Genomic DNA, 52284 nt, shown 5'->3' with positions numbered 1-52284 from the left:
CCCTTTTTGTGCAAAATACCTTATATTCTTTCATAACTTCTTTTGGGTTTATATTTAAATCTACCCTTTTTATCCCCACAACCTCCACAAAGTGTCCACCACCTGCTTTGGATTTAACATTTCTCCAACGATTTTCTCTTGACAATAATTATTTTATAAATATATTTTAATTTATAATTAAACTTGATGTTTTATAAATGAATAATCCATATGCTTATGAGAAAATACGGGAAATTCCGATTGACAAAATTTTAAATTTGTATAATAAAAATAACAGTAAGAGGTTTTGAGATTTGATAGGAATAAAAAGCAATTGGAAAAATTCAAAAAAGAGGAGTCTTTTTTCAGGTATTATTCTATTTATAGAAAATTCAACAAAAAGGAGGTATTAATGAAAATAGGAAATGAAGGAAGAAATTTGTTCCCCAGATGGATTTTATTTTCTCTATTTTTGACTCTTTGCTTTTTAGTTTTTTCTCCGAATCTAAAAGCTGCGATTACTGGAAAGATTGCCGGTGTTGTTGTAAATGCTCGAACTGGTGAACCTTTACCTGGTGCTAATGTGATAATTGAAGGAACTGATAGGGGTGCTGCTTGTGACGAGAATGGTTACTACTACATAATAAGATTAGATCCTGGAACTTACAATGTTCAAGCAAGGATGATGGGTTATAAGAGTGTTACAAAGACAAAAGTTTTGGTCACCTCAGATCACACAACAACTCTCAATTTTGAATTAGAGCCTGCTGTAGTGGAGGGAGAGGGAGTTGTTGTTGAGGCGCAGAGAGAGGTTATAAAGTTAGATCTTTCTTCGAGCTCTTTTTCTGCCACTAAGTCTGATATAGAAGCTGTTCCTCTTATTACAGATGTAGCGCAATATCTTAATTTGCAGGCTGGAATTGATGGTTGGAGTATTAGAGGAGGAAGTAGAAGCGAGACGAAATTAATGGCAGATGGACTTTTACTTGTTGACCAGAGAGCAAATGAGCCAATTTTAATGCCAAATTTAAGCGAGATAAAAGAGGTAAATTTGATAAAGGGAGGTTTTGCTGCCGAATATGCAAATGTTACAGCAGGAGTTATAAATGTTGTGACACGAGAAGGTTCTCCCACAAAATATGAAGGTTCTTTTGAGTATAGATACACTAAGGGGTATCAGAAACATTGTGGGCCTTCGATTTTCTCTCCTGATAATTATTACAATAAGTCTTTTTTGTTTGATGGAGATGTTGATGGAGATGGGATTCCTGATAGCGTTTGTTGGAAAGGAACAACGGTTTGGAAGAAAAAAGGTGATACAATAAGTTGGAAAACGTATCCTAGTTTTACAGGATGGATTACCGAAGCAAAGAAATTGAAGATAAAAACAACTCCAGAAGAGCTCCGTGATAGATTTCTCTGGATGAGGAGGATTGATATTCCAAGAACGGATTCTTTATTGCTTATCTATAATGGTGGGGATTCAATGTATGCTCCCATTTACAGAAATGATACATTAATAGGATATGAAAAGGTTCCTTATAGTAGGAAGCATGAGGAAAGAAGGGGTCATTATGGTGATAAACCAGACTGGACTGCTGATGTTGGATTTGGAGGGCCAATTCCTTTAATTGGAAAGGCTTTGGGGAATATGAGTTTTTACACTTCTTATAGAGACCACAATGAAACGTTTGCAATTCCAGATAGTAGAGATTATTATAGGGAGCGGACGGCAAGTTTAAAGCTAACTTCTAGGTTAGGGAATGTTAAAGCGAGTTTAAGAAGTGCATATTCAATTACTAACACTCTATCTCCATGGTCATGGGGGTGGACTGATCCTCTAGGCAATTTGGCTAAGCCTCATGGATTTAATGGTCAGGTTTATTTAAGAAGTGGAATGGATATAATTCTACCAAATGGAGAATGGGATGGAATTTATCATGGAAGTGATAAATTGAGTCTTGGTATTCTTTATAGACCTAATGGATTAACACCTTTTGATGTAATTGCAAAGATGACGGGAATTTCTCTCCAGCATGCAATAAATGAGAATACTTTTTATGATATTCATTTAACTTATATCCGTAGAGATAATGATGCTAAATTCTATTATGGAGTTCCTCATAGAATGGGAGGAGATACTGTAGTCCTATGGTTTGGGGAACAGAAAATTGGAAGTCAAATAGCAGTGGATAATATTCCTTTTGGATGGGCTGATCCTGATTATGAACCCAATTATCTTTATGATGCAGGAGGGGCAGGTTATGGTTCTTCTCACCAACTTGGGACTTGGAACACTTCTTGGTCTCAAACCTATAGTTTGAGTTTTGACTTTACTTCTCAGATAAACAAATATAATCAAATGAAAACTGGTTTTTCCTATCAATATGATAAACTTCATGAATTTTGGATTTCAAATGATGGTTGGGTTTGGCCAGATAGTGGTCAAGAATTAACTTATTCTGGGCAACAATATTGTTATAACACTTCTGATGCGTATCCGATTCTTATTGGTGGGTATATTCAGGATAAAATTGAATTTGAAGGGATGTTTGCAAATTTAGGTCTTCGTTTTGATTATGCAGATCCGAATGTTAAGTGGCCAAAAGAAGAAGATGTGTATTCACTGTATTATTCGGCTTATATGAAAAAAATGCTATTCTCTGAAGGAGCTCCTTTAGAGGATGTTCCAGGTATCTTTAAGATAAGTCCAAGGGTTGGGATTTCGTTCCCAATCTTAGAGAGAAGCAAGTTATTCTTTAGCTACGGGCATTTTTATTCTTTACCTCCTAATGATAAGAGATTCAGAATTGACTGGGGTGAGTATAAAGATCCGATTCTCACCCTTGGGAATCCTTATTTAGATATGGAAAGAACAATCTCTTATGAAGTGGGTTTAGAAAGCAGCATTGCTAATACTTACTTAGCGAGGATTTCTGGCTATTATAAAGATGCGGACAAAAAATGTAATGATGTTGAATATGAGAGTTATTATGGGGATGCTAATTATAAAAGGCCAGAAAATACAGGTTATAGTGATATAAGGGGTTTTGAGATTGAATTTAGAAAAGATATTGGAAGGTTTTTAAGAGGCTGGCTTAATTATGATTATAGAGTTGAAACATCAGGGAAAATTGGTTTAGATAAGTATTTTGAGGATCCTGTAAAGCAATCTCAGAGTTCAAAAATAAACCCTGAAGAAGCTAGACCTGTTCCACGACCTGTGTTTAGAGCTCAGCTAACTTTATCTTCTCCTGATAATTGGGGAATAATTTTTGGAGGTTATAATTTTACAGCTGTTTATAGTTGGAGAGCGGGCAGATATGAAACCTGGATTCCAGAGACAAAATACGACCCTTATAGGGATGAGTTGGAGAACAACATCCAATGGCCAGATGAGCGAAATATGGATATAAGTATTGGTAAAAATCTTTCTATTGCAGGATTTAAGATGGATCTCTTTATGGATGTTCATAATGTCTTTGATTGGCAGGAACTCTCTACTCAGGCTTTCTCAGATGATATTGATAGAAAGGCGTATTTAAAGTCACTTCATCTTGATATTTATAATAAGCCCCCACTTAAAGGAGATCCCACTCTTAAGGGACCTGAGGAAGGAGAAGAGCCTGATCGTGTTGGAGATTTAAGAAGCGAGGATAAACCATATATAAATAACCCAAATAGAGAATTTCTCTATTATCTTGATCCAAGATTTATTCAGTTTGGAATAAGGGTTTCTTTTTGAAGGAGGTTATTGAAAAATGAAAAAGGGAATAGTAGTATTTTTAAGCTTCTTTCTTGCAACTTTTGTTTATGCTCAGTTATTTAAGACAATAGATGTTGGGAAAATGCAAGCTCGTGTTTATGATCATGGTTGCTATAGTGAGGATGTTCGGGATCATGCTATGTGCATTTATTTTAGAGGTAGTTATGTTTTAATGGAAGAGATTTCTCAAATGTGGCCTGGTGGAATTCTCAAGAATTCCGGAATGTTTTTTGGTGTAAGAAACTGGAAAGATACAACTGGATATGTCTGGGATGCTTATGTTACTGGTCATGCTTGCCGTAAAAGAGCCCTTGATATTTACCAGTTTTCTGTTCCAGATGAAGAAGGTTATTATATCCGTCGGTATTTTAGGTATCCTCCAACACAGGTAATTGTGGATGGGAAAACACTAACCCCTCCACTTATGTTTGGAGATGAAGTGGCTCCGGAAAAGATTTTGGGGGGGACCGCTGATGTAATGGTTGAATCTCATGTGAGATTAAATGTAGGAGTGGATGCTATCCAGAGGGTTTTAGCTTGGAGTCAGCCGGGTCATGATGATTATATAATATGGGATTGGACTTTTGTGAATACAGGAAATGTTGATAAAGATCCTGAGATAGAGCTTCCGGGTCAGAAATTAGAAGGTGTTTATATTACAAGAATTACTGAGGCTATGATAAATGGAACTGGAAATAATAAAGTAATGGCAACTTGGGCTGGGACTACGGAAAATCATGATACACGCCTTTCTTATCCTCAGGATGATGATTCTCTTCGGATTGATTATGTTACCCCTCTAAGGGCAAGAGTATCAAAGGATAGCTATGGCCTTAAACCCGGTAGTGTTAATGGAACTGTTTTAGATGGAGCTCGTTTTGGAGGGACTGCCGTTTTATTTGCTCCCAAAAATACAAAAGTAAGACAAAATCATCCTATTCCTAATATTGCCCTAAGCAATGATCCTGCTCAACCTTCAATGCATTCAAGTCTGATCACAGAATCAAGCTGGATTATATGGGATTTTCCGGTCTTAGAAAATCCACCTGAGGATTATGTTGAAGCTTATGAGTTAATGGTAAAAGGAGGTTTTGGTATTTCTGATAACCCACCCACTCCTAACGATTTACTCTTTAGAGAAGAGGTTTATGCGATGGATAGTCTTTATGATGTTTATGATTCTACTGCAAGTGGTGGGAAAACTTATTATGAGCAACCCCTGGATAGATGGGGAGAGTTGGATCCTCTAAGAGGTTATCCTTACGCAGAGGATATTACATATCTTAGATTTGACCAGCAATGTCATCTTTCCATTGGTCCATATGATATGGATTATGGTGACACTTTAAGATTTGTTTATGCATATGTGGGTGGTGCAATAAGTAGGAAGACTTCATATCTTCTTGGAGAAGCTTGGGCAGCTGGGGTAGCAACTTCTTATGACTGGCTTGCGAATTTAGATTCTGCTACAATGGTTGAGGAATTAAAGAAAAGAGATCCAATATTTAATGTTTATTATCCCACAGGGTTATCTCCTAAGCCAACTTTGAATGATATTGCAAAAGACCTTATGGTTGCCACTGGTAAGGATTCTCTTTTCAATAATGGAATGAATGCCCAGAGAAACTTTAATATGAATTACGAAATTCCTGCTTCTCCTGCACCTCCTTCTCGCTTTGAGGTTACTTCAAGATCCGATATGATAAAACTTGAATGGAGTTATGAACCAGGATTTGATTCAGATATTGCAAAATTTAGAATTTATAGGGCTTTAGGTGATTATGTATATAGTAAAGTAGGAGATAAGATTGTTGGTGATTGGCAGTTAATTGATTCTGTCTCTGGGAGTGAAAGATTATATGAAGATAAGAATATTACTCCAGGAGTGGATTATTTCTATTCTATAACAGCTGTTGGGAATAATGGAGCTGAAAGTGGAATTTTCTTAACAATGACTCTGGCACCAGCAAGGTTAAAATCTATTGCCGCATCCAATCTCGATTCTGTTAGAGTTGTTCCAAATCCTCTAAATATTAAAGCTATAGGAGGGTATACAGAAGGAGGAGGTTATAAAATTGGTTTTGCAAATCTAACGGATAATTGCACAATAACCATCTTAACTGAGTCAGGGAAACTTGTGAGAACCATTGAGCATAAGGGTGGAGGTATGGAATTTTGGTATGTTGGTAATGAATATCTAATTACAAAGGCAGACCAGAGACCTGTTAGTGGAATTTATATTGCTTATATAAGAGATAATGAGACTGGTCAGACTGTATCCCGTAAGTTTTTAATAATTAGATAGGGGGCGAAAGATGAGGAAATTTATTGTTTTCATTTTAATTTTTGTTCTTTTTGTTAATGTTTATGGAGTGGATAAAGTTGCTCAAGCAGGTTATGGTTTTTTAGATGTAAATACAGGAGCTCGTCCTTCTGCACTTGGAGGAGCTTTTACAGTAATAGGTAAAGATGCAACAGCTTTGTTCTACAATCCATCGTGCATAGGAGAGTTAGATTCTCGTTTTGATTTATCTGTTGGTGGAACAAAGTGGATTGCTGATATAAATTATGCTTATCTTGCGGCTGCTTATGACGCTGGAAAATGGGGAAGTTTTGGTTTTCACCTTATTTATCCTGATTATGGTGACGATTTTTATGGGACTCAGGTTATTATGGGGGAAGTAGGATTTGGAGATACTGGTCCATTAGAAGTTTCTGCATTTTGTGCTGGGTTGGCTTATGCAATAGAGTTTACTGATAAATTCACAACAGGAATCCAGTTCAAATACGCTACCCAACATCTTGGAGAAAATATGTTTGAGGTTCCTGGGGTCGAACCTGCTGATACTGACACTATAGTGAAGAAGAACGAAACTTCTACTTTCTCTGCTGATTTTGGTTTACTTTTCTATCCAGGTTTTAAGAGTTTTGCTTTTGGTATGTCTGTTAGGAATTTTTCTCCAAGAGTTGTTTATGAGAGGATTGGTTTTGAATTACCTTTAACTTTTACTCTTGGTGTTAGTATGGACATTCTGGATTTCTTTGGAGAACATCCGGATTATTCTCTTCTTGTGGAAATAGATGGGATTCACCCTCGTGATTGGGATGAACAAATCCTTTTAGGAGGAGAATTTGGATACAAAGATATGATTTTCTTACGAGCCGGATATCAGTTTAATGACTATTTGGAAAACGGATTAAATTTAGGAGCAGGTATTAAGGCGAAGGTAAGGTTAGATTACGCTGTAAGTTTCGTTCGATATTATGATATGATTCATAGAGCTTCTGCTGGTTTTTCTTTCTAAGAAGCTTTTTAGTTTTAGAAAAAAATAGGGGGAGTTTCCCCCTATTTTTTTTATTTAATCACAGCCCAAATAGTTTTGGGAGAAGAAGTGAAATTCCTGGAATATAAGTTATTAAAAGCAGGGAGATTATCATAAAAGCGAAGAAGGGCAAGAAACTTCTAATAACTTCGTGAATTTTGCCTTTCCCAACACTTACCCCTAAAAAGAGAACAGTTCCTACAGGTGGAGTGCAGAGCCCTATGCAGAGATTTGCAATAATTATGATGCCGAAGTGAACAAGATTTATGCCTAATTGTTGAATTATTGGAAGGAAAATAGGGGTAAATATAAGGATTGCTGGAGTCATATCTAAGAAGGTTCCTACAAATAAAAATAGAATGTTTATCATAAGAAGAATCGCAAACTTGTTAGTTGAAATAGATAGGATTGCTTTTCCTACATACTCTGGAATATCTTGAGAAGCCATAAACCAAGACATTCCTGTGGATGTTCCGATAAGAAACATCACCACAGATGAGGTTACTCCACATTCAAGTAAAATTCCGGGAATTTCCTTCCATTTTACTTCTTTATATACTATGACAGCTAAAATAAAAGCATATACAACCGCAATTCCTGCTGCTTCTGTGGGGGTGAATATGCCCGTAATAATTCCTCCTATAACAATAATAATTAAGAGAAGTCCTGGAAGAGCACTAAAAAACCTTTTAATTGTTTCTTTAAGAGGGATACGTTCTCCACTTACATATTTATGCTTTTTAGCAATAATTGCGCTAACAATCATTAATGAGAATCCAACTAAAATTCCAGGAAAAACCCCTGCTAAAAATAAAGCAGCAATAGATACGGTTCCTGTAACCAAAGCATAAACAATCATTGGATTACTTGGTGGTATTAGTAAACCTGTTGTGGCAGAACAGGATGTTAATGCAATATTAAAGTTTTTGTCATAACCTTTTTTTGTCATTTCAGGAATCATTACCCCTCCAATTGAAGAAACTGCCGCAACAGAAGACCCGGAAATTGCTCCCATTAACATACATCCTAAGGTATTTACAAAAGCAAGACCTCCAGGAAATCTTCCAACCAAAGCTTCAGCTAAGTCTATTAGTTTCCTTGCGATTCCGCCTTTTCCTAAGAAAAGACCCATAAGAATAAAGAAAGGTATTGCCAGTAAAGAAAAGCTATTTATTCCAGTTGCAAGACGAGGAGCCACAACGTTGATTCCAGAGATTTCTCCGATAGATGAAATTGCCCAAAATGTAGATAGTCCTATTGTTACCGCAATAGGGACATTCATTATAAGAAGCAAAATAAATGTAAAAATCATTACAAAGAGAGGTTCATTCATTTTTTCTTCCTTATTTTAATTAAAGAATGAATATCCTTAAAGATAAATTCAATAGAATAAGTAATTATAAAAAAAGCGCTTATTGGAAGGCAAAGATATAGATAACCTGTTGGAATTCCCATTGTTGGTGAGGTCTGGTGGTGAATAAAGGCATTACGAATGAAGTTTATTCCACCTATTAGCATAATCCAAAATGCAAAAAATCCTACAAGAGCTGAGATTATGATATCGAGTATTTTTCTAGAATATTCGTTGAGCTTATAAGCAAAATATTCCATTCCGATATGGGATTTTTTCCCGTATGCATATGATGCCCCAATTAACCCGCACCACATTAACATATAAGTTGAAGATTCTTCTGTCCATACTGCGGGTGATCTTAAAACAAGCCTTGTAAAAATTTGCCATAGGACTGTTATTACCATTATTCCCACAAGGAATATAACAAAATAGCTAAGGATTTTATTTCGTAAAAAAGACAAGGATGAAAGAATTTTCTTAAAAGACATATTTATTTATTTCTCTTGAAACTCCTTGATTTTTTTGATTAATTCCCCTATAACCTCATCATTTGCATATTTTTCATACATTAAACTAGAGGTTTTAATGAAAGGTTCTTTATCCGGAATTATTATTTTAACTCCTGCAGAATCAAGTTTCGCAAAATTTCTTTTTTCTTCTTCGTTCCATAGTTTTTTTTGGAATCCTACAGATACAAGAAATGTCTCCTTTATTATTCTTTTATCTTCTTCTTTTAGGTTATCCCACTTAGATTTACTTGCTAAAACTACATCCATAGGGGATGTGTGTTCATCTAAAGAATAATATTTGCAAATTTCGTAATGTCTTGCGGAAACAAATGAAGGTGGGTTATTTTCAGCCCCATCTACAAGTCCTTGTTGTAAAGCAGTGTATAACTCTGCCCAGCTGATTGGTGTGGGGGAAGCTCCAAAACACTCTAAAAGTTCAATAGCCATTGGACTTTTTATGACTCTTATTTTCATATTCTTTAAATCTTTTGGAGTATTTATTGGGCGTTTTATAGTGTAAAAGCTTCTTTCTCCTGCCTCATAAAAACCTATTCCAACTAGATTTTTCTCTAAACCTGCATTTAATAATTCTTTCCCTATATCAGAATTAAGAATTTTCCACTTATGGTCTCTATTTTTAAAAAGATAAGGCATTCCAAGGACTCTCATCTTTGGGACAAAGGCTTCAAGATTCGCGGAGGAGACTTTTGCAAGATCAATTATTCCCATTTGTAATTGTTCAATTAAGTCTTTTTCTGTTCCAAGTTGTCCTGCAGGATATATTTTTATTATTATTCTTCCATTGGTTACTTTTTTTAAAGTATCTGACCAAAATTCCATCGCCTTATGCACAGGGTGGTTTATATCAAGAGAATGCCCTAATTTTAGATTAATTATATTTGATGGTTCTTTCTCTTTTTTACCACAACCGAAATTTATTCCTATTATGGTAAGAAGAATAAAAATTATACTGAATATATTTTTTATCTTCATAGGGCCTCCTTTTATTTAGGATTGAAAATTAATTGAATCTCCTTCTCCCATTGTTTAATTTTATACTAATGCTCTATTTAAGTTTGTCAAGTCTTTGAAAATTAATTTTTATAAGGGAGCTTGACATAACTAATTAAAGGGTTAATTTTTAATTATGTTAGACAAAGAAATTTTTATTGATTCTTTTTTGGGTCCTGGAAAAAAAGCAATAGATATGGGCTCGTGGGATAATATTGAACCTTCTGTGTTTTTGGCTTCGAGAGGGTTAACAGTTTTCGCTATAGATCGCTACCAAAGGATGTTAGATTTTGAAGAGAGGCTTATAGAATCCTTTGAGAAAAAGAGAATTAGTAGGGAAGTATTTGAGAGGATTTTTCCTTTGAAAGCGGATGCAAATTGCCTTCCATTTTCCGAGGAGTCAATTGATGGAATTTTTTTTATTTATTCTGTTCCGTGGTTAGAACAGTTTGGAACGGAACCTTTGAGCGCTTATAAAGAGGCTATGAGGGTTTTAAAGAATAATGGGCTAATATTCATAATAGAATCAACTATAGAACGTGCAGAAATTCAAATGGGTCTTTTAAGCACAATGATGAAAGCAGAAAGATTGGAGAATGTTGTTGTGGGAAAGAAGCATTCTAAGGAAAGAGAGTTCTTTTAAAGGATGTTTGAGAAAAAATTAGAAGAAAAAATAATAGAGGCAATCAAAAAGGCAGAAATAGAAATTCCTAAAGACGTTATAAGTTCCCTGGAAAAAGCTAAGGCAAGGGAGAAAGGAATTGCTAAAACTCAGCTTGAAGCGATTCTTGAAAATATTAAAATATCTCTTGGGGAGAGGATACCAGTTTGTCAAGACACTGGGGTAATGAATTTTTATATAGAAGCCGGAAGTAATTTCAAGTATTTTAGTGAATTAAGAAATTCTATAAAAGAAGCGGTTAAAAAAGCGACGAAAGAAATTCCTTTGCGTCCTAATGCTGTTAACCCTTTTACAGGGGAAAACTCTGGGGATAATACAGGTAGGAACCTTCCTTACATCATTTGGGATATTAAAGAGGGCGATGAGTGCAAAATAAATTTTATGCCCAAAGGTGGAGGTTCAGAAAATATGAGTGTTTTAAGAATGCTTAATCCTGAGGGAGGAATATTTGAAGCTAAAAAATTTATCTTAGAACACATTATAAATATAGGAGGGAAACCTTGTCCTCCAACTATATTGGGTGTTGGGATAGGTGGGGGTGCTGAAGTTTGTCTTTGCCTTGCCAAGAAGGCTCTTTTCCGTAAGATTGGAGAGAGACATCCAGAAGAAAGGATAGCAAAGATGGAAGAAGAGTTAATAGAATTGATAAATAAATCCGGGGTAGGCCCAATGGGTTTAGGAGGCAAAACCACAGTTTTAGATGTTCATATTGAATACGCTTATCGTCATCCGGGTTCTTTTCCTTTAGGAATAGTTATCCAATGTTGGGCAAATAGAAGAAGCTCTGTTAGAATAAAGAATGATGGTTCTATAGAAGTTATATAAAAATGAAAAAGTTTTACCTTAAAACCCCTCTTTTAGAAAAAGACGTTAAAATTTTATCTATTGGGGATATTATTTTCTTAACTGGTAAGGTTTTTACCGCAAGGGATGAAACCCATAAAAGATTAATTGAATTAAAAAAGAATGAAAAGGAACTTCCTTTTAATCTTCATGAAATGGCTCTTTTTCATTCAGGACCCATTGTAAGAAAGGAGAAAGGTAAATGGGTAGTGCTATCAGGAGGGCCAACAACTTCAATCCGGATGGAAAATCTTGAAAGTGATTTTTTGAGTTTGTTTAATGTGAAAATGATAATTGGTAAAGGGGGAATGGGAGAGAAGACTTTAAAAGCTTTAGAGAGAGTGGGTGCAGTTTATACTCATTTTCCAGGAGGAGCAGGAGTTCTTGCTGCAAAATGTATAAAGAAAGTAGAAAATGTTTATTTCTTGGAGGAGCTTGGAATACCAGAAGCTCTTTGGATTTTAGAAGTTGAAAACTTTGGACCTCTTTTGGTAACTATGGATGCAAGGGGAAATAGTTTTTATAATGATCTTATGAGGAAGTGGATGAAAAACTTAGAGAAGATTAAAAGAAGAATTATTAAGGAGTTATAAATGGAGAAAGAAAATGAAATAATAGAAAATTTAAAAAGGAAGGCTAAACTTCCAGAGGAGATAGCTCCAAGGTGGCACGAATTTTACAAAGGGAAAATAGAAGTTTCTGTAAAGTGTTCTGTAAGTAAATTAGAAGACTTTAGCGTTTGGTATACTCCCGGGGTAGCAGAACCCTGTAGAATGATTTATAAAGATCCTTCTCTTATCTACAAATTTACGAATAAATGGAATAATGTAGCGGTAATCTCTGATGGCACAAGAGTTCTTGGACTTGGAGATATTGGCCCTTTTGCAAGTTTGCCGGTGATGGAAGGGAAATGTCTTCTCTTTAAATATCTTGGAGGAGTGAGTGCCTTTCCTTTGGTTCTGGATACAAAAGATCCAGAGAAATTTATTGAGACAGTGAAAATAGTTTCCCCTTCCTTTGGAGGAATAAATCTTGAGGATATTGAAAACCCTAAATGTTTTTATATTCTTGATAGACTCCGTAATGACCTTGAAATTCCTGTTTGGCATGATGATCAACAAGGGACTGCTTCTATAGAACTTGCGGGTATCATTAATGCGTTGAAATTGGTTGGAAAAGAGATTCATAAAGCGAAGTTTTCAATTATAGGAGCTGGAGCAGCAAATATTGCTCTTTGTAGAATTCTTTTTAAGGCTGGGGTAGATCCAAAAAATGTTGTGGTTGCTGATAGTAAAGGAATTCTTCATAAAGGTAGAGAAGATCTTGAGAGAAATAAGGAGTTTAATCCTTATAAATGGGAACTTGCTTGTATAACAAATGGAGAAGATAAAAAAGGTGATATAGGAGAAGCTATAGAAGGAACTGATGTTATGGTTTCAGCTTCTACTCCCGGACCCGGCACAATAAAAAAAGAGTGGATTAGAAAAATGAATAAGGATGCAATTGTTTTTGCGGTGGCGAATCCAATTCCAGAGATATGGCCTTGGGAAGCAAAAGAGGCGGGAGCGAGGATTGTAGGGACTGGTCGCTCAGACTTTGAGAATCAAATAAATAATTCTCTTGGTTTTCCGGGAATTTTTAGAGGAACTCTTGATGTAAATGCAAAGACAATAACTGATGAAATGATAATAGCTGCATCTTATGCTATTGCAAAAACAGCTGAAGAGAAAGGCTTAAAAGAAACTTACATTGTTCCTTCGATGGATGAATGGGAGGTTTTCGTTAATGAAGCTGTTGCAGTAGGACTTAAAGCGATCGAAGAGGGAGTTGCGAGAGTTTATTTGAGTGAAAACGAATTGAGGAATAAAGCTATAGAAATAATAACCAAATCAAGAAATGAAACCCAACTTCTTATAAAAGAGGGATTAATAAAACCTCCTCCTATGTAAGTTTCATTTTTTATCTGAAAGGTCAGGAAAAGTTCCTCCTTTTACAAATCGCACATCCTCAATAGAAATAAAAGCACTGGGGTCATACTCTCTTAAGATTTTCATTACAGGATTTAGATTTTTTCTTCTAATTACAATGAAAAGCTCATTTATTTTTCCTTTTTCACCTTGAGCAATTCTGCTTGTTACTCCATAGTTATTATCTCTAAGGATTTTTAGGAGTTTTTTTGCATCGTTTGTAGTAAAAACGTGGATGCTAAAAAGTCCAAGAGCAAGTTTTTCTTCGATTATTATCCCAAGATAGATTCCTGTTGCAAAACCTCCAGCGTAAACTATATAATAAAAGAAATTGGTTATATTCTGCATAACTTTTGTAATTGCAACAATCCAAATTAAAATTTCAAAAAATCCTAAAAGAGAGGCAAAGAATCTTTGTCCTTTTGAGACAAATATGATTCGCATAGTCCCAAGAGATACGTCAGCCGCTCTTGAAAGGAATATTAAAATTGGTAATATAATCCAGGTAAAAATCCATGTATCAAAAAATGAAATAGGCATTTAGACCCCTTTAAAATTAAATGGAGTTTTTATTTTAAGTCTCTCTTATTTGCCCGTTGCCTCTTATTATGAATTTGGTGGATGTAAGTTCAGTAAGGCCCATAGGCCCCCTTGCATGGAGCTTTTGAGTGCTTATTCCAATTTCCGCTCCAAGCCCAAATTCTCCTCCATCAGTAAACCTTGTGGAAGCATTAACATATACAGCTGCGGAATCAACCTCTCTTAAAAATTTATTTGCATTCTCATAGTGGTTTGTGACAATAGCTTCAGAGTGTTTAGAGCTATACTTATTTATGTGATTTATAGCCTCATCAATATCATTCACAATTTTCACTGCCATAATGTAATCAAGGTATTCTTTATACCAATCTTCTTCGGTTGCTTTTTTTATATCAGGTAGAATCTTTCTTGTAAGAGGACATCCTCTAAGTTCTACATTTTTTTCAGAAAATTTCTTATACATAAGGGGAAGAAACTTTTCTGCAATGTCTTTGTGGACAAGAAGAGTTTCTGCTGCGTTGCAAACACTGGGGCGGTCTGTTTTTGCATTATAAACAATTTTAATAGCCATATCAATGTCTGCATAGGAATCTACATAAACATGGCAATTTCCTGTTCCTGTTTCTATAACTGGAACTCTCGATTCTCTTACAACTCGTTTGATTAAGCTTTCTCCACCTCTTGGGATTAAAACATCTAAATATTCGTTTAATTTTAATAAAACATCAACAGCTTTGCGATCCGTTGTTTGGATTAATTGGACGGATTCCCTCGGTAAACCAACCTTACTAATTCCATCTTGAATTATTTCCGTTAATATCTTATTAGAATTAAAAGCTTCAGAACCACCTCTAAGAATAACAGCATTTCCAGATTTAAGACATAGACCAGCAACATCTACAGTAACATTTGGTCTTGCTTCGTAGATTATTCCAATTACTCCAAGAGGAACTCTCACTTTTCCAACTTCAAGACCATTAGGTCTTCTTTTCATTCCAATAATTTCTCCAACTGGATCTTCTAACTGAACAACTTCTCTAAGCCCTTTTGTCATTCCTTTAATTCTTTTTTCGTTTAGTTCTAATCTGTCCAAAAGGACCTTGCTAAGCCCTGCTTTTTTTGCAGAGCTCATATCTTTTTTATTAGCAGCAATTATTTTATCAATAGAATCTTCCAAATTTTTAGCCATATTAAGCAAGGCTTCATTCTTTTGATTTGTTGAAGCTTTAGCTAAAACTCTTGAAGCTTCTTTTGCCTTTTTTGCCTGAGCGATTACTTCTTCTTTTATCCCCATTATTAAACTCCTATTACTAAATTTCTTCGGTGGATTACTTCTTCCTGATTTACGTAACCTAAGATAGAGAATATTTCACTTGAGTGATGCCTTTTGATTTTCTCTATTTCCGAGCTTGAATAATCAACAAGACCTCTTCCAATTTCTTTTCCTTCCTCATTTAATATCTTTACTAAACTTCCCGAAGGAAAACTTCCAATTACTTCCACAATTCCTCCAGGTAGAAGACTTTTTCCTTTTTTTACAATTGCTTCTTCAGCACCTTTATCTACAACCAAACTCCCACAAATTGGGAGATTGAAGCTAAGCCATTGCTTTCTCTTAGAAAGAGTATCTTCTGTAGGTAAAAATGTTGTTCCAATATCATATTTTTTATTATTTTCAAGCATATTAACGATGTCTATAATTACGTTTTTTCTATAACCAGGACCAATTACCATTGTTATTCCAGATTCTACAGCAATCTTTGCAGCTTCGATCTTTGTTACCATTCCTCCTATGCTTATTTCGCTTCCTTTACTTCCTGCTAAACTTTCAATTTCTGGAGTAATTTTTTCAACTTTCCGAATAATGTCTTTTTTTCTCTTTTTTAAAAAGTCTCCCTTATAAAGTCCTTCAACATCACTTAGGTTTATTAAAAGATCAGCTTCTGCAAGTCCAGCCACTTTTGCGGATAGAGTGTCATTATCTCCAAATTTAATTTCAGCTGTTGCAACCGTATCATTTTCATTTACGATAGGGATAACTCCATATTCAAGAAGAGTCATTAATGTGTTAAAGGCATTTAAATAGCGAGTTCTGTCTTCAAGATCACTTGAAGTCAATAAAATTTGTGCTCCTCTTTCTCCATACTCTCTCAAAAATTTATTATATACTCCTATAAGAAGCCCCTGCCCAATGGCTGCCATTGCTTGTTGTTCTGTTATTAATTTCGGTCTTTTATCAAGACCTAACTCACCCATTCCAGCTCCAATCGCTCCTGAAGTTACAACGATAATCTCCTTACCACGATTTTTAAGATCCACAAGTTGCCTTACAATGTTGTCAATCATCGTAAGGTTTAGCTTTCCTGAGGAATAAGTTATTACAGAACTTCCGACTTTTACAACGATTCTTTTATATTTTTTATTCATTTTTAGGTAATATAAAAAATCAAGATTATTTGTCAATATGCTTTAGATTAATCTTTAAATAAAAAAGAGGAATTTTTTCCTCTTTTTAGAATTGAAGAATCGTCAAAATATTAGGTTTAGGGTCCTATCCCCCTCTTTTTACTTAACAACTAAAAGCTTTGTTATCTGGGCAGAGCCAGGGCCCGAGACAACTCTAACAAAGTATACACCGGCTGGTAAATCAGTAAGTTCAACTTCGTTCGGAATCATTATTGGTAAATCCATCTTCTTACTTCCATCCACTCCGTAAACAGAAACCATTGCAAGAGCCGATTTTTCCGAAGAAATTTTTATCTTGTTGATTAAAGCTTCAAGCTTTATTCCATTTTTATCTTTTATTAAAATGCCATATGGTCCATCTGTAGAGAAGTAGTCAAAATAGAGTGAACAAGCTGGGTTTAAGTAACTTGAATCAGAATAAATTTCAAAGTCTGTCTGAATAAAGCGGAGTTGTAGAGCTTCGCCCTTATAATTGGTCTCTGAAACAGTTGATATTAGCTCATTCCATGCATCTGGAGTAAGATCCTGAATATGATAAATTGTGTAAAGGTCGTGAGTCCAGTCAGAGTCTCTCTCAAAAATTACAATAGAATCTACCTTTTGAACAGCGCTACTTGGGACATATAGATAATACCATAATGTATCACCGAATTGTAAGCTATTGCAGATTTCTTGGTCAAAAGCGTTCTGAGTAGGTCCTCCACCTCTTGCAGAATCTTTTGCAATAAGGAGCCATCTCGATGTAGTTGTTAATAAGCCAGAAGTATCAACAAGTGGGAGTAAAAGTCCCCTTGTTCCATGGCGAACCGGAAGTCCTTGCTCACTTCCTATAACCTTAGGGGCTGGAATAGCTCTATCTTTCCAGAGTCTATATTTGGCAAAAGGTCTAATGTTCTCGGAGTCTATCTCCCTATCTTCAAAGTCTACTGTGACTGCAAGAGCAGGAAGCACAAGAAGCACAAAAGCCAAGAATAACACCAAGAATTTCTTCACGCTTCACCTCCTTTTTGGTTTAACCTAATATTTTGACGATTCTTCAATTTTATCTCCTTACTCATAAAAACTCTTTTTATAATATAAACTCTTTTAATTTACTGTCAAGGGGATTTTTTGAACCCCCTAAGAGTAATTTTTTTGTGACAAATTTGTGAAGTTTTGGATATGCACTTGACAGATTGAACTTTTCAATTACCTTTAAAAACGAAGAAAATGGTTTCCTTTTTAATCATAAAAAAGGCGGTAAATTATGAAATTTTTAGATAATAGATATCTTTTAGAAACAAAAATTGCCGAGGAGCTTTTTGAGAGAGTTAAAAGTTTACCAATTTTAGATCTCCATTCTCATGTTGATGTAAAAGAAGTTTTAGAAGATAAATCACCCAAAGATATTTGGGAAATAGTGGGAGCAACTGATCATTATGTTTGGGAATTGATGCGTAGAAGAGGTGTTAGTGAAGATAAGATTACTGGTGATGCTTCAAATAAGGAGAAATGGTTTGCTCTTGCAGAAGTTTTTCCTTCTTTTGCTGGGAATCCTACTTATGAGTGGATTCATTTGGATTTAAAAAGGAGATTTGGGATAAAAAAGCTTATATCAAAAGAAACTGCTATGGAAATATGGGAAGAAGCCTCTTCTATTTTGAAAAGAGGAGATCTTTCACCAAGGAGATTATTGAAAGAGATGAAAGTAGAGCTTATGTGCACAACTGATGATACGATAGATGATTTGAAGAATCATGAAATGATTAAAAAAGAAATGGATAGTCCGATAATCCTTCCCACTTGGCGCGCTGATAAAGCTATTGAGATTGAGAAAAAAGATAAATGGAAAAATTATATAGAAAGGTTAGGAGAAATTACAAAGGAAAATACCTCTCGTATTTCTGGGCTAATTTCAGCTTTAGAAAAACGCCAAAGATATTTTAAAGAACATGGGTGTATTTCCTGTGATTTTGGATTGGAGAGGCCTTATTCTTTTCCTGTGAGAGAAAAAGAAGTCTCTTTGATTTATGATAAAGCATATAGAGGAATGGAATTGACTCAAGAAGAGGTAAGTAAATTTAAGGCTTTTATGCTTTATGAGATTGGGAAAATAAATAAAGATGCGGGTTGGTTTATTCAACTTCATATTGGGGCTTTGAGAAATTATAGGGGAAAATTATATAAGACTCTTGGCGCTGATTCTGGAGGTGATATTTCAACTCAAAATATAGATTTCGCAGAAGGATTGAGATATTTTCTAAATGAATTTGAAGATCTTATAATTGTGCTTTATTGTTTAGATCCTACCCATCTTCCTACAATTACAACAATTGCACGAGCTTTTCCTAATGTGATGATAGGAGCTCCATGGTGGTTTAACGATAGTCCTTTTGGAATTGAATTTCATCTTAATTACACGAGTTCTGTAGATCTTCTTGCAAACTGTTTGGGAATGGTGAGTGATTCAAGAAAGCTTTTATCTTATGGTTCTAGGATTGAGGTTTTTAGAAGAACTTTATGTAATGTGGTTGGAAAGATGGTTGAAAGAGGTCAGATTCCTTTTGAAGTGGCTCTTAGAATTGTTGAAGATGTTTCTTATCTGAACACAAAAAGACTTGTGAAATTATAATATTTATGGAGGAGATAATGAAATATTTCGATATTGAAGGAAAAGTGGTTGTTATTACAGGGGGAGCCGGTATTCTTTGTTCTGAGATAGCGAAGGCTATTGGTGAGTTCGGAGGAAGAATTGCTATTCTTGATATTTCCGAGGGTGGAATTAGAGAAGTTAGTGAAGATTTAGATAAAAGAAATATTGAAAATATTGGAGTTAAAACAGATGTAGAAAATAGAAAAAGTCTTTTAGAAGCTAAAGAAAAAATTTTAAAAAAATTTGGAAAAGTGGATGTTTTGATAAATGGAGCTGGAGGAAATAAGGCGTTAGCCACTACAGGACCTAATTTGTCTTTCTTTGAGCTTCAAGAGAAAGCTGTAAGAGAGGTGATTGATTTGAATTTTTTAGGGACCTTTTTTGCTTCCCAGGTTTTTGGAGAAGTTATTGCTGAAAGAGGAGAAGGAGTTATTATAAACATATCTTCAATGTCAGCCTTTAGTCCTCTTACTAGAGTTCCTGTTTATTCTGCTGCAAAAGCTGCTGTAAGTAATTTTACAAAATGGCTTGCAGTATATATGTCTCAAAATTACTCAGATAAAATAAGGGTGAATGCAATTGCTCCTGGGTTTTTTTTGACCGAACAGAATAAATTTTTACTGATAGATGAGAAAACCTCTAAATTGACAGAAAGAGGAAAAGCTATAATTGAACATACTCCAATGAAAAGATTTGGGATCCCGGAGGATCTTATTTCTACAGTGATTTGGTTAATTTCTCCAGGGTCAAAGTTTATTCATGGAGTAGTTATCCCTATTGATGGGGGGTTCTCCGCTTTTGGAGGTGTTTAGAGAGAAAGGAGGTTTTTTATAAATGAAGAAGAAAGCAGATATAGGATTGATTGGTCTTGCAGTGATGGGGGAAAATCTTGCTCTTAATATAGAAAGTAAGGGTTTTACTGTTTCTGTATTTAATAGAACAACCTCAAAAGTTGATAAATTTTTGGAGGAAAGGGCTAAGGGAAAAAACATAATTGGAACTCATTCTATCCAGGAATTCGTAAATTCAATTGAAACACCAAGGAAGATTATCTTAATGGTTAAAGCTGGTTCTCCTGTTGATGAGGTGATTAGTGAATTAATTCCTCATCTTTCTAGAGGTGACATTATAATAGATGGAGGAAATTCATTTTTTAAAGATACAGAGAGAAGGGCAAAAGAGGTTAGCGAAAGGGGATTTCTTTATATAGGAACTGGTATAAGTGGAGGAGAAGAAGGTGCTCTAAAAGGACCTTCCATTATGCCTGGAGGTCATAGAGAAGCTTATGATGCTATTGCTCCTATATTTAAAAAGATAGCAGCTCAGGTAGAAGGAGAACCTTGTTGTGAGTACATGGGACCAGGTGGTGCAGGACATTATGTAAAAATGGTTCATAATGGGATTGAATATGCAATTATGCAGACTATTGCAGAGATTTATGATTTAATGAAAGATGTTCTTAAGATACCCATAAGGGAACAAGCAGAAATTTTTTCTAAGTGGAATGAAGGTGTTTTAGGTTCTTATCTTATAGAAATAACTGGGAAAGTTTTAGCTAAAGTAGATGAAGAGACAGGAAAGCCTATTGTGGAGCTTATTCTTGATGAGGCTTCTCAAAAAGGAACAGGGAAATGGACTTCTCAAAATGCTATGGATTTAGGAGTTTCTATTCCTTCAATTGATGCTGCTGTGGAGGCGAGATTTATCTCTGCCTGTAAGGCTTTAAGAGTTGAAGCTTCAAAATTACTAAAAGGTCCGTCTCTTACGTTTAATGGAGATAAGGAGGAATTTTTAAGGGAGGTTCATGATGCTCTTTATGCTTCCGAGATTATTGCTTATGCTCAAGGTCTTTCTCTTTTAACTGCTGCTTCAAAGGAATATGGATTTGGGTTAAAGCTCGGAGACATTGCAAGAATTTGGAGGGGAGGTTGTATAATAAGATCTAAAATATTAGGAAATATAACAGAAGCTTATGAGAAGAATCCTCTCCTTCCAAATTTGTTATTTGATGATTACTTTAGAGAAGTATTAAATAACACACAAAGTTCTCTTAGAAAGGTTGTTGAAACTGCGGTGGAGTTTGGGATTCCTTCTTTAGTGGTTAGCTCTTCTCTTGCTTATTATGATAGTTATAGAAAGGAACGTTTACCTGCAAATCTTATTCAGGCACAAAGGGATTACTTTGGGGCTCATACTTATAAAAGAGTGGATAAAGAAGGAATTTTCCACACCCAATGGTAATTGGTAAGGGATTGGAGAAGGGGCACTTACTAGAAGAAGAGGTGCTGGAATTTTCCTCAAAAGTGCTTCAAGATATAGAGTTTTCAAGAAAGAAAATTCTTGTTATAATCCCAGATCACACCCGAACAGCTCCTTTACCTCTTTTTTTTAAAGTAATATATGATTTAATTGGAAATAAGGTAAAAAAATTGGATTATCTTATTGCTCTTGGAACTCATCCTCCTTTAAGTGAAGATAGAATCTTGAAACTTATAGGGATTACAAAGGAAGAGAAAGAGAAGAAATATTCTACCATAAACTTTTTTAATCACAAATGGAATGATCCTTCTTCTCTTGTGAGAATAGGGACTATCTCGAAAGAGAAAATTGAAGAGATTACGGAAGGGTTAATAAGGGAAGGAGTGGATGTGGAGATAAATAAAATGGTTTTAGATTATGATATTTTGGTAATTGTAGGACCGACTTTCCCCCACGAAGTTGTGGGATTTTCTGGAGGAAATAAATATTTTTTCCCAGGCATTTCTGGGCCTCGGATTTTAAATTTCTTTCACTGGCTTGGAGCTTTAATAACCAATATGAAAATAAATGGAATAAAAGACACGCCTGTGAGGAAAGTTATAGATCTTGCCTCTTCTTTTATTAAAATTCCGAAGGTTTGTTTTAGTCTTGTTGTTAAAGATGGAAAATTAAGTGGTTTATTTATTGGAACTCCAGAAGAAGCCTGGGATAAAGCAGTGGAGCTTTCTAAAAAACTCCATATAATATATAAAGATAAACCTTTTAAAGAGGTTCTTGGAGTTGCTCCAAAGATGTATGAGGATCTTTGGACAGCAGGAAAAGTTATGTATAAGCTTGAGAATGTTGTAGAGGATGGTGGAGAACTTATAATTTACGCTCCCCACATTACTGAGGTTTCTTACACTCACGGAAAGATTTTAGATAAGGTTGGTTATCATGTAAGAGATTACTTTCTTGCCCAGGAGGAAAAATTTTCCTGGGTTCCTGGAGGGATAAAAGCACATTCTACTCATGTTAAAGGGATTGGAACTTATAAAGATGGGATTGAAAAACCTAGGATAAATGTAATACTTGCTACCGGAATTCCTAAGGAAAGATGTGAACTTATAAATTTGGGATATAGAGATCCAAAGGAGATTGATTTGTCCTCTTGGGAGAATAAAGAAAATGAAGGGAAACTTCTTGTCTGGAATGCAGGAGAAATTTTATATCGCTTAAAATAAAAATGGAGGTGTAAAACGTGAATAAACCTAAGAATGTTGTTGTAGCACAATCAGGTGGTCCAACACCTGTTATAAATAACACCCTTAGAGGGGTTATAGAAACTTGCAAGAAATTTCCAGAGAAATTTGGGAAAATTTATGGTGGCTTTCATGGAATTGAAGGGGTTCTGAAAGAAGAATTATTAGATATAAGTGCTCAAGATAAAAAGGAGATTGATCTTCTTAAAACTACCCCTGCTGCGGGTTCTATAGGGACTTGTCGCTATAAGCTGAAAAAAAGCCAAGAAGAGGACTTTGAACGCATTGTGGAAGTTTTTAAAGCCCATGATATTGGTTACTTTTTTTATATAGGTGGAAATGATTCTATGGATACTGCTAATAAAGTGGGACTCCTTGCAAAAGAGAGGGGTCTTGATCTTATCGTTACAGGGATTCCTAAAACAATTGATAATGATGTTGGAGACTCTGAATTTAAATTAATAGACCACACTCCTGGTTATGGAAGTGTAGCGAGATATTGGGCTTTTTATATTCAAAATGCCAATGAAGAGAATAAAGGTTCTTGTCCAAGTGATCCAGTTCTTGTTATCCAAGCCATGGGGAGGAAGATTGGATTTATTCCAGCTTCTGCTCGTCTTGCGGATCCTGAAAGAGAATTACCTCTTCAGATTTATTTAGTAGAAAGCGGATTAAATCTTTCAGAACTTGCAGATAATGTGAATGATGAACTAAAGAGAAGTGGGAGAGTGATAGTAGTTATAAGTGAGGGTTTCCCTGTTGGAGATCTTGGAGAGAAGAAAGATCTTTTTGGACATATTGAGTATTCTTCAAGTGAAACCACAGTTGCTCAGATAGTAACAAATTTCCTTAATAAGGTTGGGCTTAAAGCTCATGGAGCTGCGAGAATGCAAATTCCAGGAACCGATCAGAGAAATGCCATTGTTTATGCTTCAGAAGTTGACTTGGAAGAAGCTTATAAAGTAGGAGAGGAAGCTGTGAATATTGCGGCTTCTGGAGATTCTGGTTATATGGCAACAATTTTAAGAAAAGATACTTCTTCTTATGAAGTTTATTATAGCAAAGTGCCTCTTGAGAAAGTTGCTAATTCCGAGAGAACTTTCCCATCTTCCTGGATTGCTCCAAATAGGATTGATGTAACAGATGACTTTATTAATTATGCAAGACCTTTAATAGAAGGAAATTGGGTTCGTGTTCCACTTGAAGATGGTTTAATGAGATTTGCAAGGTTTAAACCAATCTTTGCGGAGAAGAAATTAAAAGAATATGTTCCTATGGCTTATAGATAATGATGAATTTCGAAAAAGGAGGTTAAATGATTAGAGAGGCTCAAAAGAAATTATTAGAATTTCAACCTAAAAATGAGTTTTTTGTAGGAATAGATTCTGATGGATGCGTTTTTGATACGATGGGGATTAAACAAAGAGAGTGTTTTTGCCCTTGGATGATTGGTTATTTTGGTCTTCAACCTGTGGCTCAGGCTGCAAGAGAATGTAAGGAATTTGCGGATCTTTTTTCTAAGACAAGGGGGGCCAATCGTCACGTAACCTTGAAAAGGATTTTAAGTGAGCTTTTACCTTCTCACCCGATGGTTAAGTTACGTAATTTTGAAGTTCCTCGATTTCCTTATTATTTTAAATGGGTGGATGATCCAAATAGTCTCCTTAGTAATGAAGGTCTTAAAATGGCTATTGAAAAATCTGAGAATGAAGAAGAAAAAAGAGAACTGAAACTTGTTTTAGAATGGAGTGAGAAGGTAAATTGGGCTATAAAGGAAATCGTGAAGGGAATCCCTCCCTTTCCCTGGGTGAGGGAAAGTCTTGAGAGACTTTCTAAAAATGCAGATATAATAGTAGTTTCATCTACTCCAGGGGAGGCTTTAGAAAGGGAATGGAAGGAACACAAAATTGATAAATATGCAAGCATTATTGCGGGACAAGAATTAGGAAAGAAAAAAGACCATCTTCAGCTTACAGCAGGAGGAAAATACAAAGAGGATCATATTTTAATGATAGGAGACGCTCCCGGAGACCTTAAGGCAGCCCAGGCGAATAATGCTCTATTTTATCCCATAATTCCTGGGAAAGAGGAAATTTCCTGGGAAAGGTTTTATAAAGAGGCTATAGACCTTTTTCTAAATGAGAAATATAAAGGTAATTATCAAGATAAACTTTTGGAAGAGTTTGATAAGTGTTTACCAGAGAATCCACCTTGGGTTAGTTAGTAAACCCTAAGGGGGTTTTAAAGATGGATAAGGCTAAATAGATTATTTTATGGTTTTATTATTAGTTATTTTTTTTATTCCTCAGAAAGAGATAAACAATGCTTTGGAGATTCTAAATTTAGAAAAAGAGGCTTTTGATTTTCCAAGATTGGATTGGGCAGAAGTTTCTTTTGTTTTACCTATAGTGAAAGAATTGATGGAATCCCCTTTAAATGGGGAAAAATATGTTCGTAGAATAAAAAAAGCTTTAAACGGTTCAAAAAATAATCTTATAAAAACCATTTCCGAAGACTTAGGATTTTCTTTTAAAGATATCTCATTACCCATTGATTCTTTACCTGATTTAGTTTCTATAATAAATGAGGCAGGTAGACTTTACCAGGAAGCTTTTAAAAGTCTTAATAGAAGAGAAAGATTGATATTACTTTCTATTTTGCCTCGTAGATGGGAAAATGAAGATTCCCCAGAGGATGATTGGCTTAAGGTAGTTTTACTTAATAAATATAATATTTCTTTTGACACAGCTGGAATAAATGAGGATACGGTTATTAAGATTGTTGAGAAAGTAGATTTTGAAAAGTTAATTCGGGTAGGGATTTTGATAATTCAGATTGCAGAAGAAGTTCCAAAACTACTTAGAAAAATAGAAGATGGAGTTCTACCTCTTAAATTTGAATCTAAATTTGGTGTAATTTTTGTTGGAACAAGAGGAAAAGATGAGTATAAAGGAGCATCATTTGTTATTGATCCGGGAGGAGATGATAATTATATTAATTGTGGAGGTGGTATTGGTCTTTTAGATTCAAGTTTAGCCTTGAATTTTATTGTTGACGTTGAAGGGAATGATGTGTATCTAGGAGAAGATATAATATCTATTGGTTCAGGGTTTGGTGGTGTGGGATTTATTTTTGATTTTGGTGGTAATGATAAATATTATGGAACTCATTTCTCTATTGGCTGTGGTTATCTTGGTTTTGGTTTTATTGAAGATTTTGAAGGGGATGATTTTTATAAAGGAGGGATTTTTTCCCTTGGAGCTGCTAATTTTGGAATTGGGATACTTTTAGACCATTCTGGAAACGATTTTTATTCTACGGATTGTTTTGGGGAAGGTTTTGGAAGCACCCTTGGCTTTGGAATTTTGGCAGATTTTTGTGGTTCAGATGTTTATTATGCGGGAGGAAAGTATTTTAATACCCCTCTTAATCCTAATTCATTTCTTTCTATGGCGCAAGGATTTGGATTGGGAAGACGACCAGATTTTGGAGGAGGGATTGGTTTCCTTTATGACAAAAGTGGAAATGATTTTTATAATGGAGATGTATACGCCCAGGGAGTAAGTTATTGGTGTTCTGCAGGTTTTCTTTTAGATGAGGAAGGTGAAGATAAATACCTTTCTACCGAATACTCTAAAGGTACGGGAATTCATCTTTCCTATGGATTTCTTGCTGATATTGGAGGAAATGATGTCTATTTTTCAAGTAAAGGTCCTGGATTAGGAGAAGGACATGATCTTTCTTGTGGTATTCTTATAGATTCTTCGGGAAATGATTGGTATATGGTTTCTGGTGGGGTAGGGCTTGGGCTTCACAACTCTATTGGTATATTTGCAGACCTTTCTGGGGAAGATGTTTATAATATTACTGAAGAACTTGGAATAGGAGATGCAAATTACTCTCGGGGTTTCTCTGGAATTGGTATTTTTGTAGATTTAATGGGTAAAGATTTTTATCCTGAGGGAAGAGGGAGTGATGACACTTACTGGATTAATGGAGATTATGGTGTTGGAATTGATAAAAATAGTGAAGAAAGAGAAGAAATTCCTCAAAGAAAGGTTCCAGATTTTTCTCGTATGTCTATAAAAGAAATTTTTAAAATTGCTTCAGAGTGGGAGGTTGGGAATAACAAAGATAGAGTGAAAGAAGCAAGAAAGGCTCTTTTAAAAAGAGAAAAAGAATCCATTAAGTATATTTTTGAGGATAAACTTAATACAAAAGATGCTCTTGAGTTGAGGGCTATAATAAAATTTTTAAAGGAATTGAAGGATTCTTTATTGGTTGAGAATTATTTAAGGGAATATATTTCGGTAAACGAGGAAGAAGCAAGAAGGAATGTTTATTTATTAATTGGAGAATTAAATTTGAAAAATCTTGGAGATTCTCTTATTTCAGCTCTTTCCAGGGAAGAAGAAAAGCTTATAAGAACAATTGTTTATTCTCTTGGTAAAATAAAAGAGAAAAGAGCTGTTAATAAATTAATTTCTTACCTTTCTTTAAAAGATGAACGTCTTTTAGTCGTTTCTATAACAGCTTTAGGGGAGATAAGAGATACAGCTGCAATTAGGCCTTTACTCCCTCTTATTAATTCTCCCTCTCTTATAGTGAAATCAGCTGCTATAAATTCATTGGTTCAATTTGATACTCTTATTATTCCTTATATAAAAGAAAATTTAAGAGGAGATTTTCCTCCTGAGTTTTTGATTGTGGTTTCAAAAGCAATAGAGAAATATAGTGATAGTTTTTATAAAGACGAAGTAAAAAAGCTACTTTTTGAATATGTAAAAAATTCGGATTGGAAAAAAAGGGAATTTTCTGTTAGAGGGCTTTCACTTCTTGGAGGAGAGGATGTAAAAACTTTATTTTTAGAAATTCTTCCAAATGAGAAAAGTTATATTATTAAGGGTATCATAGAGAGGTTTCTAAAGAAGGTAAAATAGGTTTTAAGGCACTTTTTTTAGAGTTGACAAAATCAAATAGTTCTTTAATATTAATTAATTATGAATAACATAATTCTATTTATTATAGAGTTTAACCTTTTTGTGAGTTCTTCTATGCCTATGGGTGTTACTTCTTTTGATCTTCCTTCTGGTTTTTCTTTAATGGTTGGAGGGGAATATAAAATTAACTATGATTTTATAGCTTCTTTTTATAATGGGGCAAATTATAAAGTAGAAATATTTGGAATAGCTTTAGGAAAAGAGTTCTTTTTTAAAGAAAGGTTTGGATTTTTCCCCGAAATGGGTATTGTAAAAAGTGAAAGAAGTAGGGAAAGTGGTTTGGAAAAGGGTCTTTTCCCAATTATCTTGGTTCGTTTCTTTTATTCTTTTCCGAAGGAGAAACCCTGTCTGCAGATTGGTTTTTCTTTAAGAGAGGTTTTTAATGGCAAGATGGATGTGGATTTTCTTGATCTTGGTCTTGGTTTTGAGTTGTGAAAATCCTTTTTCTATAAGAATGACAGCTGATTATTTCCCTTTAAAAGAAGGGAATAAGTGGATTTATAAGGTTAAAGAAGAAAATTATCAGGTTGTAGTTGAGGTAATAGAAGATAGAGAAAATTTATTCGGAGTAGATGTAGGGGGCGATCTTCAATACTTTGAGAGGAAGAAAGGAATAGTTAATAAAGTGAGAGATTTGGTAAAAACTTATGAGGGAGATAAAATTTATTTTGGAAAAGTATACGAACCATATCTTTTTTTACCTCCAATTGAAGGAGAAAATTGGGAAAGAGAATTTACATTTTTTACTACCTATAAAGGAGATACAGTAAGGAAATACTTATATATTTCGATAGATTCAGTTAAAAGCACTGATGTTATTTTAAATAACACAAAGTATAATAATGTTTATCAAATGAGGAGGAAAGTAATTGAAGATGAAGATACTCTCCTTCAATACGAATGGTTTGCACCAAATGTGGGTCTCATAAAAAGAGTAATAATGCCAGATTCTATAGTATGGGAACTCCTCTCATACATTGTGAAGGAATAGATAAAGATTCCATAGAGGAATTCGTTCATTATCTACAGGTTGAAAGAGGATTATCAAAAAACACTGTAGAGAGTTATAAGGGAGATGTTATTTTTTTTATGGAATTTGCTAAGAAACCAATTAAGGATATAAATAAAGAGGATATTCAAGCTTATATTGAATACTTAGAGAAAGGGAAAAAGTCAACCACTACTATTGCAAGAAAACTTTCTTCTTTAAGGATGTTTTTTCTCTTTTGGGTTGGAGAAGGGTTAATTGAGACAACTCCAATGAATGAAGTTAAATCTCCTAAGTTAGAAAGGAGATTACCTAAGTTTTTATCAATTGATGAAGTAGAATCTTTAATAGAAAGCGCAAAAAGCGGTGGAAAATATTCCTTAAGAGATCAGGCAATTTTAGAATTGCTTTATGGATGTGGTTTACGAGTTTCCGAACTTCTCAATTTGAGGAAAGAAGATTTATTTTTAAAAGAGGATTTTATAAGAGTTAGAGGAAAAGGTGGTAAAGAGAGAATAGTCCCTCTTGGGAATAAAGCGAAGGAAGCTCTGATTAGATATATAAATGAAGAAAGACCAACTCTAGACCAAAAGAATTCCTCGTTTCTTTTTCTAACTAAAAGAGGTGACAAAATTTCAAGAATGGGGCTATGGAAGATATTTAATCGCTATCTTTTGAAAAGTGGGATAAAAAAAGATGTAACTCCGCACACTCTTCGACATTCCTTTGCGACTCATCTACTTGAAAGAGGTGCGAGTTTGAGAACAGTTCAGATTCTCTTAGGACATTCAGATATATCTACAACCCAAATATATACTCATGTTGATAGAAATTATCTAAGAGATATTCTCTCTTCCTATCACCCAAGAGGATAATATTATATGATTTTTCTAATTCTTATTTCTCTTGTTAATCCTCCGATTGTGAGAGTTAAATATTCGGGTGGAGATTGGTATAACGATCCAGACATTATCCTAAATCTTGCAAAAGAAATAAATAATAGAACCAAGATTAAACTTCCGGAGGAAGAAATTGTGCTTTCATTAGATGATCCTGAAATATATTCATATCCATTTCTCTTTTTAACAGGACATGGGAAGATAAATCTTTCTAAGAAAGAACTGGAAAATCTTAGAAAATATTTATGGAATGGGGGTTTCATTTACGTGGATGATGACTATGGAATGGATGAGTTTTTTCGAGAGGAGATAAGAAAAGCTTTTCCAGAGCATAATTTAGTCCAACTTCCTCAGGATCACGAAATTTACAATATTTTCTATAAATTGCCAGAAGGCTTACCGAAGATCCATGAGCATTATAAAGGAGCTCCCTTAGGCTATGGATTATTTTTGGATGGGAGGCTTGCTTTATTTTATACATATAACAGTAATATTTCGGATGGTTGGGCTTCCCCTTATGTTTATAAAGATCCACCTGAACTCAGAGAAAAAGCTTTTAAAATGGGTATAAATATATATATTTATGCAATGACTCATTAAAGATGAATAATTTAAAAATTAAGAACTTCTTTCCCAAAGAGGAAGAAGATAAAATTATAAGAAATTTGGTCAATAAATGGATAAAATCTCCTTCTTTTATTAAAATTTTTACTAAAAATATCCCTTTAGAACCTTCTTATCCTTTTTGTTTCTCAATGGGGGTGATAGGTAAAGATTGGCCTGGTTTTTCCACAGCTATTCTTGGCGCTATTCATGAGAAGGGTTGGAATGTTTCTTATGAGTCTGGTTTTATATTGGAAGTGAATGGAGAGAAATTAGGGATTATAATAATTGTAGTAGAGATAAGAGACGAAAATGAGTTAAAAAGATTTCAAAAAGACAAGAAAGAAATAATTGAGAATATTTTTAGTATAGGTGTGGGGACCAAAGCAAAGGAAGCTCTTTTGTCAATAGAAGCAAAGAGGCTTGAGGTTTACTCTAAGGTTACAAATATAATAAAGAAAAGCTGTAAAGAAGATTTTGTGAATGAACTTTTAGCTCCAGAAGGAGAAGCTTTTAAGTTCTTTGCTTCTCGGACAAAGGCTTACATTACAGAACGACGACCAGAAGATTTAGCGGAACAAATAATTATGAATTACAAGGCTCAAAAAGAGGTGAAGAGAACAAATGGGAAGATCCAGGTTTATATAAAAAATTTAAAAACAGTTAAAGAGAATCTTACTGGTATCACAGTAGGAGTATACGAGAAAGATATACATTTAAAAGCAATACTTGATTCAATTTCGTTTGTCTTACCTGATTCAAGAATTGTTTATAATAAAGAATTTGTAACCCCAGAAGGAATTCTCATAGCGAGAATAGAAATAACAAATAAAGAAGGTAAAGCTTATCCTCCTTCTTCTTATAATAAGATAAAAAGAGTTTTAGAGAAAATACATAGGAAGGGGAAAGAAACTCCTGTAGGGTTAGAGCATTATTTAAGAGCTATAATTCCTCGCCTAATCACAGAGTTTGAGAAGAGTAAAATTCCACAGGTTTATTTTTCTCTTACAAATTCAACAGAGTTTTTCCTTGAATTTAAGATTTTAATAGTTATTGAAAAAGAAGATGCAGAGAGAAAAAGTAGGAAAATAATAGCTGAATTTAATAAAATAAAGGGTTTAACGCTTCTTTCTTCTCATCAACTGAGACAGCAAGCAAATGCAGGTTTACTTATATTTGACGTAAAAGCTGAACTTGATGAATTTGAAGCAGTTTCTGAACTATATCAAAAAATAAAGGAAGTCTTAATTAAGAATCTTGGAAAAATTCGTGATTTTGATGAAGGAATGAGAGAAATGGATGCAGAAAAGGTGGAAGCTCTTATAAAAGATTTCCCAGACGTTCCAGAAAAGCAAATAGAGAAAATTTATTATTCTTTGGAAGATTTTTGGAGAATAAGCACTCCAAGTTCTGAGCTTTCAAAAATTATGAGAGCAATTTATAAACTTCTTAGCGCTTCTCAGCCTTTTAAGATCTTGTATGATGTCTTAACTATTCAAAATGGCACAATAATGATATTTATTTCTTCAAAGGAAAAAATTATTGCGAGTAAGTTGCTTAAATTTTCTATGAAATTTAATTTAACCCTTTCAAGAATAGAATTGGAAGATAAAAACATTTTAATTGCTCTTATTTCTAAGGAAGGAAAGCCTATTGAGAGAGAGGAAATTGAAGGGATCATCTCAAGGGTAATGAGGAGGTGATTCCTTTGTTTTTATTTTTTATTTTTCTCTCTGGTTTTCTTTCTGTCCTTACCCAGAATATAATAATAAGGGAAATTTATATGATATTTCATGGAAATGAATTAACTTATGGTTTGGTTATCTCTTTTTGGCTTTTTGGAGGTGGAATTGGGGCTCTTTTAGGAAGGAAGATAAATGAAGAAAAGCTTTACCTCAGCTTTTTATTTCTTTCTTTATATTTTCCTTTTTCTATATTTTTACTCCGTTTTTTACCCACTCTTTTAGGTGTTAAATCGGGGGAAATACTTAGTTATTTTCTTCTTATTAAGATTTTATTTCTCCTTATGCCTCTATATTTGGGTTTCGGTCTTATATTTGCTTTAGGACAGAAGAAAATTTCTCGATTAGCTCAAGGTGAACTAAGAGGTATAACAAGACCTTATATTTTTGCTGCAATTGGAGATCTTTTAGGAGGAATCATTTTTTCTTATGTTTTTGTTTTATCTTTTTCTCCAACAAGAAAACTTATTCTTGTAAGTGCTCTTTTTCTAATTCCGGTTATATTACTGAAAGGGAGGAGATTTATTCCCCTTTTTTTGATTTTTCTTTTATTTTTCGCTTTTACGGGAATTGAAGGAACTTTAAAAAGAACCACCGAAAAGTTTTATTTTGGTTTTAAGGTTAGGGAGATAATTGAAACAAAATACGGAAGATATATTGAATTACAAAAGGATGATCAAATTTCTTTTTTCTCAAATGGGGTTCTTTCTTATACTTTTCCAGATGAGCTCACAGCCGAATTTATTCATTTACCTATTTTACTTTCTCCTTCTGAAAAAGAAAATATCCTTTACTTAGGATTACCAAGTCCCGAAGTTATTAAACAGCTTTCTAAATATAAAGAAATTACGATAGTTTATCCAGATACTAAAATCATAGATTTTTTGAGTAAATATTTAAATAAAGAGCTCCTACGAAGGGTAAATTTTATAGCTTCTGATCCTAGACTTTTTCTAAAAAATACCTCAGAAAAGTTTGACGGAATTTTTTTGGGAATGGGTGATCCTCTTTCAATATCGGGTAATCGTTTTTATACTTTTGAATTTGCCAAGCTTCTTTCAAATAGAATGGAAGAGGATGGTGTTGTAAGTTTTCTAATTTCTTCCGGAGAGGACTACTTAAGTGAGAGCGTTTTAGATTATAATTCTCTTATCTTTTGGACTTATAAATCTTATTTCCCTTATTATTACTTTATTCCTGGCTTAACCTTAAGATTGGTTTTCTCAAAAAGTCCTCTTTACTATGAGGAAAAGAGAATTAAAGAAAAGGTAAAAAAGTTAGGGCTTTTTTATTTGGATGAGTACATAATTTTGTCTTCTTTACCTCCTCTGCGGATTCGGGAAATTGAAAAAAAATTAAATAACAATTTCATTGGATTTAATACAGATAATAGACCAAAAGCTTTTCTTCTTTCTCTTCTTCTTCATCTTGAAAAGCAGAATCAAAGATTAAAAATTTTAAAGAATCTTTTTGATACCCCATTTATTTTTATTCTTTTTTTTATTCCAATTCCTATTCTTTTAAAGAAGACAGGTTTTCGGGTTTCTATAATAGGGGCTTTTTCCTTTGGGATTTCTTATTTTTGCGTTTTAATTCTCCAGATTAAATATGGAAATTTATACTATCTTGTTGGGCTTATAACAGGTTCTTTTATGTTTGGAATTGGGATTGGAACCTATCTTTCTGAGAGATTAAAGCTTGAAGATAAGTTAAAAAAACCGTTTCTTTTTCTTTCAATTTTACTTTCTTTTCAGTATCTTTTAATTGAAATAGAGTTTTTTATGCCCTCTATTCTGGTTTTAATACCTATTATAAGTTTTTCTGCTGGGATGGTTGTGGGTTGGACTTATACAAATGCAGGAGTAATTTTTGAAAAAAAGGGTGTAAGAGCTCCTGCACCTTTAGTTTATGCTTTAGATCTTATAGGAGGATGCATTGGAGCTTTTCTTTTCTCTTTTATTTTTTTACCTGTAATAGGCATAATTCCTACACTTCTTCTTTCTTTAGGAATTTGTATCTTTGGATATTTGTTTGCTTAGTGAGAGAAAGCAAAATAACATTAAAATGAGACTAAGCTCTAAAATTGAGTAAAGTGATTATTATTTTCTATATTATTTCAAGATTATTAGCTGTTTTGATAAGCGTTTGTTTCTTGTTATAAATTCAAGAATATATACGCCGTTTGAGAGATCGGATGTGTTAAACTATACAAAATATGTTCCTCTACTTTTTATATCCTTAACAAGGCTTTTTATCTTCTCTCTAAGCAAGTTGTAAAGATTTAAGTTTACAGAGCTTCTTTCAGGAATAGCGTAAATAATAGAAATAGTTGAATTATTAGAGGGTAGCTAGATAACTTAATTTTCATTGGTTCCTTCAAAATTTCGCTTACACAGGTTAAAGTTGTAGTTCCTAAAAAGCCTTAAGTTTTGGGAGGAGCAATTAGACCACCATATTCTAAATTTCTATAATTTCGTATTTGAGAGAAGATAAATCAAGGATTACAAAAGTTGACCTGCCAGAAAGATAACCACATAATTCGCCAGGATTTATAGTAAGGGGATTCTCTTTTATGGTTACTTCATGAGTGTGTCCATAGAGAATTACATCGTAAGAGTTGCTTTTTCTTAAGGCTTCTAATTGATATGGTTCATGCATTATTGCTATATTCTTCCCTTCGATTATTAAATTTGTGGGTCCTTGAACGATTTGGAAGCCGCATTCATTTGCTCTTTTTTGTAGCATTAATTTATCTCCATCATTATTACCAAATATTGCGTAGATTTTTTCGATTTCAAGTAAAGGTATTGAAAAAGGAGAGCAATAATCTCCAAGATGAATGAGATTTTTAATTTCTTTTTCTTTCAAAATTCTTACTGCTTCTTTTATTCTATTTATATTATCATGAGTATCTGAAAAAATTCCTATTAACATTTTTCCCCCCTATCAATTATTTCCCTTAACTGTTTTAATTCTGTTATTTCATAAGTAGGTTTTATTTTTTCTTTATTTTTAATTTGATGAGGATTGAACCAGCATGAGTCAACTCCAAAGTCAATTGCCCCTTTAATATCACTAAACAAAGAATCTCCTACAATTAAGGTTGTTTTCTTTTCTTTATGTCTTATTTTTTTAAAGATGTAATCAAAAAAAATAGGATTTGGTTTTGGAATTCCCACTTTTTCTGAGCTTACTAATAAATTAAAATAATCTTTTAGAGGAGATTTATTCACTCTTTTTTGCTGGACAAAGTGAATTCCATTGGTTATTAATACAATTTTGTATTTCCCAAACAGATGAGAGAGAATTTCTTTTGCTCCTTCTATTGTAAAAGAAGCATTTGAGATAAAATGTAAGTAAATTTTACTAAAAGCTCTTGTGTTTTGTTTTATCTTAAGTCTATTAAACAAAAGATTGAATCTTTCGAATTTTAATTTTTTGATAGATATTTCGTTTTTTTCGTATTTTTCCCATAAATCTTTATTGATTTTTCTATATTCATTTAAAAATAATTCTGGAGAGAAATTGATTTTGAAGAATTCCATACTTTTTTTTAATGCATATTCTTCCGCTTTTTCGTAATCAAGAAGGGTTCCATCAAGATCAAAAAGGATAAGCTCATATTTCATTCTACAAGTTCAATTCTATTTAAATAATCTTTCAAATCCTCTATTCCCTTTTTTATTTTTTGAATATCTTTTTCTTTTGCTGCCATTTCTATAAACCTTCCTATTTCAGATATACCGGTAAAGCCATAACCTCCTCCTGAGCCCTTCATACTATGTCCAATTCTTTCAATTTCTTCGAAATTTTCCTCTTTTAAAAGAGATTCTATATTATTTATGTCTCTTTGTCTATTTTGAAGAAATCCTGGGATGAGGTCTTTTATCTCAGGATCTACTTTAATTATAATCTTTTCTGTTTCGTTCATAACTTATCTCCTTTGGTATAGACCTAATTTATTAGCAAATTCGTGTAAAACTCTAAGAAGAGTTTCCATTCTTACTGGTTTTGAAATATGAGTGTTGCATCCAGCATCCAGGCTTTTTTCAGCGTCTCCTTTTAATGCATATGCTGTAAGAGCAATTATTGGAGTTTCTTTTATTCCATTTCTTTTTTCCCAGGTTCTTATTTTCTTGGTTGCTGTATATCCATCCATAACAGGCATTTGCATATCCATAAGAACTAAATCGTAAACATTCTTCTTAAATTTCTCAAAAGCAATTTTACCATTTTCTGCTATATCCAACTCTACCTTAGATTCCTTTAAAAACGCTTTTAGTAGTAAACGATTGTCTTCTGTGTCTTCTGCAAGCAAGATCTTCATAGGGGGAAGGTCGGTTACTTCTAATTTTTCTGGTTTCTCCCTTATTTTTTTCGCTTTCCATAAACCAAGGGTAGTAAGAATAGCGTTTTTTAGTTCATCTCTTTTGATTGGTTTTACAAGATAGCAGCTAATTCCTAATTTATCTATCATATTTAAGTCTGAGATTCTATAATCCGAGGTGAGCATCATTATTGTGGTAGTTTCTTCGCTTTTTTTGTCTTCTCTTATAAATTCTGCAACTTTAAATCCATCAACTCTTGGCATCCTCCTATCAAGTAAGATTAACCGAAAATGCTTACCTTTTTCTCTTGCTGATTTTATAATTGAGATTGCTTCTTCTCCTCCTTCTGCCTCTACTACCTCTGCAGCCCATGCTGTTAGAATTTCTTTTAAGATAAGTCTATTTGTAGCATTGTCATCTACAATTAAGGTTGAAATCCCTCTTATGTCTACTTCCTCTGGTTCAATGAAGGTTTGGACTTTTTTCTTTTTTGGTATTCCAAATTCTATAGTGAAAGAGAATTCACTTCCTTTTCCCTCTTCACTTTGCACCCATAGATTTCCACCCATTAATTCCACAAGCCGTTTTGATATACTTAGGCCTAATCCTGTTCCTCCAAACTTTCGAGTTGTAGAGGAATCAACTTGTTTGAAGCTTTCAAAAATTATTTCTTGTTTATCTTTTGGTATTCCAATTCCTGTATCTTTTACAGAAAATAAAAGGGGAACGCTTTTTCCTTTTTTACGTCTTTTATTTTCTGCGAGTTTTATGCTTAGAACAACTTCTCCCTTTTCTGTAAATTTGATTGAGTTCCCAATAAGATTCACAAGAATTTGACGAAGTCGGAATGGATCTCCAATGAGTCTTACAGGAACATTTGGACTTATATGGTCTATTAGTTCTAATCCCTTAGAATGTGCTTTGATTGCCAAGATATCGCAAACCTTCTCTACAAGTCTAGGTAGTTCAAATTCGGTTTTTTCAATTTCCATATCCCCACATTCAATTTTAGAAATGTCGAGGACGTCATTAATTATTGAAAGTAAGGTTTCACCAGCTTCTCTTAGAATTTTAAGATAATCTCTTTGTTCTTTTGAAAGAATTGTATTTTCTAAGATTTCGCTCATTCCTATTATTGCATTTAAAGGAGTGCGAATTTCATGGCTCATAATTGCTAAAAATGTGCTTTTTGCAAGAGAAGCTTTTTCTGCTTCTTTTTGAGCTTTAATTAATTCTTCTTTTGCAAGTTTGTTTTCAGTTATGTCTTCATGGATTCCCATTATTCCGATAATATTCCCTTTTTCATCTATAAGAGGAGCTTTCGTAATTAGTAAATGTAGCTTTCCTTTTGGTGTATTTAGTTCTTCTTCTTTAATAAAACTTTTTTTTGTTTTTATTATTTGAATCTCGTCTTCTTGTGCTTTTTTGGCAAAATACTCAGGATAAATATCAAAGTCTGTTTTACCTACTATTTCTTCTGGAGAAGATATTGTAAGAAATCCTTTTTGCTTTATGAATGATTCGCTAACAAAAAGGTAGTGACCTTCTTTGTCTTTAAAGTATGTAGGGAGTGGAGTACTTCTCATAAAACTCTTAAATAGGTTCTCTTCTAAGGAAGTATTTATTAAAATTTTTGAATTTTTTTCTTTAAAATCTTTCATAATAAGATCTTAAGAAAATAAAACCTTCTATATAAATTATATAAGAAAATCAAAAAGTAAAGAGGTAATTAAATTATTTTACTCTCCGAGGTTAATCCGAGTGGGCTCAAAGTAAAGGTAGGGTTCTTCTATCATTTTTATTATTGGCAAGAAAGAGATTTCTTCAAGACCGAAAAGTCTTTCAAAGAACTTTAAGGGTTTTGGAAGAAGAATTATTTTATAATTTCTAACTCCAGCTTCTTTTTCCGCAACCTTAATTGCGTCGAGAAGACCACCATATTCATCAATAAGAGAAATTTCTTTGGCAGATAAACCACTCCAAATTCTACCTCCCCCAATGGAATCTACTTTTTCGAGAGGAATGTTTCTTGAAGTAGAAACTACTTCTATGAATTTGTTATATATATGGTCTAACATTTTTTCAAACATCTTTTTTTCGTAGTAAGAAAAAGGTCTTTGGTCACTAAGAGCATCCGCATGTTTACCCCATTTTACGACATCGCGGGTAATTCCAAGTTTGTTATAGAAACCTTCTGTGACAAATTTTGCTCCCCAAACTCCGATAGAGCCTGTTAGAGTTGTTTTATCAGCCAGTATTTTTGTCCCAGGTGCAGCTATATAATAGCCTCCAGAAGCTGCTATATTTCCTAATGAGATTATTACGGGTTTCTTCTCTTTTAACCTTAAAATTTCTCTATATATTAAATCAGAGGCAATAGAACTTCCTCCTCCAGAATTTATTCTTATAACCACAGCTTTTACTGAGCGATCTTTTCTTAATCCTTCCAGTTCCTTTGATACTGTCTCTGAACCTATTGTAGAGTTTTCAAAAATAGGGAAATCTATCGGTGAACGAGAACTTTTCCCTACAATGATAGAACCTTCAAGGGCTAAAACTGCTATTTTTGGTATGTCTGTTGTCACAAACTCTCTTGGAATTCTTTTCCCTCTCCATAGCTTTCCATCACCTTTAATTCCTATAAACTTTTTTATTTCATCGAAGTAAGCTATGGTATCTATTATTCCTTCTTTTTTTGCCATTTGAGGTGTAAAGGCTCCAAGAGAATCCATAAGATTCTTTATCTTATTCTGGTCTATTTTTCTTGACTCCGCAATTTCTTTTGTAACTACTTCTATAAGATCATCAAGAAATTTTTGTAATTGTTCTCTATCGTATTCGCTCATTTTTTCTCTTTTAAACATCTCTCCAGCTGACTTATATTTCCCTACTTCACTTACTTCCGCTTCTATTCCTAATTTTTCTAAAGCACCTTTTATGTAAAGCTTCGAAAGGTAAATTCCAGGAAAATAAACCATACCTGGAGGAGAAAGAGAGATAAAATCTGCCGCAGAAGCTAAATATAAATCTTTGAAATATAGAAAATCAGAATGCGCAATTAAGAATTTTTCTTTTGCGATCTTTAGGAGTTGAGATCTCACTTCTTCAACTTGAGCAAGACCTAGAGAATTTGGTTTTATGTAAACAACCACACTATCAATATTTTTGGTTTTACTTACATATTCAAGGAGTTCTAATAGGTTAAGAAAGGAGTGTTCTTCTCCTAATAAGTTTCGTGGCGCTGGAACTTCAGGATAATCCCCCTCAATTTCTATCATTATGGAATGAGGTTTTTCTTTAAGCAAAGTGGGATAAGGCACTAAAGAAGCTGTTAAGATTCCTTCACTTTTTTTGTCACCCTTAGAGCCTCCTAAAAGTAAATTGCCAAATGAAAATTCCAAGCCCCCATAAATTTTTCCTTTTCTTAAGTTGTTATTAAATGGTAAAAGAGAAAAATTAATTTTTATCCCTTCTAAGACTTCTAAGCTTCCTGTAAGATTTTGAAGGTAATATTTAGTTTTTTCTGGCCCCCTGTCAACAAAAAAGTCAGAAGATAAGATTAATCTATCCCATCCTGGCATAATAGAAATTCCAAAATTAAAATCATAACCTGATTTACTTGGGAAATTTGTAGTTAATCCTGTTGAGACCCATTTTATAGGTCTTCCTATAAATCCTAAGGTATATTTATTATCCCATGAAGAGTACATATATCCAATAGAAAATTTGTCTTTATAGTGAAATGGGCTTACCCCTGTCATAAATTCAAGGGAATCGTTTATAAAACGAATTCCTCCAGCAAAGCCCAGAAAAGGAATACTTATCGAAGTCCAGAATTCGTCACTTCTTATGGATATCTCAGGACAAGAGTGGATTGATAAACCTGCTGGATTTGAATAAAGAGCTCGGGATCGTTCTACAGTGGCTATTGGGAAACTTATATATGAAAATAAGATTAAAAATAACATTAATTTCCTCCCTTTTCCATTCTTTCAATTATTGCTTCTGCAAATTCTGAAGTTGTTAATGGGTTTACTCCCTCCAATTGTCTTGCAAGGTCATAAGTTACTTTCTTATCCATAAAGGTTTTTTCAAGGCTCTTTTCAATTAAATCTCCTGCTTCTTTCCATCCAATATATCTAAGCATCATAACCCCAGAAAGAATTAAGGAGCTGGGATTAACTTTGTTGAGACCCTTATATTTTGGAGCCGAACCATGAGTTGGTTCAAAAAGAGCAACATTATCGCCAATATTTGCTCCAGGAGCTATACCAAGACCTCCTACTACTGCAGCTGCTGCATCTGAGAGATAATCCCCATTCAAATTTGGGAGAGCGATAACATCATAATCTTCGGTTCTCGTTAAGATTTGCATAAACATCTGGTCTGCAATTCTATCTTTTATCACTATTCTTTCCCCAGGATTCCCTGCTTCTTTTCCTCCCCTTAAATCTTTAAAGAATCCTTCTTTTTTTATTGGAGTAACTCCATCTTCTTCTTTTACCTCATCCCAGAGTTCTTCTTCTGTTATAATTTTGTCTCTGAACTCTTCTAAGGCAACTTCATAACCCCACTCTCTAAATGCACCTTCAGTGAATTTCATTATATTTCCTTTATGAACAAGGGTTACACTTTTTCTATTGTTTAATATAGCATACTGAATTGCCTTTCTCACAAGTCTTTTTGTTTTTGAAATACTTATAGGTTTAACTCCTATTCCTGCGTCATATTCAAGACTTGTCCCCATTTCTTTATTTAAGAAGTCAATGACTTTTTTTGCCTCTTGACTGCCCTGTTTCCATTCTATTCCTGAATACACATCTTCAGTGTTTTCTCTAAAAATTACAATATCCATTTTTTCAGGATTTCTTACAGGTGATGGCACTCCCCGGTAGTATCTTACGGGTCTAACACAAGCATATAGATCAAGAATCTGACGTAATGAAACATTTAAGCTTCTCCATCCTCCTCCTACTGGGGTTGTAAGAGGTCCTTTTATCGCAAGACTAAAATATTTTATTGCTTTTAATGTATCTTGAGGCAGAGGTTCTCCATATTTTTCTAAGGCTTTTTCTCCTGCAAATATTTCAAACCATTCTATTTTTCTCTCTGAATTGTATGCAAGTTTTACAGCTTCATTCCACACTAAGATAGAAGCTTTCATTATCTCAGGACCAATACCGTCACCTTCTATAAAAGGAATTATTGGATTTTTAGGAGTGAGGATTTTACCGTCTTTATTTTCTATTCTTTCTCCTTTTTCTGGAAAATTAAGTTTCTCAAATTGTATCATTCGTACTCTCCAAGTTATTCTACTTTAAAATCACCATATTTTTTGATGTGTTCTTCTATTCCACCGTCTTCAATCAATCTTCTCATAAAAGTAGGTAGGGGAGAAGAGATATAAGTTTCTCCCTTTGTTGTATTTAAAATTTCGCCTTTCTCAAGATCAATTTCAAGAAGATCACCTGAGTTAATTTTATCAACCTCGGCGGAGATGAGTAGGGGTAATCCTATATTGAATGAGTTACGGTAAAAAATTCTGGCAAAAGATTTTGCAATAATACAGGAAATTCCAGATATTTTTAATACTCTTGGAGCATGTTCTCTTGAAGACCCAAGGCCGAAATTTTTCCCTGCTACAATTATGTCCCCAGGTTTTACCTTTGAAGCAAAAGAAGGATCTGCATCTTCTAAGACATGCTTTGCGAGTTCGTTAAGGTCGCTTCTGAGGTGGAAATATCTTCCGGGTGTTATGTGGTCCGTAGAAATATTATCTCCAAATTTCCAGACCTTTCCCATAATTTTTTGAATCATCTTAAATACCTCCTTGGATCGGCGATTTTTCCCTCTATAGCTGTTGCTGCTGCGGTGGCAGGGGAACCAAGGTAAATGAATCCTTGAGGATTACCCATTCTTCCAAGAAAATTTCTATTCTGAGTAGAAAAAACTTTTTCCCCATCTCCAAGGATTCCCTTATGAATTCCTACACAAGGACCGCAACCAGGAGATTCAATAGCTGCTCCTGCTTCTAAAAAAATCTCAATAAGTCCTTCTCTTAATGCATCTAAGAAGACTTCTCTTGAAGCAGGGATAATTATTAACCTCAAATCTGGATGTTTCCTTCTTCCTTTTAAGATGGAAGCCGCTACCCTTAGATCTTCAAGTCTTCCATTTGTGCAGGTTCCTATAAAAACCTCATCTATTTTTACCTCTCCAATTTCAGAAATACCTTTTACATTATCCACGCTATGAGGTAAAGCTATTTTGGGTTCAAGCTCGTTGACTTTTATCCTAAAGGTTTTTTCGAAATTTGCTCCAGAATCAGAATGAATTTCTTTGAATTTATCCCCTCTACCTCTTTTTATGAGATATTCTTTTGTAATAGTATCTGTTGGAATCAATCCTGTTTTAGCCCCAGCTTCTACAGCCATATTAGTTAATACAAATCTCTCGGACATCGTTAGGCCTTCTATTGTATCTCCTTCAAATTCCATAGCTTTGTATGTGGCTCCATCTGCTCCAATTTCCTTTATTATGTGGAGAATTATATCTTTAGAAAAAACACCTTCAGGTAGTTTTCCCTCTATGATAAATCTATAGGTTTCTGGAACTCGAAGCCAAACTTTTCCTAAGGCAAAAGCAAGTGCGATGTCTGTGGATCCCATTCCGGTAGAGAAAGCTCCAAGGGCTCCAGATGTGCAGGTGTGAGAATCCGCACCTACAACAAGATCTCCAGGATTTACCCAATCTTCAATAAGTCTCTGATGACATACTCCTTCTCCAACATCAGAGAGAAATGCCCCTGTTTTTTTTGCAAATTCTCTAATAATTTTTTGTGAATTTGATAGTTCTTTTCTTGGACTTGGAGAAGCGTGATCTATAAAGAGAATAGAATTTCTTTTATCAAAAACTCTTTCAAGATTCATTTTTTGAATTTCTTGAATTGAAAGGGGAGCAGTCCCATCTTGTGCCATAACTATATCCACTTTTGCCACCACAAGTTCTCCGGCTTTAACATCTCGTCCTGAGTGTTCAGAAATGATTTTTTCCGAGATTGTTTTTCCCAATTTTCACCTCTCTTTTAACTCTATGAATTTTATATATATTCTGTTTTTCTGCAACCCCCTTTTTGAATTAAAGATAGAAAAATTTGGTTTAGAACCAGAAATTTTCTAAGCTCTTGACAAAATTTACTATGTTTTTTATTTTCAGAATATAACATGCTATTCTTAGTATTAGAAAAAAAGAGAAATTATATAAATTTTAAAGATTTTTACTTCAATTTAAGAGGAAGAGATTTTGTTAAGGAGAAGATTAAACCTAATAAGTTGAAGGGAAATTTTATAATAAATAACGAAATCATTTTCAATGAATAAAAAAGTTGCAATTATTCAATCAAGTTATATTCCGTGGAAAGGATATTTTGATATTATCAATATGGTGGACGAGTTTATTTTGTATGATGATGCTCAATATACTAAAAGAGATTGGAGAAATAGGAATAGGATTAAGACTCCAGCTGGTCTATTGTGGTTGACAATACCAGTAAAGACAAAAGGAAGATATAAGCAGAAAATAAAAGATACAGAAGTAGCAAGTGAAATTTGGAATAAAGAACACTGGAAAACGATCTCTTCTTTCGCTTATCCTAAAGCTAAGTTTTTTAAAGAATATAAGGAAATTTTTGAAGAAACATATTTAAATATAACCGATAAGTATCTGAGCGAGATTAATTACAAATTCATTAAACTCATTTGTAAGATTTTGAATATAGGAACGAAGATTAGCTGGTCTATGGATTACAAGATTTATAGTAAAGATAGCACAGAGAAGCTTATCGATTTGTGTAAGCAATCTGGGGCAAATGAATATTTCTCTGGTCCTTCAGCTAAAGCTTATATTAAAGAGGAACTTTTTGCATCCGAAAAGATAAAACTTACGTATGTGGATTATTCGGGATATCCAGAGTATGAGCAGCTTTTCCCTCCGTTTGAACATTATGTGAGTATTATTGATTTGATTTTTAATGTCGGAGAAGAAGCTCCAAAATATATGAAGAGTTTTTGATATGGAAATTTCAATAATAACAACTTTGTATAAATCAGAGGAATATATAGAAGAGTTTTATAATAGGATCAAAAAAGAAGTTGAGAAAATAACGAAGGATTATGAAATAATCTTTGTAAATGATGGTTCACCGGATACATCTTTGCTAATTGCAAAATCTTTATATGAAAAGGATCCCAAAGTAAAGATAATCAACCTTTCAAGAAACTTTGGTCATCATAAAGCTTTTATCACAGGTTTAGAACATTCTAAGGGAGAAATAGTTTTTATGATAGATTGTGATTTGGAAGAAGATCCTGAGCTATTAGGGGTTTTTTATAAAAGATTTAAAGAAGGAGATTTTGACCTTTTATATGGAGTGCAAAAAAAACGTACAGGAAGTATTTTTAGGAGGTTAACAGGTTATTTATTTTATAGACTTTTTAATTTGCTTTCCAGTTATTCTGTCCCGGAAAATCCTGTCAGTGCAAGAATGATGAATAGAAGATTTTTGGGAAGTCTTATTAAACATAAAGATAAAGTTCCATATCTCGCAGGACTTATAGCAATTACAGGATTCAAACAAGCATCAATTCAAGTAGATAAACATTCAAGAGGCAAGACTTCCTACACAATTTGGGAAAGGATTTCCTTATTTGTAAATGCTATAACTTCTTTTAGTAATAGACCTCTTGTTTTTATATTCTACCTTGGGTTTTTAGTTTCTTCGATTTCAACTATTTCTGCTTTATATCTCATTATTCGGAGAATTTTCTTTAAGGTTTATTTAAAAGGTTGGCCTTCTTTAATTGTATCAATTTGGCTTTTAGGAGGATTAGTTCTTCTTTGTATTGGAATTATAGGTATTTATCTTGCAGAGATTTTTTTGGAGACAAAGGAAAGGCCTTATACAATTATAAAAGAAATTTATGAACACAATGAATCAAAAAATAATTCCTAAAATCATTTTTGTTACAGGTTGTTATAGATCTGGAACCACTCTTTTAGAGAAGCTTTTACATTCTCATAAAAAAATAGTTGTTGCTTCCCAGCCTTTTCCCGTTCTTTATTTTTATGCCAAGGAAAAGTTCTACGAAAGTATTTCTATTAAAAGACGTTATCCTCTTGGGCATCTCTTTTTGGAAAATTCCTACAAATTAGAAGACTTTTATGCTTTTCTTGAAAGAAGAGTTTTTTCTCAATTAGATTTATTAGAGATTTTTAAGAGATTAGAAGAGTACAGAATAGGCCTTTGGACTCCAGAAATTTTAGGTTTCCGGGATCGTTTTAATCCGGGTAAATTTTTTGAACTATATACACAGCTGAATGAATTCATTCTTGAGATTTTTTTTAGAGAAGGGGTTTCTTACGTGGGAAGTAAAGAAATTTTATGTGAGGAATATGTTCCTTATTTATTATCTAAGAAAGTTAAGATTATAATTATATTAAGAGACCCAAGAGATATGATAACTTCTCTAAATTTTCAAAAGAGAGGTAATTTAGCTGGAGAGATAAGACCAATTTTATATAACTTGAGATTGTGGAGAAAAAGTGTAGCTTTTGCTATTGAATGTGAGAGATTAAGTAATTTTATGTGGATTAAATATGAGGATTTGGTTAAAAGACCTTTAGAAATTTTGAATAAAATTGCTTCCTTTTTGGGAATTGAAGAATTTCCTTTCAATATTTTGAAAGAAGAAATTAAGGATCAGTATGGTAGGGAATGGAGGGGTAATTCTTCCTTTAAGACTCAAAACTTTATTTCAAAAGACTCTATTGGAAAATATAAGGATTTTTTGTCAAGGGACGTTGTTGCTTATATTGAAAGTTGTTGTTTGCCTGAGATGAAATATCTTGGTTATAAATTAAGCCAAATAAAAGATTTTGATGATAAAGTTCTCTACTCTTTTAAAGAACCATTCCAAATAACTCATAGGAAATTTTCTGACGGACTTGATTATTCTTCTATTAATGTAAAGGAAGAAATAGAACGGTATGATAAGTTAATTCAAGCAACTCCTATTTCTAATGAAGAAGCGCGAAGATGGTTTTTATTTGAAAGTGCCTATCTTAAGTATAGGTCTTTGTCAAATGAGAAAAAGTAAAATTTTAGTTTTTTGTAGATTGATTATTAGTTCGGGGTTAATTTCCTATCTTGTTTTTCTTGTTGATTGGAGGAAGACTTTTTTGATAATTAAGAATCTGGATAAAATTTATTTTATTATTGCATTTCTTTTATGTTTTTGGGGGATTTTTTTTGGAGCTTTAAGGTGGCATTTAATTTTTAAGGAGAATAAAATTAATTTTTCAATTCTTCAAGCATACAAAGGCTACCTAAGTGGGAATTTTTATAACATTTTTCTACCAGGAATTATCGGAGGAGACTTTATAAGAATTGGGATAAGTTGCTTTGAGACAAGATGTGAATTAAGTATAGCTACTGGGGTTGTTTTCTTGGAACGCCTTTTAGGTGTGATTTCTCTATTCTTCTTTCTATTCTTTAGTTATTTTTTTCTTTTAAAAAGATTATCTTTTACTCTTTTTTTTAAAAGAATATTACTTGCAATAAGTTTTCTTCTTTTTATTTTTATTCTATTAATTTTAATAATTCATTTCAAAAGTATTAAAAACTCTAAGAATAAAATTTTTTGTTTTATTGATAGGATCTTAAAAGCGTTTTTCTCTCTTAGATGGAAAGTTCTTGTTTTTGTTTTAGCCCTTTCTACTCTTTTTCAAGGTGTGGATATTTTTGTTTCTTTTTTATTGGCAAAGGCAATAAATATAAATTTATCTCTAATTGTTTTTTGGGGGGTAATGCCTTTGGTCTATTTCCTAACGATTTTGCCTATTTCTATTGGAGGTCTTGGTGTGCGAGAAGGAAGCTTAGCCTTTCTTCTTTCCAAATTTGAAGTTCCTTTAACAGAAGGGATAACTTTTTCTTTTCTTATCTACCTTAATAAAATTTTTGTGGGAATTGTTGGAGGTTTATTCGAAGTCAGAGAATATTTCAGGAGGAGAAAAAATGGGAAAACATAAAATTCCTTTTAACCAGCCTGGTATTTTGGGAAGAGAACTTGAGTATGTGAGAAAAGCTATAGAGGAAAATAAGTATACAGGAGGAGACGGATTTTATGGGAAGAAGTGTGAAGAATTATTAGAGAATATTTTGGATGTTTCAAAAGTTTTACTAACAACTTCTTGCACCCATGCTCTTGAGATAGCAGCTATTTTACTTCAGATTAAACCGGGGGACGAAGTTATACTTCCCTCTTTTACTTTTGTTTCTACCGCAAACGCTTTCCTTTTGCGAGGAGCCAAACCTGTTTTTGTTGATATAAGGCCAGACACTTTGAACTTGGATGAGAAAAAACTCGAATTTTTAATAACGGAAAGGACAAAAGTAATAGTTCCTGTTCATTATGGAGGTGTTGGGTGTGAGATGGATTTGATATGTAAGCTAGCTAGGAAATACAGTATTTATATTGTTGAGGATAACGCTCATGGATTTCTTGGTAAGTATAAAGGTAGGTTTTTGGGTTCTTTTGGCACCTTCGGTGCTTTGAGTTTTCATGAAACAAAAAATTTTTCCTGTGGAGAGGGGGGGGCTTTAATAATAAATGATAAGAAATTTATAGAGAGAGCCGAGATTGTTAGAGAAAAGGGAACAGATAGAGCTAAATTTTTTAGAGGGGAAGTGGATAAGTATACCTGGAAAGATATTGGCTCAAGCTATGTTCTTTCAGATATACTTGCAGCATTTCTCTTTGGCCAATTAGAGAAAAGGAAATTTATACAAGAAAAAAGAAAACAAATATGGAATTTTTATAAAGAAAATTTATCAGATTGGGCTATCTCAAATGGAGTTAAGATACCTTTCGTCCCTTCTTATTGTGACCAATCTTACCATTTATTTTATATTTTACTTCCTTCTTATGAAATTAGAAATAAATTAATTTCTCATTTAAAAAAGAATGGTATCTTAAGTGTATTTCATTATCAGCCCCTTCATCTTTCTCCTATGGGAAGGAGATTTGGTTATAGGAAGGGTGATTTACCGGTTACTGAGGATGTAAGTGATCGTCTTCTTAGACTTCCTTTTTATAATACGATGGAAATTTGGGAGCTAAGAGAGGTTTGTAAAGCTATTTCTGAATTTAGAATTTAACGTTTTTATTGAAATCTTGACAATTTTGTTTTTAACATTATTATAACTTTATATAGGGGCCGTGGCGCAACTGGTAGCGCGTCTGACTGGCAGTCAGGAGGTCACGGGTTCAAGTCCCGTCGGCTCCAAAAAGAGAAGGGAGATTGAAAATTTATGAGTAAAAAATTTGTTTTCTTTATATTATTGGTTTTGATTTCCTGCACTGGAGAAGAGTTTTTTGCTGGAATGGCTTATAGATTGAAGGCAGAAGCTGGTCTTAAGGAAATAAGAAATGCTCTTGAGAGATATATGTTAAAGAAAGGACAGTATCCTTCTGAGGTAGGTTGGGAGAGGAGTTTATATCCATATTTTAAAAAGGAAATAAATCCTGAGCCAAAATGGATAACAGAGAAGAGAATGGTTGTAATGAGAGCTAACACAAAAATCACTCAATGTGAAGGTGCAATAAGGGAGTTAAAAAGAGATCTTGTTTATGCAGATAGCTCTTTACAGAGAGGCATTTCTAAGTATCTTCTTTCAATTGATTCGGCTTTTACTTATGCATCTTATGAAGTTAAAGAAGCAAGAAGTTATGAGTATAGGAATGTGGCTTCTGAGATAAAAGCTCTTTATGATTTTATTTCAAAAATTGATGTAGAGAAAAAAAAGAAAGAGATATTGAATTCAATGGAGAGAGAAAAAGAGGAACTGAAATCTCTTATAAATGAAATTAGAGATAATCTTTTAATAAGGGATGAGCTAAAGAAAACGGACCTTGTTGTAGAAGAAACGGTTAATGCTTTATTTACTCATATTGAAAAAAAGTTAGATCATCCTCTTTTAGAAGTTAAAGGAAAATTAATTCCAAGAGATACAGTAGATACAATTGCTCTATATTCGGATAATATAAAAGGACAAATTGATAAAATTATAGAAGCGCTTAATCCTGAAGGAGATTCTATTTTAATCCAACAATTGAAGAATTTTGATCAGAAGATGTTTACCTATGTAAATGGAAAACAAAGGATTTCTTTTGTTGAAAGGCTTTCTGAAAGCAAAAAGAAATTACCTGTTGCGATGGAGCTTTTTAACTCCTTCTATACCGAAAGAGGTGAAGTTATAAATGCAAATAAAGTTTTAAGTGGTTATTCCGCTCTCGGAAATGCTTCTTCAATGGTAAAACGTTATGAAGAAGAAAATGATTCTCTTCCAAAGGGAAATCTTTATGAGTTATTTAAAGAAGAAGAAGCAATGAAGGAATTAAGAAGAGATCTTGCAAAGGATCCTTATTTAGAGCTTACAAAAGACGGATATATATTAAAGTCTCAGGCTTTAGATGCAGATTCTACTCCATTGGTGATGGTAGTTAGGTTCGTTAACAATTATGGAGAGCTTGTTAAGGAGTGTTTTGGGGAAGGGGGGGGACCTTTTTATGAAACAGATGAGACTCAAAGCACTTATTTTTTATGGGCTAGGGCAAGAGATGTGGAAAAAACGATTGTTTCAACAAGACAAAAGGCAAAAGGAAAGGAGGAATAAGGAGTGAAAATCTTTAAAATTTATTTTTCTCTTTTTTTGATAGCTTCTTTTATTGGATGCGCAGGAAGTGGTGTAAAAGAAGAAGTAAAAGAAAAGGAGCCTACTCAGGAGACGAAAGAGATCTCTGAAGCAGAAAGATACTATAGCTTTGCATATGAATATATGAAACAGAAAAACTATGAAAAGGCGATTTCACTTCTTGAGAAATCTATAGGTGCGGATTCTTCTTATATTGAGGCATATCTTGCTTTAAGGCAGGTATATATTGAACTTGGAGATACTCCAAAAGCTCTTGAAATTTGCAAAAAAGCCTTAAGATGCACTTCAGATCAAGAAAAAAGGAGGAAAGTTATTCTCGCAATAGCTTCTATTTATGGAAAGTTGGGAGAACCTCAAAAAGCAGAGCAACTTTTTTTGGATGTTATAAGAGATAAACCGAATGATGCAAATGGTTATGATCTTTATGCGAGTTATCTTGAATCCCAAGGTAGAATTCAGGAAGCGATTCAAAATTACAAGAAGGCTTATGAATATGCACCTAATAATGGGGGGATAGCTTTTAGACTTGGAAATGCTTATTTTGAGAGCGGAGATTATGCAAAAGCGGTTGAATTTCTTAAGAAAGCTAAGGATTTTTTTGGAAATGATATTGATGTTATAAAAAGACTTGGGGAAGCCTATACCGAGCTTGGAGAGTATAGTAAAGCTATTGAGGAATATAATTCAATACTCAAGATGATTCCAAAACATGTTTCAAGTAGATTGAATATTGGTAATGTGTATTTGAAAATGAAGCAATACGGAAAAGCAGAAAGTTATTATAAGGAGGCTTTAGAAATAGAACCGGATAATTTAAGTGTATATTATCAATTAATAAACCTTGAGCTTCTTAGAGATAATCTTCCAGGCGTTAAGAAATATATAGATAGAGCTTTTTCAATAGATTCTGATGATGAGATTCTTTTGGCTCTTTATGGAGAGTACTATTATAGGGTAGGTTTAAAGTATATGGGGGATAAAAAGTGGAATCCTGCTATTGAGCAATTTGAAAGCTCTATCAGAATTTGGCAAAAAGTTAGGGTAAAATCTACTGATCCTAAATGGGTTAGTTATGCAAAAGAAGGAATTGCAAGGGCTGAGAAGAACATAGAGGAGATTAAAAAAGTTAGATGGTAAGTGACTTAAATGATTAGATTTTTACTTTGGTGTATTATCTTAGGCATTTTGGGATATTGTGCTTATCTTGGAGTAAGATTTGTAAAGATAAGAGTAAATTATTCTTCTTTAAAAGATGAGGCAATAAGGCTATTAGACCCTACTTCACCTTATTCTTTTGAAAGTATTCCGGAAAGATTGCTTGAAAAGGCTAAGGAGTTAAATATACCTTTTAAAGAAGAGAATATCCATATATTTATAGATGATTGGGAGGGTTATAAGGTTTTGAGTTTTGAATATACAGATTCTTTACCTATTCTTAAGTTTAAGACTCTGTATTTTAAATTCTCTTTTGTTGACACTGTTTTTACAAATAGGTAAAAAATAAATTTTTAATGTTGTTGATCTTCATAATTCTCTGGGCATCTCAAGAAATTGGGAAGAGTTCCTTTGAGGAAGATAACCGATTTAAGGTTGGGGAAATTATTCTTGAAGGAGATATTATTTTTTCCGAAGAAAAGATTAAGAGTTTATTACCCAAAAAAGGAGAAAAATTTAATGAAGAATTATTTAATAAGGGGATAGAAAAGGTTATAGATTTTTATTCAGAAGGAGGGTTTCCATTTGTTAAGGTTACCCCTATGGAATTTTTCCTTGATGGAGAATATATTAACTGTAGGTTATTAATAGAAGCTGGATATTTGGAAAGAATAAGAGAAGTTTTTTTAATAGGTCTTTCTTATACTAAGCCTGAGGTTTTTAGAAATAAGATTTCAATTGCTTCAGGTGAACTATTTAAAGAAGAAGAGATTAGAAGGAAAATTTATAAATTGGAAGATTTAGGTTATGTTGAAATTGATTCATTTAAAATAGTTCCTTTTGTAAATAAAGGTTGGATTGATTTATTTATTTTTTTAAGGGAAAAAAGAGAGCAAAATTTTGAAGGAATTGTTTCGTATTCAGGTAATGGAGGTTTTAGTGGTCTTTTGGGATTCAGAAACAAAAATTTATGGGGTTCTGGAAGAACGGTGGATTTAGAACTGAAAAAAGAAGGAGAAAAATATCAGAATGAACTGCTTAAATATATTGAACCAGGAATATTTTCTTTTCCAGTGGATTTTTGTTTTTCATTAAGTCATGATTATATAAAAGATTTTTATAATTTAATTTCTTTTGAAGGAGGGATTCAATATCCTTATAGAGAAGTTTCCTTTCTTATTCAATCTGGCGTAGAGCTTGTTTCTACAAAAGATACAAGTTATTCA

The 52284-nt window shown here is 33.5% G+C and carries 44 protein-coding genes and 1 tRNA gene (1 of these 45 cut by a window edge); 30 read left to right on the top strand and 15 right to left on the bottom strand.

Annotated features, from left to right (window positions below):
• Positions 1–391 precede the first annotated feature (391 nt).
• Genes ABIN61_03200 through ABIN61_03190 form a run of 3 tightly spaced genes read left to right on the top strand, consistent with a single transcriptional unit; the run spans position 392 to position 7050 of the window.
• Positions 392–3724 carry a TonB-dependent receptor gene (locus ABIN61_03200; GenBank protein MEO0293214.1) on the top strand — a complete coding sequence of 1111 codons (3333 nt, stop codon included), beginning with the start codon at positions 392–394 and terminating at the stop codon, positions 3722–3724.
• Positions 3725–3740: 16 nt separating this feature from the next.
• Positions 3741–6050 carry a fibronectin type III domain-containing protein gene (locus ABIN61_03195; GenBank protein MEO0293213.1) on the top strand — a complete coding sequence of 770 codons (2310 nt, stop codon included), beginning with the start codon at positions 3741–3743 and terminating at the stop codon, positions 6048–6050.
• A gap of 10 nt (positions 6051–6060) precedes the next feature.
• Entirely contained in the window at positions 6061–7050 is a 990-nt protein-coding gene (locus ABIN61_03190; GenBank protein MEO0293212.1) for a PorV/PorQ family protein, read from the top strand.
• 58 nt (positions 7051–7108) lie between these two features.
• Here ABIN61_03190 and ABIN61_03185 read toward each other — a convergent pair whose 3' ends face one another.
• The 3 genes from ABIN61_03185 to ABIN61_03175 are packed head-to-tail and all read right to left on the bottom strand — an operon-like array spanning position 7109 to position 9924.
• A complete protein-coding gene (locus tag ABIN61_03185) occupies positions 7109–8401 on the bottom strand; it encodes a TRAP transporter large permease (protein MEO0293211.1) in 1293 nt (430 codons plus the stop codon).
• Positions 8398–8910, bottom strand: a complete 513-nt coding sequence (locus tag ABIN61_03180) for a TRAP transporter small permease (GenBank protein ID MEO0293210.1) — start codon at positions 8908–8910, stop codon at positions 8398–8400. The genes ABIN61_03185 and ABIN61_03180 overlap by 4 nt, the downstream gene beginning before the upstream one ends.
• A 6-nt stretch (positions 8911–8916) precedes the next feature.
• Positions 8917–9924 (bottom strand): TRAP transporter substrate-binding protein, encoded by a 1008-nt coding sequence (locus ABIN61_03175; protein ID MEO0293209.1) that lies wholly within the window; start codon positions 9922–9924, stop codon positions 8917–8919.
• A gap of 154 nt (positions 9925–10078) precedes the next feature.
• Between ABIN61_03175 and ABIN61_03170 the strand changes: the two genes are divergently transcribed.
• Genes ABIN61_03170 through ABIN61_03155 form a run of 4 tightly spaced genes read left to right on the top strand, consistent with a single transcriptional unit; the run spans position 10079 to position 13416 of the window.
• Entirely contained in the window at positions 10079–10585 is a 507-nt protein-coding gene (locus ABIN61_03170; GenBank protein ID MEO0293208.1) for a methyltransferase domain-containing protein, read from the top strand.
• A 3-nt stretch (positions 10586–10588) separates the two neighbouring features.
• Positions 10589–11449, top strand: a complete 861-nt coding sequence (locus ABIN61_03165) for a fumarate hydratase (GenBank protein ID MEO0293207.1) — start codon at positions 10589–10591, stop codon at positions 11447–11449.
• Positions 11450–11451: 2 nt separating this feature from the next.
• Positions 11452–12060 (top strand): FumA C-terminus/TtdB family hydratase beta subunit, encoded by a 609-nt coding sequence (locus tag ABIN61_03160; protein MEO0293206.1) that lies wholly within the window; start codon positions 11452–11454, stop codon positions 12058–12060.
• Positions 12061–13416, top strand: a complete 1356-nt coding sequence (locus ABIN61_03155; GenBank protein MEO0293205.1) for an NADP-dependent malic enzyme — start codon at positions 12061–12063, stop codon at positions 13414–13416.
• Between the two features lie 3 nt (positions 13417–13419).
• On the opposite strand, the gene ABIN61_03150 is transcribed toward ABIN61_03155, so the two are convergent.
• From ABIN61_03150 to ABIN61_03135, 4 genes are all read right to left on the bottom strand, one after another.
• Entirely contained in the window at positions 13420–13974 is a 555-nt protein-coding gene (locus tag ABIN61_03150; GenBank protein MEO0293204.1) for a DUF2179 domain-containing protein, read from the bottom strand.
• Positions 13975–14008: 34 nt separating this feature from the next.
• Positions 14009–15268 (bottom strand): glutamate-5-semialdehyde dehydrogenase, encoded by a 1260-nt coding sequence (locus ABIN61_03145; protein ID MEO0293203.1) that lies wholly within the window; start codon positions 15266–15268, stop codon positions 14009–14011.
• Positions 15269–15270: 2 nt separating this feature from the next.
• Complete coding sequence (proB, locus tag ABIN61_03140; protein ID MEO0293202.1) at positions 15271–16401, bottom strand: glutamate 5-kinase; 1131 nt, start codon at positions 16399–16401, stop codon at positions 15271–15273.
• A gap of 138 nt (positions 16402–16539) precedes the next feature.
• Positions 16540–17433, bottom strand: coding sequence for a T9SS type A sorting domain-containing protein (locus tag ABIN61_03135; protein MEO0293201.1), 894 nt, complete (start codon positions 17431–17433; stop codon positions 16540–16542).
• Positions 17434–17686: 253 nt separating this feature from the next.
• Between ABIN61_03135 and uxaC the strand changes: the two genes are divergently transcribed.
• From uxaC to ABIN61_03070, 13 genes are read left to right on the top strand one after another with little or no spacing between them, the layout of a single operon-like run.
• Positions 17687–19051, top strand: coding sequence for a glucuronate isomerase (gene uxaC / locus ABIN61_03130; protein ID MEO0293200.1), 1365 nt, complete (start codon positions 17687–17689; stop codon positions 19049–19051).
• Between the two features lie 17 nt (positions 19052–19068).
• Complete coding sequence (locus ABIN61_03125) at positions 19069–19884, top strand: SDR family oxidoreductase (GenBank protein MEO0293199.1); 816 nt, start codon at positions 19069–19071, stop codon at positions 19882–19884.
• 22 nt (positions 19885–19906) lie between these two features.
• Positions 19907–21313 (top strand): NADP-dependent phosphogluconate dehydrogenase, encoded by a 1407-nt coding sequence (gndA, locus tag ABIN61_03120; protein ID MEO0293198.1) that lies wholly within the window; start codon positions 19907–19909, stop codon positions 21311–21313.
• Entirely contained in the window at positions 21307–22554 is a 1248-nt protein-coding gene (locus ABIN61_03115; protein ID MEO0293197.1) for a lactate racemase domain-containing protein, read from the top strand. Before gndA ends, ABIN61_03115 begins: the two co-directional genes overlap by 7 nt.
• A 17-nt stretch (positions 22555–22571) precedes the next feature.
• Positions 22572–23861, top strand: coding sequence for a diphosphate--fructose-6-phosphate 1-phosphotransferase (locus ABIN61_03110; GenBank protein MEO0293196.1), 1290 nt, complete (start codon positions 22572–22574; stop codon positions 23859–23861).
• A 26-nt stretch (positions 23862–23887) separates the two neighbouring features.
• Positions 23888–24796 carry an HAD hydrolase-like protein gene (locus ABIN61_03105; protein MEO0293195.1) on the top strand — a complete coding sequence of 303 codons (909 nt, stop codon included), beginning with the start codon at positions 23888–23890 and terminating at the stop codon, positions 24794–24796.
• Between the two features lie 49 nt (positions 24797–24845).
• Positions 24846–27512 carry a HEAT repeat domain-containing protein gene (locus ABIN61_03100; protein ID MEO0293194.1) on the top strand — a complete coding sequence of 889 codons (2667 nt, stop codon included), beginning with the start codon at positions 24846–24848 and terminating at the stop codon, positions 27510–27512.
• A 60-nt stretch (positions 27513–27572) separates the two neighbouring features.
• On the top strand, positions 27573–28007 hold the full coding sequence (locus tag ABIN61_03095) for a hypothetical protein (GenBank protein ID MEO0293193.1): 435 nt from the start codon (positions 27573–27575) through the stop codon (positions 28005–28007).
• Entirely contained in the window at positions 27955–28563 is a 609-nt protein-coding gene (locus ABIN61_03090) for a hypothetical protein (GenBank protein MEO0293192.1), read from the top strand. The genes ABIN61_03095 and ABIN61_03090 overlap by 53 nt, the downstream gene beginning before the upstream one ends.
• Positions 28530–29435 carry a site-specific tyrosine recombinase XerD gene (gene xerD / locus ABIN61_03085; protein ID MEO0293191.1) on the top strand — a complete coding sequence of 302 codons (906 nt, stop codon included), beginning with the start codon at positions 28530–28532 and terminating at the stop codon, positions 29433–29435. Before ABIN61_03090 ends, xerD begins: the two co-directional genes overlap by 34 nt.
• A 6-nt stretch (positions 29436–29441) precedes the next feature.
• Complete coding sequence (locus ABIN61_03080; protein ID MEO0293190.1) at positions 29442–30059, top strand: DUF4159 domain-containing protein; 618 nt, start codon at positions 29442–29444, stop codon at positions 30057–30059.
• A 2-nt stretch (positions 30060–30061) separates the two neighbouring features.
• Positions 30062–31765, top strand: a complete 1704-nt coding sequence (locus tag ABIN61_03075) for a hypothetical protein (GenBank protein MEO0293189.1) — start codon at positions 30062–30064, stop codon at positions 31763–31765.
• A 5-nt stretch (positions 31766–31770) separates the two neighbouring features.
• Complete coding sequence (locus ABIN61_03070; protein MEO0293188.1) at positions 31771–33843, top strand: hypothetical protein; 2073 nt, start codon at positions 31771–31773, stop codon at positions 33841–33843.
• A 418-nt stretch (positions 33844–34261) separates the two neighbouring features.
• Here ABIN61_03070 and ABIN61_03065 read toward each other — a convergent pair whose 3' ends face one another.
• From ABIN61_03065 to ABIN61_03030, 8 genes are all read right to left on the bottom strand, one after another.
• Positions 34262–34738 (bottom strand): metallophosphoesterase, encoded by a 477-nt coding sequence (locus ABIN61_03065; protein MEO0293187.1) that lies wholly within the window; start codon positions 34736–34738, stop codon positions 34262–34264.
• On the bottom strand, positions 34732–35433 hold the full coding sequence (locus ABIN61_03060; GenBank protein MEO0293186.1) for a YjjG family noncanonical pyrimidine nucleotidase: 702 nt from the start codon (positions 35431–35433) through the stop codon (positions 34732–34734). The genes ABIN61_03065 and ABIN61_03060 overlap by 7 nt, the downstream gene beginning before the upstream one ends.
• Positions 35430–35735: an Hpt domain-containing protein gene (locus ABIN61_03055; protein ID MEO0293185.1), complete on the bottom strand. Its 306-nt coding sequence runs from the start codon at positions 35733–35735 to the stop codon at positions 35430–35432. The genes ABIN61_03060 and ABIN61_03055 overlap by 4 nt, the downstream gene beginning before the upstream one ends.
• 3 nt (positions 35736–35738) lie before the next feature.
• Positions 35739–37793, bottom strand: coding sequence for a response regulator (locus tag ABIN61_03050; protein MEO0293184.1), 2055 nt, complete (start codon positions 37791–37793; stop codon positions 35739–35741).
• 78 nt (positions 37794–37871) lie between these two features.
• Positions 37872–40100, bottom strand: a complete 2229-nt coding sequence (gene sppA / locus ABIN61_03045) for a signal peptide peptidase SppA (GenBank protein MEO0293183.1) — start codon at positions 40098–40100, stop codon at positions 37872–37874.
• Complete coding sequence (gene icd, locus ABIN61_03040; GenBank protein ID MEO0293182.1) at positions 40100–41425, bottom strand: isocitrate dehydrogenase (NADP(+)); 1326 nt, start codon at positions 41423–41425, stop codon at positions 40100–40102. The genes sppA and icd overlap by 1 nt, the downstream gene beginning before the upstream one ends.
• Positions 41426–41439: 14 nt before the next feature.
• Positions 41440–41949 (bottom strand): 3-isopropylmalate dehydratase small subunit, encoded by a 510-nt coding sequence (locus ABIN61_03035; GenBank protein MEO0293181.1) that lies wholly within the window; start codon positions 41947–41949, stop codon positions 41440–41442.
• Positions 41946–43202, bottom strand: a complete 1257-nt coding sequence (locus ABIN61_03030; protein ID MEO0293180.1) for a 3-isopropylmalate dehydratase large subunit — start codon at positions 43200–43202, stop codon at positions 41946–41948. Before ABIN61_03030 ends, ABIN61_03035 begins: the two co-directional genes overlap by 4 nt.
• Before the next feature lie 301 nt (positions 43203–43503).
• Here ABIN61_03030 and ABIN61_03025 point away from each other — a divergent pair, with 301 nt between their 5' ends.
• The 10 genes from ABIN61_03025 to ABIN61_02980 all read left to right on the top strand — a co-directional run.
• Positions 43504–44202, top strand: a complete 699-nt coding sequence (locus ABIN61_03025) for a WbqC family protein (protein MEO0293179.1) — start codon at positions 43504–43506, stop codon at positions 44200–44202.
• Between the two features lies 1 nt (position 44203).
• The gene (locus tag ABIN61_03020; GenBank protein ID MEO0293178.1) at positions 44204–45142 is read left to right on the top strand and encodes a glycosyltransferase family 2 protein; all 939 of its coding nucleotides are present in this window, start codon (positions 44204–44206) and stop codon (positions 45140–45142) included.
• Entirely contained in the window at positions 45120–46286 is a 1167-nt protein-coding gene (locus ABIN61_03015; GenBank protein ID MEO0293177.1) for a sulfotransferase domain-containing protein, read from the top strand. Before ABIN61_03020 ends, ABIN61_03015 begins: the two co-directional genes overlap by 23 nt.
• Positions 46273–47217, top strand: coding sequence for a lysylphosphatidylglycerol synthase transmembrane domain-containing protein (locus ABIN61_03010; protein ID MEO0293176.1), 945 nt, complete (start codon positions 46273–46275; stop codon positions 47215–47217). The genes ABIN61_03015 and ABIN61_03010 overlap by 14 nt, the downstream gene beginning before the upstream one ends.
• A complete protein-coding gene (gene rffA, locus ABIN61_03005) occupies positions 47204–48346 on the top strand; it encodes a dTDP-4-amino-4,6-dideoxygalactose transaminase (protein MEO0293175.1) in 1143 nt (380 codons plus the stop codon). The genes ABIN61_03010 and rffA overlap by 14 nt, the downstream gene beginning before the upstream one ends.
• A gap of 55 nt (positions 48347–48401) precedes the next feature.
• Positions 48402–48474, top strand: a tRNA-Ala gene (locus ABIN61_03000).
• Positions 48475–48499: 25 nt separating this feature from the next.
• Positions 48500–49864, top strand: a complete 1365-nt coding sequence (locus ABIN61_02995; protein ID MEO0293174.1) for a hypothetical protein — start codon at positions 48500–48502, stop codon at positions 49862–49864.
• Between the two features lie 3 nt (positions 49865–49867).
• Positions 49868–51040 carry a tetratricopeptide repeat protein gene (locus ABIN61_02990; GenBank protein ID MEO0293173.1) on the top strand — a complete coding sequence of 391 codons (1173 nt, stop codon included), beginning with the start codon at positions 49868–49870 and terminating at the stop codon, positions 51038–51040.
• A 9-nt stretch (positions 51041–51049) separates the two neighbouring features.
• The gene (locus ABIN61_02985; GenBank protein ID MEO0293172.1) at positions 51050–51400 is read left to right on the top strand and encodes a hypothetical protein; all 351 of its coding nucleotides are present in this window, start codon (positions 51050–51052) and stop codon (positions 51398–51400) included.
• A 20-nt stretch (positions 51401–51420) separates the two neighbouring features.
• Positions 51421–52284 carry the 5' portion of a POTRA domain-containing protein gene (locus tag ABIN61_02980; GenBank protein ID MEO0293171.1) on the top strand. Its footprint extends 426 nt past the window's final position, so the window shows 864 of its 1290 coding nt (coding positions 1–864); its start codon is at positions 51421–51423; its stop codon lies off the right edge, out of view.

The sequence above is a fragment of the candidate division WOR-3 bacterium genome, assembly GCA_039804165.1.
Classification (GTDB): Bacteria; Hydrothermota; UBA3072; order UBA3072; family UBA3072; genus JAFGHJ01.
This window is presented reverse-complemented; position numbering and strand designations above follow the sequence as displayed.

What these genes read in the sequence shown, in the direction of transcription:
- ABIN61_03200 (MEO0293214.1), top strand. Translation starts at nt 392, where the DNA reads ATGAAAATAGGAAATGAAGGAAGAAATTTGTTCCCCAGATGGATTTTA.
- ABIN61_03195 (MEO0293213.1), top strand. Translation starts at nt 3,741, where the DNA reads ATGAAAAAGGGAATAGTAGTATTTTTAAGCTTCTTTCTTGCAACTTTT.
- ABIN61_03190 (MEO0293212.1), top strand. Translation starts at nt 6,061, where the DNA reads ATGAGGAAATTTATTGTTTTCATTTTAATTTTTGTTCTTTTTGTTAAT.
- ABIN61_03185 (MEO0293211.1), bottom strand. Translation starts at nt 8,401, where the DNA reads ATGAATGAACCTCTCTTTGTAATGATTTTTACATTTATTTTGCTTCTT.
- ABIN61_03180 (MEO0293210.1), bottom strand. Translation starts at nt 8,910, where the DNA reads ATGTCTTTTAAGAAAATTCTTTCATCCTTGTCTTTTTTACGAAATAAA.
- ABIN61_03175 (MEO0293209.1), bottom strand. Translation starts at nt 9,924, where the DNA reads ATGAAGATAAAAAATATATTCAGTATAATTTTTATTCTTCTTACCATA.
- ABIN61_03170 (MEO0293208.1), top strand. Translation starts at nt 10,079, where the DNA reads ATGTTAGACAAAGAAATTTTTATTGATTCTTTTTTGGGTCCTGGAAAA.
- ABIN61_03165 (MEO0293207.1), top strand. Translation starts at nt 10,589, where the DNA reads ATGTTTGAGAAAAAATTAGAAGAAAAAATAATAGAGGCAATCAAAAAG.
- ABIN61_03160 (MEO0293206.1), top strand. Translation starts at nt 11,452, where the DNA reads ATGAAAAAGTTTTACCTTAAAACCCCTCTTTTAGAAAAAGACGTTAAA.
- ABIN61_03155 (MEO0293205.1), top strand. Translation starts at nt 12,061, where the DNA reads ATGGAGAAAGAAAATGAAATAATAGAAAATTTAAAAAGGAAGGCTAAA.
- ABIN61_03150 (MEO0293204.1), bottom strand. Translation starts at nt 13,974, where the DNA reads ATGCCTATTTCATTTTTTGATACATGGATTTTTACCTGGATTATATTA.
- ABIN61_03145 (MEO0293203.1), bottom strand. Translation starts at nt 15,268, where the DNA reads ATGGGGATAAAAGAAGAAGTAATCGCTCAGGCAAAAAAGGCAAAAGAA.
- proB (MEO0293202.1), bottom strand. Translation starts at nt 16,401, where the DNA reads ATGAATAAAAAATATAAAAGAATCGTTGTAAAAGTCGGAAGTTCTGTA.
- uxaC (MEO0293200.1), top strand. Translation starts at nt 17,687, where the DNA reads ATGAAATTTTTAGATAATAGATATCTTTTAGAAACAAAAATTGCCGAG.
- ABIN61_03125 (MEO0293199.1), top strand. Translation starts at nt 19,069, where the DNA reads ATGAAATATTTCGATATTGAAGGAAAAGTGGTTGTTATTACAGGGGGA.
- gndA (MEO0293198.1), top strand. Translation starts at nt 19,907, where the DNA reads ATGAAGAAGAAAGCAGATATAGGATTGATTGGTCTTGCAGTGATGGGG.
- ABIN61_03115 (MEO0293197.1), top strand. Translation starts at nt 21,307, where the DNA reads ATGGTAATTGGTAAGGGATTGGAGAAGGGGCACTTACTAGAAGAAGAG.
- ABIN61_03105 (MEO0293195.1), top strand. Translation starts at nt 23,888, where the DNA reads ATGATTAGAGAGGCTCAAAAGAAATTATTAGAATTTCAACCTAAAAAT.
- ABIN61_03100 (MEO0293194.1), top strand. Translation starts at nt 24,846, where the DNA reads ATGGTTTTATTATTAGTTATTTTTTTTATTCCTCAGAAAGAGATAAAC.
- ABIN61_03095 (MEO0293193.1), top strand. Translation starts at nt 27,573, where the DNA reads ATGAATAACATAATTCTATTTATTATAGAGTTTAACCTTTTTGTGAGT.
- ABIN61_03090 (MEO0293192.1), top strand. Translation starts at nt 27,955, where the DNA reads ATGGCAAGATGGATGTGGATTTTCTTGATCTTGGTCTTGGTTTTGAGT.
- xerD (MEO0293191.1), top strand. Translation starts at nt 28,530, where the DNA reads ATGGGAACTCCTCTCATACATTGTGAAGGAATAGATAAAGATTCCATA.
- ABIN61_03080 (MEO0293190.1), top strand. Translation starts at nt 29,442, where the DNA reads ATGATTTTTCTAATTCTTATTTCTCTTGTTAATCCTCCGATTGTGAGA.
- ABIN61_03075 (MEO0293189.1), top strand. Translation starts at nt 30,062, where the DNA reads ATGAATAATTTAAAAATTAAGAACTTCTTTCCCAAAGAGGAAGAAGAT.
- ABIN61_03065 (MEO0293187.1), bottom strand. Translation starts at nt 34,738, where the DNA reads ATGTTAATAGGAATTTTTTCAGATACTCATGATAATATAAATAGAATA.
- ABIN61_03060 (MEO0293186.1), bottom strand. Translation starts at nt 35,433, where the DNA reads ATGAAATATGAGCTTATCCTTTTTGATCTTGATGGAACCCTTCTTGAT.
- ABIN61_03055 (MEO0293185.1), bottom strand. Translation starts at nt 35,735, where the DNA reads ATGAACGAAACAGAAAAGATTATAATTAAAGTAGATCCTGAGATAAAA.
- ABIN61_03050 (MEO0293184.1), bottom strand. Translation starts at nt 37,793, where the DNA reads ATGAAAGATTTTAAAGAAAAAAATTCAAAAATTTTAATAAATACTTCC.
- sppA (MEO0293183.1), bottom strand. Translation starts at nt 40,100, where the DNA reads ATGTTATTTTTAATCTTATTTTCATATATAAGTTTCCCAATAGCCACT.
- icd (MEO0293182.1), bottom strand. Translation starts at nt 41,425, where the DNA reads ATGATACAATTTGAGAAACTTAATTTTCCAGAAAAAGGAGAAAGAATA.
- ABIN61_03035 (MEO0293181.1), bottom strand. Translation starts at nt 41,949, where the DNA reads ATGATTCAAAAAATTATGGGAAAGGTCTGGAAATTTGGAGATAATATT.
- ABIN61_03025 (MEO0293179.1), top strand. Translation starts at nt 43,504, where the DNA reads ATGAATAAAAAAGTTGCAATTATTCAATCAAGTTATATTCCGTGGAAA.
- ABIN61_03020 (MEO0293178.1), top strand. Translation starts at nt 44,204, where the DNA reads ATGGAAATTTCAATAATAACAACTTTGTATAAATCAGAGGAATATATA.
- ABIN61_03015 (MEO0293177.1), top strand. Translation starts at nt 45,120, where the DNA reads ATGAATCAAAAAATAATTCCTAAAATCATTTTTGTTACAGGTTGTTAT.
- ABIN61_03010 (MEO0293176.1), top strand. Translation starts at nt 46,273, where the DNA reads ATGAGAAAAAGTAAAATTTTAGTTTTTTGTAGATTGATTATTAGTTCG.
- rffA (MEO0293175.1), top strand. Translation starts at nt 47,204, where the DNA reads ATGGGAAAACATAAAATTCCTTTTAACCAGCCTGGTATTTTGGGAAGA.
- ABIN61_02995 (MEO0293174.1), top strand. Translation starts at nt 48,500, where the DNA reads ATGAGTAAAAAATTTGTTTTCTTTATATTATTGGTTTTGATTTCCTGC.
- ABIN61_02985 (MEO0293172.1), top strand. Translation starts at nt 51,050, where the DNA reads ATGATTAGATTTTTACTTTGGTGTATTATCTTAGGCATTTTGGGATAT.